This is a genomic window from Vibrio sp. E150_011, from assembly GCF_053544015.1.
Window position 1 is genome coordinate 230687 of the sequence record NZ_JBHFOL010000003.1, and the last position, 57671, is coordinate 288357.

Here is a 57671-nt window from a genome sequence, read left to right on the forward strand (position 1 = left end):
TGAGATTTAGCAAGCTCTGAGCCTTTCGCTGGATCAGCAAACGCAGCAGGGGTTGAGCCTGTCATATTTTGGAACGTTTCAATGTTAGGATTCGCGTATTGTGCGCCTTGACGATAACCACACTCAAACTTACGAATCAGTGGAATGTCCATACCACCAACAAAGCCAACTTTAGCGGTCTTTGATGCTTTAGCTGCCAGCGCACCTACGAGGAAAGAGCCTTCGTGTTCTTTGAATACGATAGACTGAACGTTTGGTTTATCAACGACCATATCAATGATAGTGAATTGAATGTCTGGAAATTCAGTCGCGACCTTTTCAACCGCCGATGCCATATTGAAACCAACGGCAACAATAGGAGTAAAACCACGGCTAGCAAGACGACGAAGGCCTTGTTCACGTTGCGCTTCATTTTGAGGCTCAAATTCACGAACCTTAACGCCTTTATCGGCATTGAAAGGTTTTACACCATTTTGAAAAACAGCTTCATTAAACGACTTGTCGAATTTTCCTGCTGTATCGTAAACCACCGCTGGCTTGGCTGCGAATGCGCTGAAAGATGAGACCGCCACTGCTAGTGCGGAGAGTTTTAGAATAGTTTTTTTCACGTTCAGTTCCCTTGTGGTGTCAGATGATGGGGATACCATTGACGAATCGATAGGCTAGGCCTGTCCTGCTATAAGTGCCTAGAAATTGTTCGCTTGTAAACTCAACCGCGTCATGCTTTGCTGAATTTACAAACAATAAGAAACATTTTATCGTTTGCGTGATGGAAAAAAAACCGCTTCTATCACAGCGTTGAGTGGTAAATCACAACTTAATGATAAAACTCTAACTATTGGCTATCCTTTATATAACAAGCTATTGAGTGATTTAAGTTGCAATCGATTACATTGTTTTGAAGAGAGAAACTGCATGCAAAAAATGTGGCGAAATTGGTTAAAAAAGTACGATAACTGGTGTCAGTCGATGGGTCTAACGCCAGAAAATAAACGCAGCTGTGTCCCCTACAAAAAAGATCCCGTTAATGATGATTGACACCCATTGCCACCTAGATCTTGTTGCCAAACATACCGATCTTCCAGCGGTGATCAGTGAAGCAAGGTTAGCCGGTGTTAAAGCGATGATTGTACCGGGTATCGATGAAAATAATTGGTCGACGGTCACCCACCTCGCGCAACAATATGATGATGTTTATTATGCGCTAGGCTACCACCCCGCGTTCCTTGATACGCTGGCCGAACATTCAATTGCAAAATTAGACGCACAAGTGACCGCAGCGCTCGAAGGCTCTAATAAGTGTGTGGCGATAGGGGAGTGTGGCTTAGATTTTTATACTATTGCGGGTATGGAAAGCGTTGAGGCATTAAAATCGCAACAAAAGCAATTATTGAAAGAGCATATCTTCATTGCTAACGCCCATCAGTTGCCGGTGATTTTGCATTGTAGAAAAGCACATCAAGATATGGTGGCATTGCTTCGACAGTGTCCGCCTAAACATGGTGGGGTAATACACGGCTTTAGTGGCAGTTATCAGCAAGCGATGGATTACGTCAATTTAGGCATCTCTATTGGCGTCGGTGGTGTGATTTCTTATGAGCGCGCAAAAAAAACCAGAGAGACGATTTCTAAATTGCCAATAGAGTGTTTATTAATCGAAACTGACGCACCAGATATGCCATTAAGTGGTTATCAAGGGCGTATCAATAAACCTAAAATGATGAAGCTGACCCTATTGGCTCTGATCATGCTTAGAAGTGAAAGTGCGCAAACGGTTACGTCACAAGTCCTAATTAATAGCAAATCACTGTTTTCAATTTGTGAGTAAAGTTGCTGTTATTTGTTAATTTAGGTTTTGTTACAGAGTTCATTTGTGACGCGACTCTCATTTTTGAATGTACGCCTTATGTGTTGAGGACGAAAGTGTGAGGGGGGTACTACTTTCTTTTCTGAGGGTTTGTATAATCGCCCCCGCTTTTGAGCTTCAACTTTTTATTACACGCCAAATAATTATATAAGGAAGTCATAAACTATGAGCCTGTTTATGAGCCTGGTTGGAATGGTAGTACTGATCGGAATCGCAGTATTATTATCAGATAACCGCAAAGCTATTAATATCAGAACAGTGGGTGGCGCATTCGCTATTCAATTTTTACTCGGTGCATTCGTACTTTACGTTCCTTGGGGACAAGAAGTGCTACGCGGATTCTCTGACGCTATTTCTAACGTCATCAACTACGGTAATGATGGTTCATCGTTCCTATTTGGTGGTCTAGTTTCAGACAAAATGTTTGAAGTGTTTGGTGGCGGTGGTTTTATCTTCGCATTCCGCGTACTACCAACACTTATTTTCTTCTCTGCATTGGTTTCTGTATTGTATTACCTAGGTGTAATGCAATGGGTTATCAAGATTCTTGGTGGTGGCTTACAAAAAGCACTGGGCACATCTCGTGCGGAATCTATGTCAGCAGCGGCTAACATCTTTGTTGGTCAAACAGAAGCTCCTCTTGTTGTTCGTCCTTTCGTGCCAAAAATGACTCAATCTGAGTTGTTCGCAGTCATGTGTGGTGGCCTTGCTTCTATCGCTGGTGGTGTTCTTGCCGGGTACGCTTCAATGGGTGTGCCAATCGAGTACTTGGTTGCAGCGTCATTTATGGCGGCACCGGGTGGTCTACTATTTGCTAAAATCATGAAACCAGAAACTGACGAGCCAATTGATCAGCTTCATGGTATGGAAGCAGAAGGCGATGACAAACCTGCTAACGTTATCGATGCAGCAGCAGGCGGCGCATCAGCGGGCCTTCAGCTAGCGCTTAACGTTGGCGCAATGCTTATTGCTTTCATTGGTCTTATCGCACTTGTGAACGGTATGCTTGGTGGCATCGGTGGTTGGTTCGGTATGCCTGAACTTCGCCTTGAATTGCTACTTGGTTGGGTATTCGCTCCTCTTGCATTCCTTATCGGTGTGCCATGGGAAGAAGCGATTGTGGCCGGTGAGTTCATCGGTATGAAAACCGTTGCGAACGAATTCGTTGCCTTTGCAAACTTCGCCCCATACCTAACAGATGCTGCACCAGTTGTATTGTCTGATAAGACAAAAGCAATCATCTCATTTGCACTTTGTGGTTTTGCGAACTTGTCTTCTATCGCAATCCTACTTGGTGGTCTAGGCAGCTTGGCGCCTAAGCGTCGCGGTGATATCGCACGCATGGGTGTTAAAGCCGTAATCGCTGGTACGCTATCAAACCTGATGGCAGCAACGATTGCAGGCTTCTGTCTTAGCCTTGCAGCAATGTAATTGCTAGTTAAGGTTATTAGTATATAGACGCCATAACACATCGCCCCGTAGCAAGAAATTGCTGCGGGGCTTTTTTGGTTTTAGGAGCAAGGAAACGCAGAATATTCATCCACGCATGCGATGAAAAAAAATGAGAATGGACTTTTTTGAGATACAAACCGTTTGCGTATTATTCACTGCTACCGTTTTGTGGAAGAGTTCTATAATGTAAAGGCTACTCAGTGATGAAAGGTCTTTGACCGTGACTCACTTAGCCCAGAACCCGTTCCTCTAAACGAAAGTAGTGGATGGATTGCAATCGGGTACTGTGCGGCGACAAGGAAAGCGATTGGCGCAAAGCGCCGAGTCTTCAAGGAACCAAGTCCGTTCATTTATTGCTGACAAGATGTCAGATAATTAATTGAATATATTGACCGGAGATAGAAATGAGCGATTTAAAAGCAGCAGCTTTACGTGCACTTAAACTGATGGACCTAACGACACTTAACGACGATGACACCGATGCAAAAGTGATCTCGTTGTGTCATGACGCAAAAACGTCAGTAGGTAATACTGCCGCAGTTTGTATTTATCCACGTTTCGTACCGATTGCGAAGAAAACGCTTCGTGAACAAGGTACGCCGGATGTTCGTATTGCTACTGTGACTAACTTCCCACATGGTAATGATGACATTGATATTGCGGTTGCTGAAACGAAAGCAGCGGTTGCATACGGTGCGGATGAAGTCGACGTCGTCTTCCCATACCGCGCTCTGATGGCTGGCAATGAAGACGTTGGCTTTGAGCTTGTTAAGCAGTGTAAAGCAGCATGTGGCGATATCCTTCTTAAAGTCATCATTGAAACGGGTGAGCTAAAAGAAGAAGCATTGATCAAGAAAGCCTCTGAAATCTGCATTAACGCTGGTGCCGATTTTATCAAAACCTCTACCGGTAAAGTGCCTGTTAACGCAACACCAGAATATGCTCGTATGATGCTTGAAGTCATTCGTGATATGGGTGTGGCGAAAACAGTCGGTTTTAAACCTGCTGGTGGCGTACGCACTGCTGAAGATGCAGCGGCCTACCTAGCGATGGCTGACGATATTCTAGGCGCAGATTGGGCTGATAACATGCACTACCGCTTTGGTGCATCAAGCCTACTAACCAACCTTCTGAATACATTAGAAGTAACGGACGAAACTGCAGATCCATCTGCATACTAATCTAACGCTTTTAGGTGGTGACGACTCTCTTGTCACCACCATTCCCTCTATACCCTATAACCCAAGCTTAGACTGGGGAGGCACTAATGTATTTACCGCAAGAAATTATTCGTAAAAAACGCGATGGCCAAGTGCTTAGCGCAGAAGAAATTAACTTTTTTATCCAAGGTGTCGCCAACGACACGGTCTCTGAAGGTCAAATTGCTGCATTTGCCATGACCATCTTTTTTAATGAAATGACTATGCCAGAACGTATTGCACTGACGTGTGCAATGCGTGACTCTGGCATGGTTATCGATTGGGGCCATATGAATTTTGGTGGCCCAATTGTGGATAAGCACTCTACTGGCGGTGTCGGTGATGTGACTTCATTAATGTTGGGTCCAATGATTGCAGCCTGCGGCGGCTTCGTTCCGATGATCTCGGGCCGTGGTTTGGGACATACCGGTGGCACACTCGATAAACTGGAATCCATTCCTGGCTACGACATCACGCCGACAAACGAGGTGTTTGGTGACGTGACCAAAGAAGCGGGTGTTGCGATTATTGGTCAAACGGGTGATTTAGCGCCGGCTGATAAGCGTGTGTACGCCACTCGTGATATCACCGCAACGGTCGATAATATCTCTTTGATTACGGCTTCGATTTTATCTAAGAAATTGGCCGCTGGTCTTGAGTCTTTGGTCATGGATGTCAAAGTCGGCTCTGGGGCGTTCATGCCCACCTATGAGGCTTCAGAAGAATTAGCAAACTCAATTGTAGCAGTGGCCAATGGTGCGGGTACGAAAACGACCGCTATTCTTACCGATATGAATCAAGTATTGGCATCGTCTGCGGGCAATGCAGTCGAAGTGCGCGAGGCGGTCCAGTTCTTAACTGGGGAATACCGTAACCCACGATTGTATGAAGTGACGATGGCGCTTTGTAGCGAAATGTTGGTGTTGGCTAAGCTGGCTGATGATAACCAACACGCTGACGCGATGTTAAACGAGGTCTTGAGCAACGGCAAAGCGGCTCAATGTTTTGGCATGATGGTCGCTGGACTAGGTGGCCCTGCAGATTTCGTAGAAAACTACGATAATTACTTAGACAAAGCAGAACTGATCAAACCGGTTTATGCCGATAATGAAGGGACGGTATCGGCTATGGATACTCGTGCTATTGGTATGGCGGTTGTGGGAATGGGTGGAGGTCGTCGTGTGGCAACGGATACCATCGACTACGCGGTCGGTTTTGATCAATTTATTAGACTTGGTGAGCAAGCTGGCGCAGACAAACCACTAGCGGTTATCCATGCACGCAGTGAAGCGCAATGGCAAGAAGCGGCAAACGCACTGAAAGCGGCAATAACAGTGAGCGATAAACCTTATTCAGCAACCCCATGTGTGTACCGCCATATTCGTGCGGAAGACTTAGCATAGGGTGGGAGAGAGATTATGAAACGAGCATTTATTTTAGTATTAGATTCATTTGGTATTGGCGCCGCAGGTGACGCGGAAAAATTTGGTGATGTAGGCTCTGATACTATGGGTCATATCGCTGAGCATTGTGCTTCAGGACTAGCAGACAATGAGTACCGTCAAGGCCCATTAACGATTCCAAACCTATCTAAGCTTGGCTTCGCCATGGCGCATAAAGAATCAACCGGTCGTCTTGCTGCTGGTTTAAGTGATGAGGTTGAAATCATCGGTGCCTATGGGCATGCGGCGGAGCTATCGTCAGGCAAAGATACGCCCTCTGGACATTGGGAAATTGCTGGTGTACCGGTATTGTTTGACTGGGGTTATTTTTCAGATAAAGACAATGCATTCCCTAAAGTATTGACTGATCGTATTCTTGAGCGTGCAGGCCTTTCTGGTTTCTTGGGTAATTGCCATGCTTCAGGCACACAAGTATTGGATGATCTCGGTGAAGAGCACATGAAAACCGGTTTGCCGATTTTCTATACCTCTGCTGATTCTGTTTTCCAAATAGCGTGTCATGAAGAGACATTCGGTCTAGATCGCTTGCTTGAGCTTTGCCAGATCGCCAGAGAAGAGTTAGCGGACTACAATATTGGGCGTGTCATCGCGCGACCTTTTGTTGGAACGGGCAAAGGTCAATTTGAGCGTACGGGTAATCGACGAGACTTGTCGGTAGAGCCACCGGCGGCGACGATATTGCAAAAGCTTGTGGAAGAAAAGCAAGGGCAAGTGCATTCGATTGGCAAGATCTCTGATATCTACGCTGGTTGTGGTATCACGCAAAAAACCAAAGCCACAGGGATCCCTGCGCTGTTCGACGCAACAAAAGAAGCCATTAAAGTGGCGGGTGATAACACGATTGTTTTCACTAACTTTGTTGATTTTGATTCGGCGTATGGCCACCGACGCGATGTGGCCGGTTATGCGGCGGCATTAGAGTACTTTGATAGCCGAATCAATGAAGTGATCGCTTTGATGGAAGATGATGATGTCATGATATTAACCGCCGATCACGGCTGTGACCCTACGTGGCCGGGATCGGATCATACACGTGAACATATCCCTGTTATCGTTTACGGGAAAAAGGTACCGGCAGGCTCATTGGGCTTGCGTGATACGTTTGCAGATATTGGACAAAGCTTAGCAACGTACTTTGGTACGTCTGATATGGACTATGGTAAAAGCTTTCTTTAATACGGATTTACTTGTTAACAAACGATAGGTGCGCTGTATTGTCACAGTACGTGGAGACATCGCACCCGTTATAGATCGAGCAAACAAGCCCAGATGGTCGTCTGCGCTTGTTGTTGATTAAGAGCCAATGAGAGGTTTTTAATCGAACTTACTTTCCCACTTATAGATAAGGATGAACGAATGGCTACTCCTCATATTAATGCTGAAATGGGCGATTTTGCAGATGTTGTATTGATGCCTGGTGACCCGATTCGCGCCAAGTATATTGCTGATACCTTTCTTGATGACGTGGTTCAGGTTTGTGACGTTCGTTGTATGTATGGTTACACCGGAACGTACAAAGGGCGTCGAATTTCTGTGATGGGTCATGGTATGGGTATCCCATCGTGTTCTATTTATGTGACGGAATTAATCAAAGATTTTGGTGTGAAGAAGATCATTCGTGTTGGTAGTTGTGGCGCGGTAAATGAGAGCATTAAAGTTCGTGATGTTGTCATTGGTATGGGAGCGTGTACCGATTCCAAAGTGAATCGAATTCGCTTTAAAGGTCATGATTTTGCGGCGATTGCAGACTATGGCATGGTTAGAAATGCAGAGTTGGCAGCAAAAGCACGTGGTATTGATGTTAAAGTGGGGAATCTTTTCTCCGCTGAACTTTTTTACACGCCGGACCCTGAAATGTTCGATGTGATGGACAAATACGGTATCGTCGGTGTCGAAATGGAAGCCGCTGGGATCTACGGTGTTGCCGCTGAATATGGCGCGAAAGCACTCGCGATTTGTACGGTATCGGATCACATTAAGACGGGTGAACAAACGACCTCTGATGAGCGTGCGACTACGTTTAACGAGATGATGGAAATTGCGTTGGATTCAGTACTGCTGGGCGACGAAGAGTAAATCTGTAGAGCGCTTTAGTTTTTGAAAAAGGTGCTTCAGTTTTATCAGGACGGTATATGAAACAACAAGCCTCGCATTTGCGAGGCTTTTTTTATGGCGCTTATTCTTACGGCTGCTTAAGTAACAGGTTTTCACCTTTCGTTTTCGATGGGCGACGAAGAATGACAAGCAACAAAATTCCGGAGATGAAACTCATGACGATCATCATGTACATGTAGCGATCACTTTTTCGATAGTGATGATCGGAAATCGCGGTCACTTTACCGGTCTCAAACGTAATACGCACAAAGCCAATAATGCTGTTGTCGTTGATGATGGGTTCAATGAGTTGCTGGCGGCCAATGCTGGCCGTCGAGAGCGGCGTATCTAGGCCTAATACCTCTCTGGCCGACATGGCATCAGTACTGGCGGCAACCTTAACGCCTTCGGCGTTATATACGGTGGCATCGAGCACTAATCGCTCTGTGGCTAATTGGTTCGTCAATGCGCCTAATCGCTCTTGGTCTTGATCGATGAGCATTTGTCTTGCTGATAATGATGCTTGAGATATAAGGATCTTACTCAATACCTCGAGCTGATTGTGTTGAATCTTTTCATTGCCCTTGCTGATAACAAAGCTATTTGTGGCAATAAAAAACACCATCGCACCAATTAAGCCTAAGGCGACAATACGTAAAAAGTTGCGAAACGAAAACAGTGAACCATCCATAATCTAACAAAAGTACTAAGAAATTACTGATTGGTTCATATTGAGACTTGCACAAGTAAATTGCAATAGGTTACCGTCTTAGTAACTTTCTTATAAAGGATAAGACATGGACGCTGTAAAGCCTTTAACGATTTCTAAGCGCATTCCCTTAAAGACGCGCTTTCCTGAGACGTTACTTTCTCATCAACTTGAAAAGAGCAAATCTTCTTGGATTGTATATGCCCCTTACCTCTCGGTAGACATGTTTAATGACATGGATTCTTATGTGGGGAGCCCAAGTCGTCTGCTAGATGCATGGCAGGTTGGAGAATATGAAGTTGCTTTGATGGCTGGTCGATTAACCCCAAGACATGAAGCGATATTGTCTGAACTGCAGGTGGATTTTGCAACATTGTGTGATGTGCCGGATCTTAATAAACCGGGTGTGATTGTGTTGGATATGGACTCAACTGCAATCCAAATTGAGTGCATTGATGAGATAGCAACACTCGCAGGTGTGGGGGTACAGGTCGCAGCTGTCACCGAGCGAGCGATGCAAGGTGAGCTGGATTTTGAACAAAGTTTGCGACAACGCGTAGGCGCACTGAAAGGGGCTGATGAATCGATTTTAAGTGCCGTTCGTGCAGACCTTCCAATGATGCCAGAACTGCGCGAAATGATTAAAACTTTCCAGCTTCGCGGCTGGAAAACGGCGATTGCTTCGGGTGGCTTTACGTATTTTTCTGATTTTTTAAAACAAGAATTGTCACTTGATTATGCACAATCGAATACGCTGGAGATTATTGACGGTAAACTTACCGGTGAAGTAATTGGTGATATTGTCGATGCAGAAATGAAAGCTGACATCTTGCAATCGCTTGCGGAAGAGTATGATATCGAGCCTCACAATACGATAGCCGTGGGCGATGGTGCCAACGACCTAGTAATGATGCATGCGGCCGGGTTAGGTATTGCTTATCACGCCAAACCAAAGGTTGAAGAGGCAGCGCAGGTTGCGATTCGCTTTGCAGGTTTAGGTGGGGTTGTCTGTATCCTATCGGGTCTACTCGCGAAGCAAAAACGAGTCAGTTGGTAATAGGCTCGCCATAGACAGAGTGGTTCGGTCAATTCGGCCACTCAAAAATGGGTATTATTCATGACAATGAAGGCGCACACGGCGCTTTAATTGTCATGACGAGTATTCATTACCCTAACGTGCTGCTTATTTAGCGGTTAAGCTCTAATCGAATCAATACCTCTTCGGTGATATCGGTGACTTCAGAGTAACCACAAATTGCAGTCATCTCATTTTCTAAATTTCTTGCATGACTTAGGCTGAGCGTGAGGAGCTCGTTAATGTCTTTTTTCATGAGTGTTGTCAGTGCATCAAAAACTGGGCCTGAAGAGACTCTCAAAATATACAATTCTCCCATCATTAAAGCGTCTTTGATGAATTTGATGCGTTTTTGAGTGGAATCAAAATCCTCACGAAGCCGAGTGTGTATTGACTGGATTCGATCGCCTAACTTCAATACACCAATATACAGTTCATGGTAGACAATCTTGGACCCTGGCCGACGTTTCATGGGGTCTGCAATGAGGCTATTACTACGATTTTTAAAGATAGGCTCGAGAGCTAACTTTTGATCGTGCCCAATACGTTCGAAAAACTGTAGATACCCTGGGAGTGGAAAGTTAACACCCACCACACGGCTTTTTATTGAGGTGCCACGTTTATCAATATAGATGGGCGTACTGACCATTTTACCGAGTAAAACATTGTGCAAAGATTCTAGGAGTTCAGAGCTCGGTAGGACTTCTTCTTTTAATTGTAATTTATCTCGGTTGTTTTCAATCATGCCGCTAAAGAACGCAATGATTTTAATTGTTTTCCCAGATTCAGTAATCGCGAGGTACGCCGTTTTCTTATCCTCAGACATGCGCACGACAGTGTAAGGAACTTGGTTCAAAGGAAGGGCTTTGTTATACAACTGCAGCTCTTTATAGTTGACGTAAACCGTCATACCTGCGTTTAAAGTCGCTGGTTTCAGTAGCTCGATGCTTGCACCACGCTTGGAGAGATCAAGCGTGACGCCTTCGAGTAAGCTATCTTCTGAATGAGCAATACTAACCGGTGTTTTAAACGAATAACGAGGCTCTTTTCGTCTTGATTCCGCATCAAAGTAAAGCCCACGGGGTTGACCTGCAATTTTACGAGGATGTCGGAAACGATTTAATCCGTTGGCGGAAATTCGTGGTTTTTCAGTAAATAAGTAATCGCTTGCAGAAGTATGATCGCTTATTTCTTGCAAGATCCCAAAATGAGTCAGATTTTCAGACTTATTTAGCAGCTGACTATAGTGTTTGGAAATGGATGTGACGTCTTGTTCTGCCAGTTCAAATACAGACAATCGAAAGGCTTTCCAACTCTCTTTTCTGGCGCCGATATGCCAGAAAAGCTGGCGCTCTTCTCGGCTGGCTTCTGGCATCATCATTGAATAGAAGAGCTTCATGCCATTGTGCTCATGGGTGAACGTGTAGAGAACGTTACTGCATCCTTTTATCCCTGTTTTGATCAAAAGCTCCATTCGCTCAGGTGAAAATAATGACCCTAGCGCTTGTTGGTGGCGCTCATCATGCCAATAGTTCCAAATATCTTTGTTGTTTTCCGTGAGTAATGAGAGTTTGAGTTCATTGCCGCTAAAAAAGACAGGTAGGTTACAGGCATGTTTTAGATAGGTGTGTTCATAGCCTCGAGTCCGTGCGCGTGTGATCCGGTCTTGATTATCATGACGGATTTTTTTTGATTCAGTGTTCAATGTTTTTTCTACGACGAGCTCAACCGCATTTGTGTGAGTGAGCCGTAAGGTGCGCAGATATTTAACTGGTGAAACACCATGAATACCATCAACGCCAAGTACTCGGTATTCGATAGGCAAGTCAATGTCTTTAACATTACTCCCTTGAGCAAGCTCTTCAAAACGTACCTTGATAATTTGCCCTAGATCGTAATCAAAGGTACCCGGCACCTTGAATTTCGCGCCGGAGCTCGAAAGGTCAACGCTTAATCCGTGGACTTGTTCACCATTTTCAAGCTCAATTAAGACTTGAGACTCGAGCCTCAGTCGATTTTCTTTCCGTTTAAGGTCGTAGCCTAGATTGATGGCTTCAGCGGCATAGGGGCTTTTGGGGTCGGTGAGCTCCCCCTCATGTTTGAGTTTTTGTTCGCTACCAATTGAGCTTATCGTCTGTTTGTTAACGATCGCTTCCCATGCACCTTCTGTGTATCCACCAAACTTTTTAGTCAGTTTGTGGTACATATTGAACGCTCTATCATCGAGCCAATGAGTCATGCCATCAAATTGATACTCGTAGCAGGGGGAGGAGACTCGCCCTCTAAGATCAATTCGTTTGTGGCATGGCGCCATCAACCGATTCAGCTCCATTTTAACGAGAAGCTTGGCCGACGGTGTTTCGCCATCTGTGATTTGTTTCAACACAAATTCAAAATCTTCGGCGCGATAAGCGGGTATTAGGCGTTCTGCGAGAGAAAGTATTTCAGATTGCTGCATGAGTTTTGTTAAAGTGTCCCTATTTGATGGCAGTGCCATCATCGATATAACAGCACAATAATGTTTATCGGCAAGTTTACCGCAATCCTTAGCGATATATACCATCGATACTACGACATTTTGACGCAGTATTCTTAGTGTGTTGTCGCGTCTTGGCAATAATTTTGTGGTACAAGGTGAGCGTTTGTCGCTTTGATGAACAATGAAATGCAAGCCGTTGCATTTCTTTACGTAATTTCTGTCAATGAGGTAGTAATAAATATGGCAAAAGTGAAAAGAGCTTACGTGTGTAATGATTGCGGAGCGGACTTTCCTCGTTGGCAAGGGCAGTGTAATGCGTGTGGCGCGTGGAATACAATTTCTGAAGTCAGGTTAGCCGCATCACCGCAAGTTGCTCGCAATGAACGATTGGCAGGTTATGCTGGGGGCGTGACCGATTCGGGTGTTCAAACCTTGTCCGAGATAGACCTTCAAGAAGTCCCTCGCTTTTCTAGTGGCTTTAAAGAGCTTGATCGTGTGCTTGGTGGTGGTGTTGTGCCGGGGGCGGCCATTCTTATTGGTGGTAATCCGGGGGCGGGTAAATCGACATTATTGTTACAAGCCATGTGTCGTTTGTCTTCGCAGATGCCGACGCTCTATGTCACCGGAGAAGAGTCGTTGCAACAGGTCGCTATGCGAGCATCCCGTTTAGGTCTCCCTAAAGAACATCTTAAGATGTTATCTGAAACTAATGTGGATCGCATTTGCCAAGTTGCTGAAAAAGAGCAACCTAAATTAATGGTCATTGATTCCATTCAGGTGATGCATGTTTCAGACGTCCAATCGTCACCAGGGAGCGTTGCGCAAGTGCGTGAATCGGCGACCACGCTGACTCGCTATGCCAAACAAAATAACGTAGCCATTTTTATGGTTGGACACGTGACCAAAGATGGCATATTGGCCGGCCCCAAAGTCCTAGAGCACATTATTGATTGTTCAGTATTGCTTGATGGTGGAACAGACAGTCGCTTCCGAACGCTGCGCAGCCACAAAAACCGTTTTGGCGCAGTTAATGAACTGGGTGTTTTTGCTATGACGGAACAAGGCTTGAAAGAAGTCAGTAACCCTTCCGCTATTTTTCTTTCACGAGGGGAAGAGGAAACATCAGGCAGTTCAGTGATGGTGGTGTGGGAAGGCACGCGCCCGCTTCTCGTCGAAATTCAGGCTCTAGTGGATTACAGTCAATTGGCTAACCCAAGGCGTGTTTCTGTTGGTCTCGATCAAAATCGATTGTCACTTCTACTGGCGGTCTTGCACAAGCATGGCGGCCTGCAAATGGCGGATCAAGATGTCTTTGTGAATGTCGTTGGTGGTGTCAAGGTTACGGAAACGAGTGCCGATCTAGCCTTGGTAATGGCTCTGTTGTCGAGCTTTAAAGACCGCCCGCTTCCAAAAGATGTCGTGGTATTTGGTGAGGTAGGCCTTGCAGGTGAGATTCGCCCTGTCCCAAGTGGACAAGAACGATTGATGGAAGCCTTTAAACACGGCTTTAAAAGAGCCATAGTTCCCGCCGCGAATATGCCTAAAGGTGGCATTGAAGGTATGCAAATTCATGGGGTTAAGAAGTTGTCAGAAGCGATATCTGCCTTTGATGAACTGTAATGAATCAAACCCGTGAGTTTAAAATAACAGCGTTTTTGCAATTTTTAGTAGTGGCTTTTCTGAAATTTTAGGTAGAATGTCGCCTACTAAAGCTGTGATTTCTAGAAATGACATCGAAAAATCACAAAGAGCAGCTAAAATTAACTGCGAACTTATGAAGGGTACTCTCGAGCATGAGGCATAGTGGGGCAGGCTTTCATCTTAATTTAGATGAAGTTGCGTCATAGTCGACGCTTATGGGTATAACTTTTTTTAATGCAAGTGCACGCAATGGTATCCGTCTTAGCAGATTGTGATATACTCTGCGCGCATTTTATATCCTATTAACAGAGTAAAACGATGACTGATTTATCAAAATACAGAAATATTGGTATTTTCGCGCACGTTGATGCGGGTAAAACCACTACAACTGAGCGTATCCTTAAACTTACTGGCCAGATTCACAAAACTGGTGAAGTTCATGATGGTGAATCAACTACCGACTTCATGGAACAGGAAGCTGAGCGCGGAATTACTATCCAGTCAGCGGCAGTTAGCTGTTTTTGGAACGATCACCGTTTAAACGTTATCGATACTCCTGGACACGTTGACTTTACAGTTGAAGTATATCGTTCACTTAAAGTACTTGATGGCGGTATCGGTGTATTCTGTGGTTCTGGTGGTGTTGAGCCTCAATCAGAAACTAACTGGCGTTACGCGAACGAATCAGAAGTATCTCGTCTGATCTTCGTTAACAAACTAGACCGTATGGGTGCAGATTTCTTTAACGTTGTTGACCAAGTTAAAAACGTTCTAGGCGCAAACCCACTAGTTATGGTTCTACCAATCGGCCGCGAAGATGACTTCGTTGGTGTTGTAGACCTTCTAAGCCGTAAAGCATACGTTTGGGATGACACAGGTCTTCCAGAAAACTACGAAATCCTAGATGTTCCTGCGGACATGGTTGATGACGTTGAAGCGTACCGTGAAGAGTTGATCGAGACTGCTGTAGAGCAAGACGACGACCTAATGGAAGCGTACATGGAAGGTGAAGAGCCTTCAATCGAAGACATCAAGCGTTGTATCCGTAAAGGTACTCGTGACCTAGCGTTCTTCCCAACATTCTGTGGTTCTGCATTTAAGAACAAGGGTGTTCAGATCGTTCTTGATGCTGTAGTTGATTACCTACCTGCTCCAACAGAAGTAGATCCTCAACCACTAACAGACAAAGAAACTGGCGAACCAACTGGTGAAGTTGCGACAGTATCTGCTGATGAGCCACTACGTGCGCTAGCGTTCAAAATTATGGACGACCGTTTCGGTGCTCTAACGTTTATCCGTATTTACTCAGGTAAACTGAACAAGGGTGACACTATCCTTAACGCTGCAACTGGTAAAACAGAGCGTATCGGCCGTATGGTTGAGATGCAAGCAGATGAGCGTAACGAACTTACTTCAGCTCAAGCGGGTGACATTATCGCTGTAGTTGGTATGAAGAACGTTCAAACTGGTCACACTCTATGTGATCCTAAGCACGAGTGTACGCTTGAGCCAATGATCTTCCCAACACCAGTAATCTCAATCGCTGTATCTCCAAAAGATAAAGGCGGTTCTGAGAAAATGGGTATCGCGATCGGTAAAATGGTTGCAGAAGATCCATCTTTCCAAGTTGAAACTGACGAAGAAACTGGCGAAACCATCCTTAAAGGTATGGGTGAGCTTCACCTAGACATTAAAGTTGACATCCTTAAGCGTACTTACGGTGTTGACCTAACTGTTGGTGCTCCTCAAGTTGCTTACCGTGAAACTATCACTCAAGCAATTGAAGATAGCTACACGCACAAGAAACAGTCTGGTGGTTCTGGTCAATTCGGTAAGATCGATTACCGTATCAAGCCTGGCGAAGCTGGTTCTGGTTTCACGTTCAAATCAACAGTTGTTGGTGGTAACGTTCCTAAAGAATTCTGGCCTGCAGTTGAAAAAGGCTTTGCTGGAATGATGGACAACGGTGTTCTTGCTGGCTTCCCAACGCTAGACGTTGAAGTTGAGCTATTCGACGGTGGCTTCCACGCAGTTGACTCATCTGCAATCGCATTTGAAATCGCAGCGAAAGGCGCATTCCGTCAGTCTATGCCTAAAGCAGGCGCACAACTTCTTGAGCCTATCATGAACGTTGACGTGTTCACTCCAGACGATCACGTAGGTGACGTTATCGGTGACCTTAACCGTCGTCGTGGTATGATCAAAGACCAACAAGCTGGCGCTACTGGTGTTCGTATTAAAGCTGACGTACCTCTTTCTGAGATGTTCGGCTACATCGGTCACCTACGTACAATCACTTCTGGTCGTGGCCAATTCTCTATGGAATTCGCTCACTATGCACCGTGTCCAATGAACGTTGCAGAAGAAGTTATTGCTAAAGTTAAAGAAGAGAAAGCGAACAAGTAATTGTTTGATTAATCTTTAAAAAAACCCGCCTTTTGGCGGGTTTTTTATTGGCTGTTCTAAACCTTTTATTGGCTGTTCTAAACCTTTTATTGGCTGTTCTAAACCTTTTATTGGCTGCTCTAAACCTTTTATTGGCTGCTCCAAACCTCTTATTGATTGTTCCAAACCAATGTATAATCCGTTTCTATTATCTCCAGATCATCAAGTGGAAGAGCTTGAAAATCTGCAACTTGCTGTTTGAGCCAACGAGAAAACAACACTATTTTATCTCGATTAAAGTAGTTTTCTGGCGCGCACAAGAAATAGGAAAATCGTGGCCTTAAAGCTTGGTTGCCTATCCTTACGAGTGTCCCTTCCTGCAGATAACGACAGGCTAGACTGTGCTTAATTAACGCAACACCTTGTACCGCTAGCGCACCTTCTAAGACAAAATGAGATCCATTGTATTGAAGGGTTGGCTTACCTAGCTTTCCTCCGACGCGGTTCAACCATAAACTCCAATCCATATCTGGCCATGTATCTTCAATTAAATCAGCTTGAGATAAATCGTCTACGCCATAAATACCATGTTTTTCTTGATAGAGAGGATGACAAACGGGATAAATAATGTCGTCCATTAAATGTTCGCTCTTGATACTTGGGTATTGACCTTCGCCATAGCGAATGCTGATATCGACAGAAGAATCTTGAAACGTCACGAGCCGATTTGTTGGTTCTAATAAGATAGCGATGTCTGGATGAGACTCACGAAACGCCTGTAGACGAGGAACAAGCCAATGCTGGGCAAAGGAAGGAAGCGTTGAAATGGATAACCGAGTGGGGTGAGGATCTTGATTAATAAGGTGTACTCCTTGCTGAAGGTGCTTAATTCCTTTCTGAGTATGTTCAAAAAGTAACGTCCCTTCAGTTGTTAATCTAACCTTCCTATGTTCGCGATGAAACAGAGTAGCGCCCAAGGTTTCTTCGAGTAAACGTATTTGTTGACTGACGGCCGCAGGCGACACAAACAATGACTGTGCTGCGGCTTTAAAGCTACCTTTTTCTACCGCCATATAGAAATAGTACAACCCTTGCATGGGAGGGAGTCGATCTTTCACGTAAGTTTTCCTTAACTCAATGTCAGTTTTGATCGTTTGTCACACGATAAGAATTGCACGAAACTTAATCAAAAGCGAGGAGGGGAAGACAATGAGTAGCTTGAATATAACGAATTGCCAAGATGCAGCAGACAATGCTCACACTGGTCGACACGATATGATGGTCAGAAAGGTGAGTTGGAGTAAGCAATTCTTATTCATATTAAAGAAATGGCAACGCAACTATGCAACGAGAAAATCACTTGATGGTATGACTGATCATGCATTAAGGGATATCGGTCTAACTCGAAACGATGTTGATTCAGAGTATCGAAAATGGTTTTGGCAGTAGGGATATATAATGAACCTAGGAGCCGATGATGTGGGTGTAGTGTGGTTAGCAACAATAGAAAAGAGACGCGATGAGCGTCTCTTTTTATACGTTAGGCGTACATAGCGAAGAAAATTGTGGGTGTTATTCTTCCCAAACCACAAGTTTTCCTTTTGGCCAGTTATGACCCATTTCATGATACTTCTGTTCGAGAAGGTGTCGCTTGATCTTCAACGTTGGCGTGAGTATGCCGTTCTCGATACTCCAAGGGTCTTTAATCATAAGTACGCCCTTGATTTGTTCATGAGACTCTAATTCTTGATTCATACGTTTAACGACCCGTGTCGCAGTGCGTTCATAACGATCTTTATCAAAATTAGGGAAGTCATGTGGCACAACCAATAAAATTGGACCAGGTAGCCCTAAGCCGATCAAACACATCATTTCAACTCGGCTGTATTCGAACAGTTTTTTCTCTATTGGCACTGGCGCAACAAACTTACCTTTTGCTGTCTTAAAGTTATCTTTCTTACGCCCTTGAATGGTTAGATAGCCGTCGGAGTCAATCGCACCCACGTCTCCGGTATGCAACCAACCGTCACTATCAAAACATTCCTGAGTCGCAATGTCGTTTTTATAGTACCCAGAAAATAACCCTTTACTTCGAACCATGATCTCTTCGTCGGCAGCAATTTTGAGTTCGATACCAGGACCTGCGTTACCCACAGTACCAATTTTATCTGCCTTGAACGGATGATTGATGGTGCTATAGGCAAAGGTTTCTGTCATGCCCCATGCTTCGGTGATGTGCAAGCCAACCTTGTGATACCACTCTAGTAATGCGGGTGACACTGGGGCAGAACCACACCCCAATACACGGGCTTGATCAAGCCCTAGCCCATCAATTAATTTTTTCTTAATCAGAGAATTAACGAAGGGGATCTTCAGTAAAAGATTGAGTTTCTTTTGTGGCAATTTATCTTGAATACGTTGTTGGAATAAGGTCCACAAACGAGGAACTGAGATAAAGAGCGTAGGGCGATGCATTTTGACATCTTCAATAAAGGTATCAAGAGATTCCGGGAAAGCGGTTTGTACGCCACCTTGAATCGAGGAACCAAAGATGTAGACCCGCTCGGTAATATGAGCGAGAGGTAGATAGGAAAACAAGCGGTCGTTGGCTTCGATACCAATATGATCGATGAGCATCTGTACCGACCAACTGAATGCCCCATAAGTCAGCATGGCGCCTTTAGGTAATCCGGATGTACCCGAGGTATACACTAAAGACATCAGCTTATCGTCGTGGTGAACAGGGCGATCTTCGCTCGGTTCATGTTGGGCAATGAGATCGACAAAGGTATGCTGGCATGGCGGCGCAGTATCATACGGCAAGGCAATGCTGACCACATTAGGCAGGTTAGCGATAACTTGAGCAGTGGCGGCTGAATCGTCAAGTTTACCAACAAGGAGCGCTTTACTTTCACTGTGCGTAATACAGTATTCAATGGTATCCGCACCGGCAGTGGGAAATACTGGAACACTAATGTAGTCACCCAACATAAGGGCAAGATCACAGATGAACCATTCGGCGCAGTTTTTCGAAATTAGAGCGACCTTATCGCCGGGTTGAATACCGAGTGCTCTAAGCGACGATACGAGTCGTAGCGCTTTGTCAGCGACCTCAGCATAGGTAAACTCAACAAATTCGCGATTGATAATCTGTTTTAGATAGATCTCATCGGGTCTTTCATTCGCCCATTTAAGGATCATTTCATTAGGCGGCGGTAGTGTGCAACTGGAGAGCGTGCTTTCGTTAGGCAGTATCATTCTTGAACTCCGTTTTCGTGTAGAACGATAATTTATAGTTATTTTGTTGTTAAGTTAATGTTAACAAATATAATATTAGCCTTATGATGTTTTTACTGCAAGCTGGGAGTGATGATATTTCGTGGTCTCAAGCACATAAATGGAGTAAATACTCAAAACATGTGCTTGTAAAATGCCGGCTGAACAGGACGAATTAGCTCTCGTAGAGGCTCGTGGTTAACATAATGTCCCTAACCTTACTCTGATTACAACGAAGAGAGTGGACACAATTACCATCAAGCTGCCCTTGGGCTACCATTTTTTCGAGTTCAAGTAATGCATGGATGAGTGACCAAGATTCGCTGTAGTGGCGGCAGCTAGTGAGCGCATCGAAAATATTGGCGATGGTAACGATTCGCGCTGCGACAGGGACCTGCTCGTGTTTTAAACCGAATGGGTATCCAGATCCATCTAGATACTCATGGTGGTAGCGAATGATATCTTTAAGCAGGGTCGTGCAAGCGTATTTTCGTTCGCTTATTTGGTTAGCGAGTTGGCTGATTAAGTTAACGCCTTGCTGAACTCGGCCTGCAATCAGTGTGGAGTTATCCCAGTCTTGTAACCATAACGAGCATTGCTTTGAACTCAACGTCGAATACTTACCAATATCATGCAAGGATGCAAAGCGGGTAATATGGTCGATGCTTTCATCATCGAGTTGGTATAAAGCCGCAACATGATTAGCAATTATTCTGGAATATTGACCAACTCGATACGCATGCTCAATGTTGTCTTTTTTACCCGATAATGATGTGGTGCGAACGGAGTGCCCCAGAGCTTCTGTTGCTTCGATTAACGTACTTTGTTCGCACACGAGATCTCTGATCGGTTGCGTACGCATGATCAGTTCGTCTGTGGTTAGGCTATCGAAAAAGCCGCTTTGATTGGCGTCTAGAAACAGCATACCCGTGAATTGGTTGCCATCCATGATTGGCATTGTTAGAGATGCCAAGTGGTTTTGTTCCAGTAGCCAGCTTGAATGAGGGGAAGTCGGTACCACACTATTGCTAATGTCATTGATTACGCGATGTGTTTGTTTGTAAGCGAGTTGGCCAAGCGTTGTCGATACAGAGATAGGCGCACGATACCGAACTAATGGCTGACCTTCGTTTGTACTGTGGGCAAAGGTATGCAGCTGTGAATGTGTGGAGTCAAATAGGGCTATCGACATGCGACTTAGTGCAGGGACATCATGGCGTAACGTATGATGAATCGTCTCTAATTCGTGGTTGATAGAGTAGATGTGATGACGAGCGTTTTGATTATGAGCTCCATATTCCATTCTCATACTGATCTCCTAAACGTGTGTTACTTCTATGGCGTGACCTTATGTAATGACTAGCGTTAATGAATACGGCGTAAAAGTAATGTGGTGAACTGTTGAGGGATAAGCTTAAGATATTGATGGAAAGGCAACAATGCTGGCAAGCCTACCCCTAATTCAGTGTAAGACTTGCCGTATAGTATGACGAGTTAAATTGGTTAAAATCAGAGCAATTATTGATTTAAATTAAGTTTATCATCATTGGGCTTATAACACCGGCAACAGCAAAAAAGGCCACCATCCACACGATCGGGAGCTTAAATTGCTTCATTAATAACGCGCCAACCATGATCCAAGCAAGATCGATGGGTGCCATTACTGCGCTGGTAAATACTGGCTGATAGAGCGCGGCAAGCAGCAGTCCAACGACTGAGGCATTCACGCCATTAAGTGCACCTGAAATAGCCGGTATTGTAGCCAAGTGCTGCCAGTTTTTGAGTACCCCAATCAATAATAGGAAACCAGGAATAAATACACCTAATGTTGCAACGATAGCTCCCCAAATGGGTGCACTTGGCATGAGTTCGTAGCCGATAAAGGTGGCAAAAGTAAACATAGGGCCAGGAACGGCTTGGGCGGCCGCATAACCGGTCAGGAAGGTATCTTGAGTGATCTGGTCGCCAACAATATTTTGCAATAAAGGAAGGACAACATGACCGCCACCAAAGACTAGGCTACCTGCTTGATAAAATTCAGAGAAGAGTTGCAACGATGGTGATACCCAGGAAAGCAACGGTAATCCAATTAATAAAACAACAAATAGAATGATTGGAGTATAAGAGAGTTTGAGTTTGGCATTGGACGAGCGCAAATCAGGGGCGGCTAAGTAATAAATGCCCACCGCTGCGGCGGCAAGCAATACAATAATTTGTGTCGCAATACTTTGAAATAGTAACAATGCGACGGCAGTAATGATGCAAATGGTAACGGTGAGTTTTTGTTGGCAGAAATTCTTATACATCCCCCATGTTGCATCTGCCACAACAACAACGGCGAGAAGCTTTAAACCATGGACGATATTTTGGAAATAACTCGACTCGGTTAGCTGACTGCTGAGTAGCGCCAGCGCGAGCATGAGAATGACAGAAGGCAAAGTAAAGCCAAGAAAGGCCATAATCCCGCCCCCTAAACCCGCTCGCTGATAACCAACGGCAAAGCCCACCTGACTCGATCCCGGCCCTGGGAGGAACTGACTAAGGGCGACCAATTGAGCGTATTCCTCGTCAGACAACCACTGCAGTTTTTCGACAAATGTTTGCCTAAAATATCCGATATGGGCGGCAGGGCCGCCAAAACTTACCCAGCCGAGGGCAAAGAATAATTTAAATATGGCAAAAAAGGAGGTATTTGGGGCTGAGTCTTTGGTTAATGTGCTCACAAGGTAGCCTTTAGCTAAGGTTTTCAATTAATGCAAATAATACGGACTGCAGTATAATGACTCAAATTAATAGATTGGATAGTAACTATGATTAAAACAGGATTAGATGTGGTGGATTGGAAGCGTGTCGACCTGAATCTGCTTGTGGCATTTTATCATCTTTACCAAACACAGAGTGTATCCGATGCTGCGGCCAAAAGTTATGTTAGTCAGTCTGCGATGAGCCACAGTCTCTCAAAGTTACGCGTGTTGTGCCACGACACGTTATTTGAAAGAAAAGGCCATAAAATGGTGCCGACGGAGCGGGCCAGCGAATTATTTCCTACCGTTCAACAAATACTGAACCTGTTTGAATTTAAGGTCTTACCCAAGCAGGAGTTCCTACCAAAAGAGTATGACGGTGTTTGTAAGATTGGTTTGACGGATTATGCCGAGTTTATTTTTGCTCCTATTATTTACGATGCTGTGATGTCTCAAGCCCCAAAGGCAAAGCTTCGATTTATTAACGTAAACAGAGATAACTATACTCAGATATATGAGCAAGAGAATCTAGACATTATGATCGGTAGCATTACCGATCTAGATACCTCGTTTTCTTCACAAGTCTTATACACCGAACAACATGTCTGTATTTATGATGCTTCTGTTTGTGATGTTACGACCCTTGATATCGCCACTTTTGTTTCAAAGCCACATTGTCTCGTCAGTCCCAATGGGCAATTTCATTCCCCCGTTGATAAATACCTCGATGCGATTGGTGAAGAGCGTACCGTCAAGGCTATTTCAAGGAATTTCTTAACGATTGGTCGCCTGATTCATGGCCGGGAAATGTTTGCTATTGTGCCTAAAAAAATGGCCGAAATAAGTCTTATGCAGGCGACTTTAACGGCCGTTCCCCCACCGGTACCTGTCGCCGATTTTGATATCACATTGATATGGAAAGCGCACCTGCATATGAGCCATAAAGTGGCCTGGTTAAGAGATGCTTTGTATGAGTCGATTGTGGAGCAGTTATCGTAGCGTCATTTAGCTCACTTTTATTCAGTGCAAGGGCGATAGTATTTTCTGCTGCAGGTCGTGTAACCATTACCACTTTTGTATAAAAAGATACAATCCTCGGATAGTCACCATGATTCATAGAGGGCATGATGAGTGCGCTGATATGGATAATGTAAATTTAGTGACCGATTCCACATCGTAGAAATTTTGTCAGTGCACGTACGTCAAATTTATTAATTTATCGGTTTTTTTGTAAAAAATAGATGTTAGATTCTTTATGTAAACGTTTCCAATGTGAAATGAACTCCCTACATAAAGAGAATAATAATTATGAAGAAGCATTTAATTAAAGGATTGGTCGCTACCGCTGTTGGCGTTGCTTGCTTAGGTCAAACGGCGTTTGCCAAAGATCTAACCGTGTGGGCGTGGGATCCCAATTTTAACGTTGCCATCATGAAAGAAGCCGCGGAGAAGTACGAGGCAAAGCACCCAGACGTGAATGTTAAAGTGGTTGATTTTGCTAAGGCCGATATTGAACAAAAGCTACACACCATGCTGGCTTCAGGCGTGACATCAGCATTACCTGACGTGGTGTTGATCGAAGACTATAACGCACAAAAATACCTGCAATCCTATCCAGGTTCATTTGCTCCCATGACTGATGCTATCGATTATAGCCAGTTTGCCCCTTATAAAGTGAGCGTAATGACACTCAATGACGAGGTGTATGGTTTACCGTTCGATACTGGTGTGACGGGCCTATATTACCGTACTGATATCATTGAAAAAGCAGGTTTTACTGCGAAAGATCTTGAGAATATTACTTGGGAACGTTTCATTGAAATTGGTCAACAAGTTAAAGAGAAAACCGGTATCGCGATGCTGGGTAATAACCCGTCTGATCTAGGTTTATTACGTGTGATGATTCAAGGTGCTGGCAGCTGGTATTTTAATCAAGATGGCAGCCTGAATATCAAAGATAACCAAGCATTGATTGAAGGCATCAAAATTTTCCGCGACTTCCATGTTAAGGATATTGCTCGTCCAACGATAGGTTGGTCTGAGTGGGTAGGAGCGGTAAATAGTGGTGCGGTTGCCTCTATTACTTCAGGTGTTTGGATTACCGCATCGGTTCAAGCGGGTGAAGGACAAGAAGGTAAATGGGCAGTCGCGCCAACGCCACGATTGGACATTGAAGGCGCGGTGAACAGCTCTAACCTTGGGGGATCAAGCTGGTATGTGTTAAATGCATCGCAAGAGAAGGCGGCTGCCATTGATTTTCTTAACGCGACATTTGGGACCGATAAAGAGTTTTATAATCAGATCTTGAAACAGCAAGGTGCGGTAGGCTCTTACTTACCTGCTGGTAATACAGAAGCGTATCAACATGAAGATGGTTACTTCAATGGTCAGAAAATATACGCAGACTTCAATAAATGGGCTGCTGAAATCCCATCAGTCAACTACGGTATGTTTACCTATGAAGTGGATGCAGCAATTGCAGCGCAAATGCCATCTATCATGCAAGGCGCACCCGTTGAGAAAGTGCTAGAGAGCGTAGAGCAACAATTAAAATATCAGATCCAATAACCGCTTTTCTTTTGCCCCCATTTCTGCTGCGAGTCAGGGTGGGGGCCTTTTCTTCTTTTATTGGTGAGAGTATGAGTGAATTAACTAAGACGGTTAAAACCACTAAAAAAAATAATAAAAATAGCTTTCAAAGATTCTATGATATAAACGGCTGGGGGTTTGTATTACCTGCAGTAATATTGGTTTCTTTGTTTATGATTTACCCAATCATAAGTTCGTTATGGATATCACTCCATTCTGGTCGCGGTATTGTTACGCAATTTGTAGGTTTTGGAAATATTGTTCGTTTATTTAATGATCCGGTTTTTCTTAAGGCATTATCGAACACTTTCATATTTTTAATTATCCAAGTTCCAGTGATGATATTACTTTCGTTAGCTTTATCATCGTGCTTAAATGCCCCAAACCTTAAATTTAGAAGTTTATTTAGGTTGGCCATATTTTTGCCATGTGTGACCTCACTCGTGGCGTATTCCATTTTGTTCAAAAGCATGTTTTCTTACGAAGGTATTGTAAACTCCTTCCTACTTTGGACGGGGTTAGTTGATGGGCCAATCCCATGGATGGCGGATCCTTTCTGGGCCAAGGTGACGATCATTATTGCAATCACGTGGCGCTGGACTGGCTACAACATGATCTTCTTCTTGTCTGCAATGCAAAATATCGATAAATCTATTTATGAAGCCGCTCGCATTGAAGGGGTTAGCCCAATTAAGCAGTTTTTCTTTATTACGGTGCCACTTTTAAAACCTGTTATTTTATTTACAACCGTAATGTCAACAATAGGAACATTACAACTCTTTGATGAAGTGGTGAATATAACGGCTGGTGGGCCAGCTAATGAAACATTAACGTTGTCGATGTATATTTATGATCTGTCCTTCAAATTTGTTCCTAACTTTGGTTATGCGGCGACAGTATCTTACGTCATTGTATTTTTTGCTGCGATTCTAGCGATGCTACAATTTAGAATTGCGAGGGACAAATAATGAATAATAAAAATAAAGCCTTACGTTGGCTAATGTATCTATTTTTGTCATTATTCTCTTTAGTGTCATTGTTTCCATTTTATTGGATGGTTGTATCAAGCACCAATACCGCGACTCAAGTCAACACGGGTAAGTTTACGTTTGGTGATCAGCTATTCGTCAACCTAATGAAGTTGAATGAGCAGGTGGATCTCTGGCAGATTTTTTACAACACATCAAAAATCGCCATTATTAGCACCTTGTTTACCTTGCTGCTGTCCTCCATGGCTGGTTATGGGTTTGAGATCTATAAAAGCAAAATCCGCGATCGCGTTTATAGTGCGATGCTCTTAACGATGATGATTCCCTTTGCCGCACTCATGATTCCGCTTTTTACCTTAATGGCAAAAGCCGGACTTTTAGATACGCACTTGGCGGTGATGCTGCCGACCATTGCTTCTGTTTTTATTGTGTTTTACTTCCGTCAGTGCACCAAAGCCTTTCCATCTGAACTCATTGATGCAGCGCGAGTGGATGGCGTGAAAGATTGGAAGATTTACCTCTTTGTTTACATGCCGGTAATGAAAACAACGTATGCAGCCGCATTCATTATTGTCTTTATGACGTCTTGGAACGCCTTTTTATGGCCGCTGATTGTTCTACAGTCAGCCGAGTTGAAAACGATCAACCTTGTATTGTCGTCGCTTTCTTCCGCTTACTTTCCTGATTTTGGCATCATCATGGTAGGGACCGTTGTGGCGACGCTACCCACCCTAGCCGTATTCCTTTTAATGCAGAAACAATTTGTGGCCGGCATGACTGGCTCTGTGAAATAGCGAGAATTTACCATGAGAACTTTTAGTGAAATTTTGTCCGCGCGTGAGTGGGAAAATCAGCATGTCACACATCATAATGTTCTTGATGCCCATGCGCCTTTACATGCGTTTCACAGTGAGCTGGCAGCACGAGAAAATCAACCATCAACAAATCGTCGTTCCCTCAATGGGGAATGGAAGTTTCAGTTGTTCTCACAGCCTGAATTAGTCCAAGAAGACGTCATTACTCGTGGCTTTGATGACAGTCAATGGTCGCCGATTACCGTGCCAAGCAACTGGCAATTACAAGGCTTTGATAAACCCATTTATACCAATGTTAAGTACCCGTTCGCCGATACGCCGCCGTTTGTCCCGCAAGATAACCCAACCGGTGTGTACCGCGTCGTATTTGATATGGACGTTTTAGACAATGCTAAGCGTCATACCGTTACATTCGATGGTGTGAATTCAGCGTTTCATTTATGGGTGAATGACACTTGGGTTGGGTATTCGCAAGACAGTCGTTTAGCGGCTGAATTTGACCTTTCTGACGTGTTGCAACAAGGTGAAAACCAACTCACCGTGATGGTCCTTCGTTGGTCGGATGGTTCGTATTTAGAAGATCAAGACATGTGGTGGTTGAGCGGTATTTTCCGCAATGTGACCCTATGCTGTAAGCCTAACATGGCGATTTCTGATGTAGAGGTTAACACCGAGCTTGATGCCTGTTATCGAGACGCGAAACTGAACGTGTCGACCAAACTTAGTATGACCTCTAAGCTAGAACAAGCGTCAGCCATCGTCGAAATTGAGTTATTTGATGCTGAAGGACAGAGTGTCTTTGGTAAACAAGCATCGAGTTTTGGTCAGCGTATTATTGATGAAAAAGGCCCTTGGCAAGAGGTAGCCGAACATCGTGTTGCTATCGACAATCCTAAAAAGTGGAGTGCTGAAGCGCCTAACCTATATCGATTGGTTGTATCACTCAAAGATGAGTCTGGTCGATTACTTGACTGCGAGGCCTACAACGTTGGTTTTCGTTGCGTAGAGATCACGGCAGGCCAATTGAAAGTGAACGGAAAAGCGATTCTAGTACGAGGCGTGAATCGACATGAACACCACCCAGAAACAGGTCATACCCTGACTCGTGAAGGCATGATTGAAGATATAAAACTGCTCAAACAGCACAACTTCAATGCGGTGCGTACTGCCCATTACCCTAATGATCCTCTTTGGTATGAGCTTTGCGATGAGTTTGGCCTTTACCTCGTCGATGAGGCTAATATTGAAACACATGGTCAATTCCCTATGTGCCGATTGTCGAACGATGCGACATGGATGAATGCTTACTTGCGTCGTATGACTCGCCTAGTGGAGCGCGATAAAAACCACCCCTCCATCATTATTTGGTCTCTAGGTAATGAATCGGGTATTGGTAACAATCACCATGCCATGTATCAGTGGACTAAGCAGCGCGATCCTTCTCGCCCAGTGCAGTATGAAGGCGGGGGTTCGGACACTGCAGCGACAGATATTATCGTCCCGATGTACGCAAGAGTAGACAGCGACCAACGCCATCCAGTTGACCCAAGTGTGACCCCTAAGCTGGGGATTAAAAAATGGTTAGGAATGCCAGGTGAGAAGCGACCACTTATTTTATGTGAATATGCGCATGCGATGGGGAATAGCCTCGGCAGTTTTGATAAATATTGGCAGGCGTTCCGCGAACATCCACGTTTGCAAGGCGGGTTCATTTGGGACTGGGTCGATCAAGGGCTGACTAAAACCGATGAGACTGGCAAAAAATATTGGGCCTATGGCGGCGATTTTGGTGATGAAATTAATGATCGTCAATTTTGCATCAACGGCTTAATCTTCCCTGATAGAACGGTACATCCAACACTTTTTGAGGCTAAAAAAGCTCAGCAGTTCCATAGTGTATCTTTGCTAACGACCTCACCATTGTGCATCCGAATTGAGAGTGAGTACCTATTTACCACGACACAAGATGAAATTCTGCGTTGGACGATTACTGAGAATGGTCATGTGGTTACACAGGGTGAAAACAGCATCGACATAGAGGCGCTGGGCCACATGGACATGCAGCTTGCGCCGAGTCTCCCTGAGGCTAAACCCGGGTGCGAGTATCACCTAAATATTGAGATTGTTAAGCCTAATGCGACGGCTTGGTCAGACTCAAACCATATCGTGTCTTGCGAGCAAATCATTCTGCCGAGCTGCTTTGGTTTACAAGCGAACACGCGCAATGAGTCGGGCGTACCAGAAGCGCTGGTTAAAGGCGATAGCTTGACGTTGCATGCCAATGAACAGTCGATCGAATTTGATATGAAGACGGGAGAGTTGACGTCTTGGATAGTGGCAGGCGATGAGAAGTTGCAACAAGCGCTGCGAGATAACTTTTATCGCGCGCCGCTTGATAATGATATTGGTACTAGTGAAGCCGACCGCATTGATCCCAATACATGGATGGCACGCTGGGACACAGCTGGTTTGTCGAAACTGCACTCGCAATGTATTGGCTTTGAGCACTTTGCTCGTCAGCAGCATTACCAAGTCGAAGCTCGTCGAGCCTATACCTTTGAAGGAACATTAGTTTTTGAAACGGTATGGACGATGTCTATTTATCAAGATGGTGAAGTCCGGATTGATGTCCTAGTTGATGCCGCACAAGGGCTGCCTTCACTTCCTAGAGTTGGGATGGAGTTAGCGCTTGCTAACACGAGTGAGTCGGTGAGTTGGTATGGACGAGGACCGTTTGAAAACTACCCAGACCGAAAACTGGCCGCTCACATAGGGCGCTACCACGTCTCGGTCGACGACATGCATACTCCTTATATCTTTCCGACAGATTGTGGATTACGCAGTGATGTAAAAGAGAGCCAAATCGGCGCACTTCAGGTTCGGGGTGACCATCAGCTATCAGTCAGTCGCTATACCACGGACAGTCTAAAAATGGCAAAGCACACCAATGAGCTGGTGGATAGTGGTTGCCTATTTGTGCGCCTTGATGGTTTCCATATGGGCGTCGGTGGCGATGATTCATGGACGCCAAGTGTCCATGACGAGTTCAAACTACTGGCTAGGCAATACCGTTACCAGTTCGTGCTGACAATGGCAGACATATAGAAGCGTAACTTTCATTGAGCGAATCGTGAGCGATAGGCGAATACAAGCCACAACGCTCACGCGCTAACCCGTATTTTTTGCCTTGTAACGACAAGGCGAGTGACAGAATTTTTAAAGGATAAAGCATGGCGGATATTAAGCTTTCCAATGTGGTCAAAAGTTATGGCGACACTACGGTGATTCATGGTGTAGACCTTGATATTAAAAAAGGTGAATTTGTTGTTTTTGTTGGCCCGTCTGGTTGCGGAAAATCAACACTGCTTAGGCTCATTGCGGGGCTAGAAGAAATCACTGACGGTGTGATGGAAATTGACAACCAAGTAGTGAACCATGTCGATCCCGCTGAGCGTGGGATCGCGATGGTGTTTCAATCTTATGCTCTCTACCCACACCTAACCGTGGAAGAGAATATGGGGTTTGGCATGAAGATGAATGGTTTTCCAAAAGCAGAAATCAAACAACGCGTTGATCGCGCCGCGAAAGCGCTACAACTTGATCATCTTATGGATAGAAAACCGAAAGATATGTCTGGTGGGCAGCGTCAGCGAGTTGCGATTGGACGTGCCATTGTACGTAACCCGAAAGTCTTCTTGTTTGATGAGCCACTGTCTAACTTGGATGCTGAGCTTCGTGTTGATATGCGCCTACAAATAGCAAGCCTGCATCGTGAGCTGGATACGACGATGGTGTATGTGACACATGACCAAGTGGAAGCGATGACGTTAGCCGATAAAATTGTCGTATTGCGTGACGGTAAAGTTGAGCAAGTGGGATCGCCATTGGAGTTATATAATCATCCTGCCAATGAGTTCGTTGCTGGATTTATTGGTTCTCCAAAGATGAATATGTTGCCTGCCTTAGTCACTGCCGCCGACGAAGGCAACGTGACCATATCATTACCTGATGGGCAATCTGTGAGTATGAAAGCCGACAGTCGAGCGGTATCGGAAGGGGATAAAGTCAGCTTTGGCTTGAGGCCCGAACATATTGCGGTTGATGGCAGCGGTGAGGCGACACTTCACTTCACTACTCATGCGGTCGAGCGCCTAGGAAATAGTACCTACCTGTTTGGGATGGCGGCTGGGTTTGATAACTATCGTGTTCACATATCGGGTGATATAGAAGTCGCGAGACAAGATGAACTGACTCTGAGCTTCAACCTAAGTGACTGCCATCTTTTCTTTGATTCACTGTGTATTTCTAATGGCTAGACGCGCCAGTGAGGCAAGTGCACGAGTTATATGGAGCCACCGAAACTGAGTCAACAGCCAAAATTAAGCAACAAAGAAAGACTCGGGATAATATACAGTCTTTCTTTGTTGTAGTGATACGTTTCTTTGGTATATCGACTCTTGTCATAGGACAAGTGTCGGACGGAAGCGTTTGTTTTTTTATACCGTTTTTATCAATGTGATTGTTAAGGTTTGATCATTTTTAGGTGTAGCACCAATGCCAACCTAAAACGATGACAATACAGGTTTGATCAATGTTAAAAACGTGTCTGGAAAAACTATCCTTAATCAGCAACCAAAGCATCCAATAATTGGTCATTCCTTTGAAGAAAGGAATCTAGCGGCAGCGCTCACTGAACCACAACATAGTTAGCTTAGTTTTTCCCAAAGTTTGTTAACGTAACTACTCGATTTACGTTAAGAGGCACGGCCTAGAAGGCGAGCCTCTTAATTAGAAACCGTTAAGCATCTACGAACAGTATTTCGCCATTGATAAACCCGTCAACGGAACGCTCAAACGCTTTACCAACGAGTTTACTTGGGACTGGCTCAAAGCCTGGCATCATTTCACCATAAACTTCCCATGCTTCTTCCAATACTGTTGGGTTCACAACGTTGATGCGTGTACCACGTGGCATTTCGTGTGCAACACATTTAACAAAGGTATCGATAGCACCGCTTGTTGTTGCATCAGCAATCGCATAAGGGATAGGTTTTACATTTAATATGCCACTGATTAGAGTGAATGAGCCGTTATCAGCGATATACTCTTGGCCAATACGAACAAGGTTGATCTGTCCCATCATTTTGCTCATTACCGTGGTCATCCATTGTGACTCGTTCATTTCAGCAAATGTTGCATACTCACAAAAACCAACCGTGTTAACAACAGCATCAAAGTGACCAACTTTTTCATATAGTGCTCGAACCGAGCTTTCATCAGTAATATCAATAATATGGTCAACATTACCTGAGCGGCCTGCGGTAATCACGTTATGGTTACCTAAACCCGTTAATGCCGCTTGTCCCATCTTACCCAAAGCACCAATTAGAATTACTGTTTTCATGACTTTCTCCGTCTCTATGATTTGTTTTGACAGGAGCTATGTTAATGGCTGAAGAAAACAAATAGAAACAACGTTATCTTGTAAGTGATACAATAAAAACTGGTAACACTCCGTTAGGAAAAAGATAACTTAAGTGAACAAGCTCGATAGATTGGACATTAAACAGCTCAGAGTCTTTCAGGCGTTGATTCGAGAGCAGAGTGCTTCGAAGGCAGCAAGTCAGCTGGGCTTAACTCAACAAGCGGTAAGTGAGCAACTAAGAAAACTGCGCGATGTATTTGGAGACAGACTGTTTCTTAGAAAAACCAATGGCTTTGTTCCCACGCCTTTGGCAGAAGAACTCTCTTTAGAAGTTGATAAACTACTTCGAGATTTTCAAGCTCTCCTCTCTCCGAAAATGTTTGATCCAACAACGATAAAAGGTACCTATGTCATAGCAGCTACAGACTATGCGCAACAAGTCGTTCTACCACCGTTAATTGCAATGTTGAGAGTTCAGTCGCCAAACTTAAAAATCATTGTTAGAGACTTTGAGCTAGATAAGTTAAATGACTTGATGGAAAGTGGAAAAGTGAACTTAGCGATAGCATTTCCTGATTATATACCTGAGTCTTATCCAATCATTAAGTTGTTTGAAGAGCACCATGTGTGTATCACATCCAATGATTCAACGATTTCCAAAGTAAATCCTTCACTCAAAGAAATCGCAGCCCATCCAGCAATTATTGCTTCGCCTTCTAGGCCAAACTTTAAGGGATCAATAGATGAATGGTTCAAGCAGTTTGGTTTAGAGCGTAATATTGTTGTGTCAGCACCTTGTTTCTCCGTGGTACCTCTTTACCTAGAAACAACAGATTCTATTGCTTTTTTGCCTTCGAGAGCGGTTGAGGGATTGAATGTGACGCAAATCGATATGAGCGAGTCACCTGAGCCGTTTGATGTTATTGCTGCATGGCACCCTAGGTATAGCGGTGATCCGCTACAAAAGTGGGTTGTTTCTCTGTTAGAGGAAAAGTACCTCGAATAGGTCGCATAACACGAAAATGTCCAAAAATGTGCCCGTTCGGTTTTCATGAACGCAGAATAAATTCTGGCATGTTACTGCCCGACAAATAAAACTAACCGTCATCCCCTTGAAAAAGGGGATCTTCATCGGCGCGTTATGAGCCTATTCTGGTGTCATTCATTTCTATTTAAGTGAGTCACACGCTGGTGAAGATCCTCGTCTGCAAGAGGATGACGGCCTAATAGAGATGGTTTGAAGAGCGATAAGCTAAGTGGCCTCTGTCCAAAAACGTGCTAGTTCAGTTTTCATCAGCGCAGAATAAATCCCGGCATGTGAGCGCCTCTACAAATAAAAACTAACCGTCATCCCCTTGAAAAGGGGATCTTCGTCAGCGCGTTGTGAACCTATTCGTGTGTTATTTATTTCTATTTATTTAAGTGAGTCACATGCTGATGAAGATCCTCGTTTGCACGAGGATGACGGCCTAATTGGGATGGGTAAATGATCAGATTTTACTGGCGCTGAACAAACGTTATTGTCCTCCGATAACACTGTCAGTTCACATAAATAAATGAGTGCTCTAAGTCAGCTGAAAACGCGTCCAGACTTTTGAGCGCCAGCGACGAATCATGACGATACCACGTACCCATTCGTCCAACCCAATCGCGATCCAAGCACCGATCACGCCATAGCCCCAATGAATACCAAACAAGTAGCTAAATAAGACGGCCACGCCCCACATGCTCAAGATACCCATTTGCACTGGAAATTTGATATCACCAGAGCCCTTTAGGGCGGCAATAAAAATCAAGTTAGAGACTCGCCCTGATTCAACAAAGAGAGAGCCTGCGATAAGCATGGCGACCAGAGCAACAATCTCATCGTCTTGCGTAAATAGATCAATGAGTGGGTAGCGGAATAAAAATATGGCTAGAATGATGCTAATAGATACCGCAAGGCCGACGAGGTAGTACTTTTGAATTCGATGCAAAATATCATCGGTCCAGCCTTTCCCTATAAAGTAGCTGGTTTGGATTTGACCTGCTTGTCCTAGTGCCAGCGCAAAAGCAAACGAGACGCGAGTGATATTTTGCGAATACGTATAGGCGGCGAGTGACGATGTGCCCATCTGTACAACAAAATACACAATGGTCATTTGCGCTAGGTTATACGATAAAATCTCTCCCGCATTCATTGCGCCAATCTTAACTATTTTCTTATAAAGCGCCTTAGGAATGACACGCCATTGTGAGAAAGGTAAATCAATTTTTTTCGACCGTACCACTTGGCACATCAACAACGTCCCAATGAGTTGGCTGACCACGGTAGCAGTAGCCACACCACTCACACCAAATACAGGCAGACCGAAGGGTTGATACAAAGCAATATAGTTACCAGCAATGTTAATCACACCTGCGATGAGGTTAATCACCATTGGTGAGCGAGAGTAACCATGGCTGCGTAGTATCGTAGTGAGAACAATGCCAATCGTCACATTGAAGGTCATCGAGCCACTAATGATGAGATAGTCATAGCCAAAGCCAGCCACTTCCTTCTCAAGCCCAAATAGTGAAATAAATTGTTCAGCGCCTAGAAAAAGTGACAAGCTTAAAAAGCTACCCACTGCGCAAGCCAAGAGAATACTGGCTACGCCTACTTGGGCTGAATCAATGAAACGTGACGCGCCATTAAATTGGGCGATTAAAATCCCGGTTCCGCTACTAACCATCATAGAGACAACAATCAGGAAAAAGGTTATCTGAGTAATGACGCCCACCGCAGATACCGCGAGATCTGAATAGCCACTTAACATAAACACGTCGGTGGTATTGAGTGCGGTACGTAAAAGAACTTCAACGAAAATTGGCCAGGTAAGCGCAACAATATTCATTCGTTTATTGAGCGTTGAAGCAGTTTTAGACATGAGATGACGCCTAGTGGTTCATGAGACTAAATTAAGGGCTGGCAAGTGTACTCAGAAAATAATCAAACACAATACTTGGTGAATGAATAGTTTTGGCTAGTTAATATAGAGATGTAAACGTTACCATTATTTGGTGTGCATTTTATAATCATAAAAACAGAGATGTCACGGAAAAAAGGAGATATAGATCTCGATGTTACACTGTGAAACATTGAGAATGCTTGTTTTTTCTTCGTTTGTTAACTGTTTCAAACAATTTGAATCCCAATTGACACTTTTTGTTACGGTTGTGAGTTTTTTTAACTTCCTCACATTAATTGTTCAATTTGTCACTATAATTTGGGTTAAACGTTTTCACGTTGAGCAAGTTGTAAGCTGAACTAGAACGTTTTTACCCCTACAACTCAATTATAATATTAACAAATAGGACTTGTTCAATGAGAAAGTTAACACTCTTGGCTGCACTGTGTGCTGGTATGGGCTTCGGAACTCAAGCGGTTGCAAGCACTACTGTTGGTTTTACAATCTATAAATATGACGATAACTTTATGTCGGTTGTTCGTCAGGCGATTGTGAAAGAAGCAGACAATGACAGCGATACTCGCGTATTGATGAATGACTCTCAAAACAGTCAATCAATGCAAAATGATCAAGTAGATGTCATGCTTGCTCGTGGTGTACAGGCGTTGGCAATCAACCTCGTTGACCCAGCAGCAGCACCAAGCATTATTAAGAAAGCGAAAATGGACGACGTGCCAATTGTTTTCTACAACAAAGAACCAAGCCGTAAAGCACTTGATAGTTACGATAAAGCGTATTATGTCGGTACCGATTCAAAAGAATCAGGCATTATCCAAGGCGATTTGATTGCCCAGCAGTGGAAAGCGAATTCATCTTGGGATAAGAATGGCGACGGCGTCATTCAATACGTTATGTTAAAAGGTGAACCTGGTCACCCAGATGCAGAGGCGCGTACTTCTTATTCAGTAAAAACCATCAACGACAACGGAATTAAAACCGAAGAATTACACATGGATACAGGCATGTGGGATACCGCGATGGCAAAAGATAAGATGGATGCATGGTTGTCTGGCCCTAACGGTAGCAACATTGAAGTCGTTATCGCGAATAATGACGGCATGGCTATGGGCGCAGTAGAAGCTCTGAAAGGTGCGGGTACCGACATTCCTGTGTTTGGCGTTGATGCCCTTGCTGAAGCATTGGCGTTAGTTAAATCTGGCGCAATGGCTGGTACGGTTCTAAACGATGCGGATTCACAAGCAAAAGCAACATTTGAGCTAGCTCGTAACCTTGCAAACGGAAAAACAGCGACAGAAGGCACACAATGGGAAATGACAGATAAAGTCGTTCGTGTCCCTTATGTTGGTGTTGATAAGTCAACGTTAGAGTAATACTTACCTTATATTTAGGGAGAACAATGTTCTCCCTAAATAATATAGAAATTATATAATTGAAATAGGTAACTGAGTAGTTATTACTTATTTTTGGTAAGTTGTGTCTTGTGGTTTATTGTAACAATAAGAAAGTGATGCCATGGTTAATCAAGAACATGAATTCTTGTTAGAGATGACAGGGATTAGTAAAGAGTTTCCTGGGGTTAAGGCATTAGATAAAGTTAATTTAAAAGTTCGACCTAATTCTATTCATGCTCTTATGGGTGAGAATGGAGCTGGAAAGTCGACGTTATTAAAATGCCTATTCGGAATATATGAAAAAAATGAAGGTGATATTGTCTTTTTAGGAAAGAACATTAACTTTCAATCATCAAAAGAAGCATTGGAATCCGGTGTTTCAATGGTTCACCAAGAACTAAATCAAGTACTTCAATGTACGGTGATGGATAACATCTGGCTTGGGCGATATCCTAAAAAAGGCTTCTTTGTCGATCACGATAAAATGTATCGTGACACAAAAGAAATTTTTGAAGAATTGGATATCAATATCGATCCCAAGGTTAAAGTAAGTACACTGTCTGTTTCTCAAATGCAGATGCTAGAGATCGCGAAGGCCTTTTCTTATGACGCCAAAATAGTCATTATGGATGAGCCGACCTCTTCTTTAACTGAAAAAGAAGTCAACCATCTATTCACCATCATCAAAAAGCTGAAAGAGAAAGGCTGCGGTGTGGTGTATATCTCCCATAAGATGGAAGAGATTTTTGCGATTTGCGATGAAATTACCATCCTACGAGACGGTCAATGGGTCATTACTCGTCCTCTACAGGGACTTGATATGGATGCCATTATATCGATGATGGTGGGACGTGAGCTGACGCAACGTTTCCCAGAGAAGAGCAATACACCTAAAGAAACCGTCCTTGAGGTTAAAGGCCTCACAGCTGTGAATCAACCATCGATTCAAGATGTGTCTTTTGACCTAAAAGCAGGTGAGATTCTTGGTGTTGCTGGCTTGGTTGGCTCAAGACGCACAGATATTGTTGAGACGATATTTGGTGTACGTGAGCGAAGTGAAGGCCAGATTTTTCTTAACGGCAAAGAAATGAAAAACCGAGATGCTCACGAAGCGATTAATAATGGCTTTGCTTTGGTCACGGAAGAACGTCGCTCTACTGGGATATACGGCAATCTAGATATCACTTTTAACTCCCTTGTGGCTAACGTCGATAATTATAAGACTAAGTCGGGGTTACTCAGTAATAAGAAAATGAAAAGTGATACCCAGTGGGTTATTGATTCAATGAGCGTCAAGACTCCATCTCATGACACCTCAATAGGATCGTTGTCAGGTGGTAACCAGCAAAAAGTGATTATTGGTCGCTGGTTATTGACACAACCTGAAATATTAATGCTTGACGAACCTACTCGAGGTATCGATGTCGGGGCTAAATTTGAAATCTATCAATTGATTCTTGAATTAGCTAAGAAAAATAAAGGTATTATTATTATTTCTTCTGAAATGCCAGAGTTACTAGGTATTACTGACCGTATTTTAGTGATGAGTAATGGTCGAGCGGCTGGTGTCGTGGATACGAAAGAAACAACACAAAGTGAAATATTAGAGCTGGCCTCACGTTACCTCTAGGGAAATTATTATGGACGCTATTAAATCATACGCAAAGAAGCATTTAACCGAAGGTGCGATCTATGCGGTTCTATTTATATTATTGGCAATTATTATTGTTCAAGAACCCTCTTTTTTAAGTTTAAGAAACTTTAGTAATATCCTGACGCAATCTTCTGTTCGTGTCATTATCGCATTGGGTGTTGCTGGATTAATTGTCACGCAAGGTACCGATCTTTCGGCAGGTCGTCAGGTTGGTCTCGCTGCCGTTGTATCCGCAACCTTGCTACAATCCGTGGACAACGTGAATAAGGTATTCCCTGGTCTAGGTGATGTCCCTATCGTAGCGGTTATCGTTGTGGTTTGTGCGTTAGGTGCGATCATCGGTTTGATTAACGGTATTATTGTGGCTTACTTAAAAGTGACCCCATTTATCGCGACCTTGGGCACAATGATCATCGTTTACGGTGTGAACTCGCTTTATTATGATTCCGTTGGGGCTTCCCCGATCGCTGGCTTCGACGAGCGCTTTTCTGAATTTACCCAAGGGTTTATTCGTATGGGAGACTTCAGGCTTTCCTATATCACTTTTTATGCCATTATCGCCATTGTTTTCATGTGGGTTCTTTGGAACAAAACGGTCTTTGGTAAAAATATCTTTGCAGTAGGTGGAAACCCAGAAGCAGCCAAAGTATCGGGTGTGAATGTCCCTGTGACACTGCTTAAAGTGTATGCATTATCGGGTGTATTCTATGGGTTTGCCGGTATGTTAGAAGCGGGCCGAATTGGCAGTGCAACTAATAACCTCGGTTTCTTATATGAGCTAGATGCTATCGCGGCTTGTGTGGTTGGTGGTGTCTCCTTTGCTGGTGGTGTGGGGAGTATTGCTGGTGTGGTTACCGGGGTGCTTATCTTTACTGTTATTAACTATGGGATGACCTACATTGGTGTTAACCCTTATTGGCAGTACATTATCAAGGGGTCAATCATCATCTTTGCGGTGGCCTTAGATTCGATGAAGTACGCGAATAAAAAGTAACGATCTATAAAAGGGCTATCAATTTGATAGCCCTTTTTTTACGTGCTAATGAATATGTGTAACCGTTTTACATTAAATGGAGTGACGGTGATCTCATTTTTAAGCGGTTATCCTCTCTAATCATTATTAATGAGCCTGTTTTTTTAAGTTTTAGTGTAAACGTTTACACTTTGAGAGTTTAGTCACAGATCGATCTTGATGACTGTTGCTACAATTTGCTTAGTTTAAATAAATAGCGCGAATTCACGGCTCAAACATCGTGAATTAAAGGCAGATAAAATCTAGGAGCGGAATGTGAAAGTACTCGTGACAGGTGGAATGGGTTACATCGGTAGCCATACATGTGTGCAAATGCTAGAGAGTGGCATTGAACCGGTAATTATTGACAATCTTTGTAACGCCAAGCAATCCGTTATTTCCAGAATTAAAGCGCTCAGTGGTCAAGCACCAACGTTTTATCATGGCGATGTCCGCGATGCCGAATTGCTTGAACGAATCTTCTCCGAACATGATATCCAATCCGTCATTCATTTTGCTGGTTTAAAAGCGGTGGGCGAATCAGTCGCTAAGCCTATTGAATATTATGATAACAATGTAGCGGGTACGCTGGTGTTAGCCAATGCGATGCGAAATGCAGGGGTTAAAAGTATCATATTTAGCTCTTCTGCAACCGTCTATGGCGATCCTGAGATTGTGCCGATTACTGAGAATTCACCAGTGGGTAAGACGACTAACCCTTACGGCACGAGTAAATTCATGGTTGAACGCTGTTTAAGTGATGTCTTCACCTCCGACGAAGAATGGAGCATTACGTTGCTGCGGTACTTTAATCCAGTAGGGGCGCATCCGTCAGGAACGATGGGAGAGGATCCGCAAGGGATCCCAAATAATCTCATGCCATTTATTGCTCAAGTCGCTGTCGGTCGTCGTGACAAACTCTCCGTATTTGGTGACGACTATGACACACCTGATGGAACGGGAGTTCGTGACTACATCCACGTTATGGACCTAGCCGACGGGCATGTCGCGGCATTAAAAGCAGTAGGGCAAAAACAAGGCCTACATATCTATAATCTCGGTACTGGTAAAGGAAGCAGCGTTTTAGACATGGTCGAGGCATTCAGCCTAGCATGTGGTAAGCCTGTCCCGTATGAGCTACACCCAAGGCGTCCTGGTGACATCGCAGAATGCTGGGCGAGCACGGCAAAAGCCGAGGCTGACTTGAATTGGAAAGCAAGCCGTTCTCTACGAGATATGACGGCTGACTCTTGGCGCTGGCAATCGAATAACCCGAACGGTTACGAGGAGTAACGACTGCGGTAGATTGAACAAAGTTATAAATCTTGTGTTTTTCAAAGCGCTCGGCGCTGACGTATTGAGTAAAGATAATGTCGAATATTGAATTTAATCCTGTTGATCATCCACATCGTCGCTATAACCCATTAACTGGGCAGTGGATCCTTGTTTCTCCTCATCGAGCCAAACGACCATGGAGTGGCCAGAGCGAAGAGGTGTCGAATGTTCAGATTCCTCACTATGATGCTGGTTGTTTTTTGTGCCCAACTAATGAGCGTATTTCAGGTGATATCAATCCTGATTACAAGGGCACGTACGTTTTTAAAAATGATTTTGCGGCGTTGATGCCTGATTCACCTGATGCCCCTGAATCGACAAACCCTTTATTTAAAACTCAAGGGGTGCGTGGTCTAAGTCGCGTGATTTGCTTTTCTCCCGACCACAGTAAGACGTTGCCAGAGCTTCCGCTTTCTGCATTGCGTTGCGTTGTAGATACATGGAATGAACAAATCGAAGAATTGGGACAAGATTATGTCTGGGTTCAAGCCTTTGAGAACAAAGGCGAGGCGATGGGCTGCTCACAACCGCACCCTCATGGTCAGGTTTGGGCCAACAGCTTTTTACCCAATGAAATCGAACGTAAAGACCGTCTAATGCGAGAGTATTACGCCGAGCAAGGTAGCAACCTGTTGGTTGATTATGTTACATCCGAAATGAAAGATGGGGCACGTACTGTCGTTGAAACCGAGCATTGGTTAGCAGTTGTGCCTTATTGGGCGGCCTGGCCATTCGAAACGATGCTATTACCTAAGGTACATATCCGCCGGATGAGTGAGCTGAGTGAGGAGCAAAAAGATGACCTCGCTGTAGCGATTAAAAAATTGACCGCACGTTACGATAATTTGTTTGAGTGTTCTTTCCCTTATTCCATGGGCTGGCATTACGCGCCGTTTTTTGATGAGGGAGAAGGGATTGAGCACTGGCAGCTGCACGCCATGTTTTATCCGCCATTATTACGTTCAGCGACAGTTCGTAAGTTCATGGTGGGTTACGAAATGTTGGCGGAATCACAGCGTGATTTGACTGCAGAGCAAGCCGCTGAACGCCTTCGTTCTTTAAGTGATGTGCACTATAAGCAACAATAAAACCATGAATTTATAAGTTTGATGCATCGAGCATAGCGCGATGCCTCTGATATTTGAGAGTTATTATCTATGAATGATCTAATCCAAAACGTAGCGAATGCCTTTACTCGTGTCGTGGGGGCCAAACCCGCTCATTTTGTACAGGCGCCTGGTCGAGTGAACTTAATTGGTGAGCATACCGACTATAATGATGGTTTTGTTTTGCCATGTGCCATTAACTATCAAACGATGGTTGCAACGACTAAGCGTGATGACAATATCGTAAGAGTTATCTCGGTTGATTATCAAGATGCGGTTGATGAGTTTGATATCACCCAGGAGATTTCGTTTCAGCCTAATAAAATGTGGGCGAACTATATCCGTGGCGTGGTGAAGTTCTTACTTGTACGCGGCTATAAGATCGGCGGTGCTGATATTGCGGTGTCAGGTAATGTACCGCAAGGCGCTGGCTTAAGCTCTTCCGCTGCGTTAGAGGTCGTGATAGGGCAAACGTTTAAAACTCTTTATGATTTAGATATTTCTCAAGCTGACATAGCCTTGAATAGTCAACAGGCTGAAAACGAGTTTGTGGGCTGTAACTGCGGTATCATGGATCAGCTTATTTCAGCAGAAGGTCAAGAGCATCATGCCTTGCTTATTGATTGTCGAAGCTTAGAAACACGCGCGGTTTCAATGCCAGAAGATATGTCTGTCGTCATCATTAACTCCAATAAACAGCGTGGCCTTGTTGATAGTGAATACAATACACGCCGTGAGCAGTGTGAAGAAGCCGCACGTATTTTTGGTGTGAAAGCATTGCGAGATGTCACGCTTGAACAATTCAATGACCGCATTGATGAACTTGATGCTGTTGTCGCTAAACGTGCTCGCCATGTCATTACTGAAAACGACCGCACAGTCGAGGCTGCCGATGCACTTAGTCGCGGTGATATGAAGCGCATGGCGCAATTGATGGAACAGTCTCACGTATCGATGCGTGATGATTTCGAAATCACAGTAAAAGAGGTCGACACGGTTGTTGATATCGTTAAAGGTGTGATTGGTGACCAAGGTGGTGTTCGCATGACGGGAGGAGGCTTTGGGGGCTGTATCGTTTCATTAGTTCCGCCTGCTCTTGTTGATGACATAGTGGCAGCACTGGATGAACAGTATGAAGCCGCAACCGGCCTCAAAGAGTCTATTTACGTGTGCCAAGCAAAAAATGGTGCTGGTGTTATCTCATAAGGAAGCGTCATGTCTATTTCGATGGTTGATACGTTGACGGCTATGCAAGTACCTGACGGTAATCCTGTTGAGCTTATTGAATTAAGTAATGTCAACGGGATGGTGATTGGCGTGCTTGATGTTGGCGCGACGTGGGTCAGTTGCAAGGTTCCCCTTGATGGTGAGCCTGATGGTTGTCGAGAGGTCTTGCTGGGATGCTTGGATTACACTAAGCAAGTCAGTTACATGGGGGCGACGGTTGGCCGCTATGCCAATCGCATCAAAGCTGGGCAGTTTTCTATCGAAGCGGATACTTATCAATTGGCTTTGAACCAAGCGGGCAATACGTTGCATGGTGGCAGCGACGGCTTCGATAAGCGTCGTTGGCAAGTGTTGGCGCAGGGAGTCAGTTTCGTTGAGTTGAAACTTTGCTCCGCTGATGGGGATCAAGGCTTTCCTGGAAATCTTACTGTCATTACCCGTTATGATCTGACCGATGACAATGAGGTGGTGATCAGCTATCGAGCGACGACCGATTCGCCAACCGTGGTGAACCTAACCAATCATGCCTATTTTAACTTGCTGGGTGCTGAGAGCGGACAAGACTGTTTGGGACATCGTTTGATGGTCAACGCTGACCAGTTTTTACCGTCCGATGAAAAGGGGATCCCACTGGGTGAGTTGCAATCGGTGGCGGGCACGAGTTTTGATTTTAACGAATCAAAACGTATTGACACGCATTGGATGCAAGACGAGCATCAACAGCGTGCAAAAGGGTACGATCACTCATTCTTGCTTAACCATGATGGCTTGGATGACAGACCTGTCGCCTATGTCCATTCCCCTGATGGCGCTTTAACGCTACAGGTATTTAGTAATAAACCTGCGATGCAGTTGTACACGGGAAATTACCTTGCTGGAACGCCAAATCGCTCCAAGGGGTGCTATACCGATTACGCAGGGTTTGCATTAGAAACTCAATTCTTACCTGATTCACCTAACCATCCTGAATGGCCGCAGCCTAGCTGTATTCTCCAGCCAGATCAGGAGTACTGGTATACGACGAGCTACCGCTTTGACATCTCGGGGGAGGAGTCATAGAGGTAGCGCGTTGCCTTTACTTATTACTCGTTTGAGTAAGGGGGAAACAGAATAAGAATAACCCCAGCTCGTCTTAATTTGAGCTGGGGTTCTTTTATTTGATTCTTTCGACTGAATTGCGCTGAACCAAGGTTGGAGAGTAAACCAGCAGATCTTTATCGATGGTTTCATTGTTCGACAAAGAAATTGCAATTTGCGCCGCTTTTTCCGCCATCATTTTAATTGGGTAGCGAATCGTCGTGAGGCGTGGATATAAATATTTTGCAATTAATGCATCGTCAAAGCCGATAATCGACATCTGATTAGGCAGCTCAAATTGGTTTTCTTCGAGCACTGATAGCGCACCTGCCGCCATATTATCGTTGTAGGCCACGATGGCCGTTATCGGCAATGATTTTGTGAGTAGGTTTGTCATGGCTTTTTCGCCACCATCACTGTCCGGCTCACCATATTCGATATAGCTTTTCGAAAGCTCGATATTATTGGCTTTGAGCGCTTCAAGATAACCTGCAAGGCGTTGATCCACATCTTCAATTTGATGAGATGAAGAGATGCACGCAATGTTGGTATGACCGTGACGGATGAGTTGCTCAGTGGCGAGGTAAGCCCCTTTATAATTGTCTAAGGATATACAGCGACCGGGAAGCTCTGGAATATTTCGGTTAATGTATACCAATGCCTTCACTTCTTCGGCATAGCGAATGAGTTCTTCGTCAGGCAGTGCCTTCGAGTGAATGACCAATGCATCGCAACGGCTGTTAATCAGCAGCTCAATTGCTTGTCTTTCTTCTTCGGCGTTGTGGTAGCCATTACCAATTAATATATGTTTACCATGCTGGTGAGCCACATCATCGACCGCTTTAACCAATGTTCCGAAAAATGGGTCGGAGACATCACTTACCAATACACCCACGGTTTTAGTGCTTTGACTGACGAGGGCTCTGGCATTGGCGTTAGGTCGATAACCAAGTTTTTTCATTGCGGCAGTGACCGACGCAATCGAAGCGGCACTCGCTTTGGGTGAGTTATTGGTTACTCGAGAAACGGTGGCGACTGACACCCCAGCTTCTTTTGCGACATCTTTTATCGTTGCCATCTGACACCTCTTTTTATTTATAGAGTTATTAAACGCTTGTCGTGTAAATATCGCAATCAATGTTTCACAAAATTGAACATTATGTGATGTGTGATGACATGCCCTGTGTGGTTTTAGGCTATATGTAAACGTTACACACCGTGAGGGTGTTCGTGGACAAAAAAAAGCCCCTCAACGGGGCTTTAGATTTATCAGAAACATCAGGTTTCTGTGCGAGGGTTACCATGTACTATTCAGTTACTATGTACTATTCAGTTACTATGTACTACTCAGTTACTGCGCAATTTAGTCACTTTGTGTCTTCTTATGCAGTCACTAACTCAGCTTTTGCTGAACGCATTTTTTTCAAACTGATACAAACTAAAGCCGTAACCACAGTACCAGCTGCCATACAAACTAACGCAAGCAGAGGTTTATTCATCGCACCTAGAAGTGCCACTACTGGACCACCGTGTGCGACGCTGTTTGTTATGCCGAATGAGAAAGCCATCACCGCTGCCACCATTGAGCCTACAACGTTAGCTGGAATGACCGACATTGGGTCTTGAGCGGCGAACGGAATCGCGCCTTCTGATATGCCGACTAGACCCATCGCTCCCGCGGCTTTTCCTGCTTCTAGCTCCGATTCTTCAAACAGATTGAACTTACGTCCCAATACCGTTGCTAAGCCCATACCAAGTGGTGCGACAGGAATTGCACAAGCCATTGCGCCCATAAACTGAGTTTGCCCGCTTGCAATCATGCCGACAGAGAATAAGAATGCGACCTTATTAAATGGCCCACCCATATCGAACCCTGCCATGCCACCGAGAACAATACCCAGCAGAACCACACTCCCCGTACTCATGCTAACGAGCATGGCGTTCAGACCGTCCATTAGGCTGGCAATAGGAGCGCCGATAACAAAGATAAACAACGCCGAGATAAATAGAGAGCCAGTAATTGGCGCAATCATAATTGGAACAAGTGGTTGAATAAATTTGTGATAGTTACGACTGGTCACCCATTTGACAAAGTAACCCACGAGTAGACCGGCAACAATAGCACCAATGAAACCTGTCCCAGCTTCAGCACCATAAAATGACCCATTATTTGCAATCCAGCCGCCGATTAAACCCGGAGCAAGACCAGGGCGGTCGGCGATGGCGTAGGCAATGTAACCAGACAGGATCGGGATCATCAATGTGAAAGCGACGACACCAACATCGAGTACTTTTTGCCACATACTGCCTTCAGGAATAGCCATGCCAGCTTCTGTTGGTTGCCCACCAATAGCCAAAGCAAGCGCGATAAGTAGGCCGCCCGTCACAACAAATGGGATCATATGAGAAACGCCATTCATTAAGTAGCAGTAAAGATCTGAGCGCTTAGAATTATTGCTATCAGCTTTGGTCGCCTTCCCATCTGCGACGAACTTAGGTGATGTTAACGCATCACTAATGACGCCTTTGGCATTACTAATTGGCGCTTTAACACCCGTTTCAATGAGCTTTTTGCCGGCAAAGCGGTTCATGTCGACCTGCTTATCTGACGCAACAATAATAGCGTCTGCTTGTGCAATCTCCTCTGCCGTGGGGCTGTTTTTCACGCCGATAGAACCATTTGTTTCTACTTTAATTTTATAGCCAAGCTCTGCCGCGCCTTTTTCAAGCGCTTCTGCGGCTAGATAGGTGTGTGCTACGCCAGTTGGACAACCCGTGACGCCAATCAAGAAACCTTTATTGGCTTCCGGTTGGTCCTCATTAGATTCAGGTTTTGCTAATAGTAATTCGAGAGCTTGCGTGGTGCTCGTCGCTTTTAAGATGTTATCAATAAAGCCATTTTCAATGAGTTTAGAGGAAAGCTCGGCAAGCACCTCAATGTGATGATCAGAGCCGCCATCAGGAGAGGCAATCATAAAAAAGAGTTTTGATGGTTGACCGTCTTCTGCGCCGTATTCGATACCGGACTTACTGATGCCGATGGCGACGGCTGGCGAAATCACGGCTGCGCTTTTTGCGTGAGGTAAGGCAATGCCTTCTTCGAAGCCTGTATTGCCAATTTCTTCACGAGCGTAAATATCAGCCAGGAATTGAGCTTTGTCGTTTATTCTGCCTTGATGATGGAGTAGATCGGCCATTTCAGCAAAAACGTCATCTTTGTTGGTTGCTTTTAAATCTAGGCAGATCAATTGTTCATTGATGAGATCCGTGATCATAATGATTGTCCTATTACCAGGTGGAGTGGGGCCTGCATGGTATCTATATATGCCATCGCTTTATGGGCACCAACTATGCGTAATAGCTAAATATGTAGTAGCGATACGTATGATAGTGTTTAGCCTATCTGTGGGCGATGACGGCCTTGATAGATAATGTCACGATGCAGTGCGTCGATAGGGTAATTATGAGCGTGAATCCTTTGATTTTTTAGTGCACCACAGAGACATCTACTAGATTTTTGTAACAACCCTTTTTTAGTGTGAACTGGATCTGTTTTTTATATTGGTATCTACTGTTAGTTATTTTTAATTAAAATTCTTTTTAATTAATTGCTTATGGTGTTTTTCTTGTGATTTATTAGTGTGGTAATTATCACTATGCTAAACTTGGCTGGAACTTTGTAACCTAGTTTCTAAGCCGAAATACCATGATTTATATCACAACTATTGCCTCATACTTAGCCATTCGCTGGAGAATTGTCTTCGATGTTTTACAACCTAATTGAAGTATTGGTAGCAGAGAGAGAGCACATCAATCGGATTTGGTTTGCTTCTGATAAACAGACTCCGCCACCTTGTAGTTACCAAGTAAACTTTCCCAGGTTAGAGCTTGTGGTCAGTGGTGAGTATGAGAATGAGCTTGAAGATCCAGAGCAAGGCATTTCAACGGTGAAAGTGTTGTCGGGAGATGTACTTTACATTCCACCAAACTGCTGGAACAAACCGAACTGGCAGGGGGATTGTTCAGTACTAAGTTTGTTGTTTGGTAAGCGGCAATTAGGCTTTAGCTTGGTGAGTAAGCGACAGGGAGAGCAAGGGTTTTATGACATACAAAAGCATAGCGTCCCCACTCGAACGGGTCACGCCATTGATCATATTCTTGATGCCTTGAATGCGTTGGCGGAAGAGCCTAAGAAGTCTCCGATGGATGAGCACTTATTGATGGCTTTATTGTCCTATAGCCAATCAATGGTATCAGAACCTTCAGAAAATTTACGCAGTGGCGACCTGTATCAAGGGATATGTATTTATATCCAAGAGAATTTTCATCGTTCAATTACACGATCGAGCATCGCCCATCGCTTTCATATTAGCCCCAATCACCTATCTCGCTTGTTTCGACAGCAAGGCCATATGACGTTGGCGGACTACATTACTTGGGTGAGGCTAGATCGTGCAAAGTTCATGCTAAAAAAATATGATTTCACCTTGAAAGAGGTGGCGATACGTTGCGGCTATCAAGATGTGAACTACTTTTTCCGTGTTTTTAAGTCTCGAACTGGGCAGACCCCAAGCGAATATCGGCAAGCGCTATGATGAAGAACATGCTCTTTGGCCTTTAACCAATTGATGAATCAAGATCGCTTTGATCGCCTCTGGCTCTCTACTGGTGGTCAATAAAGAACAAAATTCATCGTCAAGCAGCGCTTTTGTTAGGTGAGTGAAGCTGACAAGTAAAGCGCGCTGTGGCGGGGAAGGTAAAACCAATGTGATGATGAGTTTAACAGGTCCAAGTTTTATTGATTGCCAATCAACGGGCTGGGGGCTTTGAATTACAGTCAGCGAGGCCGTTTCTATTTTATTCGAAATTAAATGCGGCAGTGCAATGGAATGGCCGATCGCAGTTGATGAATGACGTTCTCGGTCTCGTAAACCAAGCATGATCTCACGATGGTGTTGGATGGACGTCAATTGAGCTATTTGCTCTAAAATCATCGATTTATCCTGGCTTTCGTTGTGAGCAAAGTGGAAATCGATAGGAAAGGGCAACTGAAATGTAGTGAGCGCTTTTAGTAGGGGAAGGTTAGCCTTTTTATTGCTGCGATGCGCCGTGTTGACGAGCATGAAGTGTTCAGCGATAAAATCGGTGAGAACCATGCAAGCCAACTCGGCGTCCGAGCCTTCGATATGCAACTGACACAAATCGTCTTGCTTGCCCGCCAATGAAAGAATGTGGAGTGGGTACTCGATGTTCGCGTTGTCCCAGCACGTTAAATTGTGCACGATGACGACGGAGCGAAACATGGCACTTAGGGTTTTCAGCCTGTTAATTTTCCAGCCGGAAAAGCCATCTTCGGGTAAAGCAAAAGTAATGCGTCGTTCGATCATAATATTAGCGTTTGACGATGTCACAACAGCGACGAATGACGGCATCAATATCCGTCAGCGCGTCTTCAATGGTTACACAGTGGATCTTACTGCCGGTAAACCGGGCACGATCTTCTATTTCTATATCAGAAGCAATTAGGACTAAATCAGCATTCGCGATATCTTGCGCGGTTAATAGGTTTTCGATCCCCATTGCCCCTTGGGTCTCGACCTTTATACCGATGTTGTCTCTCAGCGCGGCTTTTCGTAACGCCTCTGCCGCCATGTATGTATGAGCGATTCCTGTAGGACACGCTGTGACTGCTACAATTTTCATTGTCTAATCTCTGTAATATCAACCATAGTTGAATAAGTTAGTTAGATTATTAAGTGATTAGAGTACTAAGTTGTTGATAACGAGTATACGTTTGAGTGCAAATTTACTAAGTGAAAATTGACCTTATGATGTCCTAATGACATGATTTAACCTGTGTCTATATGACTTTTATTTTTTGATTTTTGCATTTAACTTCATGATTATTATTCTTTTTTATTGTTGGTATGATTTGTGCGGTTGTGGGTGGGTATTCTGTATTAAGTGAGTTGATATGCTAAATATTACTGATAAAAAAGTTGAGGAAAAAATCCCACCATGGTTACGACTTGGATTTCGTCCTTTCTTTTTAATGGGCAGCGTTTATGCCATTTTTGCTGTGGTTGCATGGGTCGTCATGTTTCAAAAAGGTCAACCCGACATTCTTCATGTGCCGGCGTTGTGGTGGCATGCTCATGAAATGATTTTCGGTTTTTCATTGGCAATTGTCGTTGGATTTGTGCTGACTGCTGTACAAACATGGACGGGGGTCAATGGAACCAAGCACTATCGCTTACTTCTTCTTGTTGTATTGTGGTTGGCACCTCGAATACTCTTCTGGACGCCGGCTCCGCTTTGGCTCACATCAGTGATAGAGTCAATGTTCATCTTACTTTCCGCGTATGAGATTGGAATTCGGGTCTATGCGTCGAAAGGCTGGAAAAATTTATTTTTTGTCCCTCTGTTTTTATTGGCTATTTTCGCAAACTTTGCCAGTTACGCAACAATCAAAGGTATGCCTCCTTTTAGCAGTAGCGCAGTGTGGCAGGCTATGCTTTGGTGGTTTACGATATTACTGTCGGTGATGGGAGGAAGGGTGATTCCCTTCTTTGCTGCGAAGCGCTTTCAGTATGAAAAACCGCAACCTAAGGTTTGGATTGAATGGGGCGCAACACTGCCCTTAATTGGCTTGTTTGCATTGAGCTTTTTCCCATTGTCTTTTGCGACTCTTGGTCAACCATTAATGCTTATCGCGGGCGCTTTTCAGTTAATTAAGTGGCTGCGTTGGAAGCCATGGTTAACACTGTCAGAACCACTAGTCTGGTCGTTGATGTTAGCGTACATGTGTATTCCACTTAGCTTGTTGTATCGAGGACTATTAACGGATGCATTTGCCGCGCATGCCATGTTACACCTGTTTGCCGTTGGGGCACTTGGTGGTTTGATTCTGGCGATGATCAGTCGTGTGACGATGGGGCATACCGGTCGGGCTATTTATAAAGGCCCTAATATGACATTGCCTTTTATTGCCATTACGCTAGCCGCTGTTTTACGCAGCGTTGGTGTTGCGATGTGGCCACAGCATCTGTTCGTTATGGTTGATGTCAGTGCCGCGCTATGGGCGTACGCTTTTTCAATGTACGTTTATCACTTTGGTAAGATGCTGGTGACGGCAAGAATCGACGGCTATCCGGGCTAATACTGCAATATTTCCCATAGGGTTAATCCAGCTACATAAAAAGGTCACGATTTCGTGACCTTTTTTTGGACGGCGTCATCTTTATTTGAACACGTTATCAATCTGTAACGACACTTAGATAAAAAGAAACCAGCCTAAAGGCTGGTTTCAGTCACTTGTATTAACTTAGCATCTAGTATTGGCGTCGTTAATAAGCATCGTTGTGAACGGCTTGTACCGCACGACCTGAAGGGTCAACACAGTTTTGGAATGATTCATCCCACTCTATAGCCTTTGCAGATGAACAAGCTACTGAAGGGCCACCAGGTACACATTGTGCAGCGGATTCTAACGGGAACAACTCTTCGAAGATTTCGCGGTACGAGTAACCTTCTTTTGTTGTCGGTGTATTGTAAGGGAATCTAAAGGCAGCGGTTTCCATCTGCTTATCCGTTACTTTTTCTTCAGCAACAGCTTTAAGTGTATCGATCCAATTGTAGCCTACGCCGTCAGAGAACTGTTCTTTTTGACGCCATGCAATGGATTCTGGTAGGTAGTGTTCGAAGCACTCACGTAGGATGTGTTTTTCCATCTTACCGTTACCACACATTTTGTCTTCAGGGTTTAGGCGCATTGCCACATCGATAAACTCTTTATCGAGGAACGGTACACGGCCTTCTACACCCCAAGCGGCGAGTGATTTGTTTGCACGGGCACAATCAAACATGTTGAGTGCAAGTAGCTTACGAACGGTTTCTTCATGGAACTCTTTTGCGTTTGGTGCTTTATGGAAATAAAGGTAGCCGCCAAATATTTCATCAGCACCTTCGCCAGAAAGAACCATTTTAATTCCCATCGCCTTAATCTTACGAGCCAATAAGTACATTGGCGTTGATGCGCGGATGGTCGTGACATCGTAGGTTTCAATATGGTAAATCACATCGCGAATAGCATCTAAACCTTCTTGGATGGTGTAGGTCATTTCGTGGTGAACGGTACCAATCTGGTCGGCAACCTGGCGAGCAGCGATTAGGTCCGGTGCGCCTTCAAGGCCAACCGCGAATGAGTGCAGTTGTGGCCACCATGCTTCTGACTGACCATCGTCTTCAATACGCATTGCCGCAAAACGTTTGGCAACGGCTGAGGTAATCGATGAATCTAATCCGCCGGAAAGCAACACGCCATATGGAACATCCGTCATTAGCTGGCGTTTAACCGCCGCTTCTAGCGCTTCTGTTAGGTCTTCTTTACTGGTGGAGTTGCCTTGTACTGCAGCGTACTCATTCCAGTCACGAATATAGTAGCGTTGTGGCTCAGCATCTTGTGAGCGATAAAAGCTACCTGGAGGGAATTCACTGATGGTTTTACAAACAGGTACGAGTGCTTTCATTTCTGATGCGACATAGTAGTTACCATGTTCATCGTAGCCTTGATAAAGCGGGATAATACCAATGTGATCACGACCGACGAGGTATTGATCTTTCTCTTCGTCGTACAGAACAAAAGCAAAGATACCGTTGAGTTCTTCCAATAGGTCTTCGCCAAACTCTTGGTACAGCGCAAGGATAACCTCACAGTCGGAGTCGGTCTGAAAGTCGTACTTGTCTTCATAACGAGCGCGGATTTCTTTGTGGTTATAGATTTCCCCATTAACCGCTAGGATGTGTTTTTTATCTTGGCTGTATAATGGTTGAGCGCCACTGTTCAAACCAACAATTGCCAAACGCTCGTGTGCCAAAATAGCTTTATCCGATGAATAAATGCCAGACCAATCCGGGCCTCTATGGCGAAGCTTTTTCGACATTTCTAATGCCACTGGACGTAGCGCAGCCGCGTCACTCTTAATGTCTAAAATGCCAAATATTGAACACATACAACTTCCTTTTCATTGAAATCTAAATCTATTGGATTCAATTTGCCATCTGCTCAAAAAAAAGCAACCGCAATGAATGAAAAAGAAGATAAACCCCGACTAACATTAGATAAAATTTAATGATAGTGGCTTTATTGTAAATATTATCTAATCTTGGTGTGTTAGGTGAGCATTTGGTGGCCGTCCCCTTAAGCTGATGCCATCAGCGTAAAGGGACGTAATGTCTATTTTAGCGTGGGATTAAGCTGTTCACAGACATGTCGTGCAAAACCGCTGCCCGCTTCACTGTAAATATTGAAGGCAGCATTAACGCCCATCGCCTCCAGTTCTTCTAGTTGATCAGGGTAGGCTGCGATTGCGGCGACCTGGCCTTTAAAGTTGGTTTGTTGCAACAGTGATAGAGCCGTTTGGTTCCCTAAATGGTGTGGCATCGCCAATAAAACTAATTTCACATGCGCTGTATCTAAGATGCGCTCCCAAAAGTCGGGGTCAGTTGCGTCGCCAGAAATGACATTTCGTCCTTTTTGCTGATGAACAAGCGCCGCATCTTCACGAACCTCAACGCCGAGACTGACTTTGCCGTAGCGCTCATAGAGTTCGTCGTATGCACCTGTCCCTATTCTTCCCATACCTAGAATCAATACCTGTGCTTCGCCAGGGTTAATGAACTGATCACGCAGATTTATTTTTTCTGCTGCTTGTTCTTTTAGCCATTTTGACGAGCGCAAATAAATCAGGTGTCCGATTCGATTAAGCGGCGCGGATATGACGAACGATAAGGAAACAGAGATCGCGATAGCGACGAGAATATCGCTGGAGATCCAGCCAAGTTTGTAAGCTAATCCACCGACAATCAGGCCAAACTCACTAAAGTTAAACAGGGTGAAGGTTGTCAATAAGCTGGTACGGACACGGAACTTGAAGGCGTTGATGACCGCAAAATACAGTACGCCTTTTAGAGGCAGCAAGAACAACAATAAGACGCCGAGGATAAAGCCCTCAATGGTGGGTTGATCTGAGAGGCCGATGTTAAGAAAGAAGCAAACTAGGAACAGCTCTTTCAGATTGAATAGTGATTTGGATAACTCGGATGCCTTTGGATGAGAGGCGAGCAACATGCCTAGTATCAGTGCGCCGAGATCGGGCTTCATACCGACAAGGTCAAATAACCCAGCGCCCATTACTAAGGCAAAAAAGATCCCGCTTAACACCAGCATCTCACCATGTCCGGCTTTATTAAGCAGTTTGAACATTAATGGCCTAGCGAGAGGCAGAGCGAACAGGCCAATGGCGTACCACTCGGGTATCTTTCCTGTTGATGCGGTCAAAAAGATGACGGCAAACACGTCTTGCATGACGAGAATACCAATCGCGAGAGTGCCATACGTCGCGTTGAGCTCGCCTTTTTCTTGCAGTGTTTTAACCGCAAAAACAGTACTCGAGAAAGAAAGTGCAAAGCCGAGCAAAATCAGTTGCTCCACTTCTAACGTGGCAAGGCTAGAAACACCGAGCACCTTAAGTCCAAGTAATAGTATGGCGAACAAAAGGGTGGACAGTATGTTGTGGATGGTGGCGCCAGCCCAAATTTCTTTGGAGAGCAAGGTTTTGATATCTAGCTTTAAGCCAATAGTAAACAGCAACAGTGTGACACCGAGATCGGCGAGAGTCACCATGGTATCTGAAGATTCGAAGCCAGCGCTATGCAGAGCAAAACCTGCGAGTAGAAAACCTACCATAGGCGGTAGTTGGCATTTTAATGCGAGAAAGCCAGCTAAGAAAGCAACGGTAACGAGTATAAGTTCCATAATTCAACTAATGTTGGTCTATAAAAAAGACCACACCGAAGTGTGGTCATCCCTTTATTCAAAGTATATCAAACTATCAGTTGATAAATTCGATACAAGTTCTCAATCTTCTAACAATTTTTGTAACAGAACACCATTGAGCATGGCTCGTTTGATCATCGCAAACGCCCCCATGGTAGGTTGTTTGTCGATCTCAGAGGCAACGATAGGTAGTCCGGTATGGAATGTGGTGAGCGATTGGTTCTCAACATTGCGCTGAATTGCCGGGAAGACGATGTCTTTTGCCATGGTAATATCGCCAGCAATCACGATTTTTTGCGGATTGAATAAATTCACTGTCATTGCGATGGCTTTACCAAGTTGGTTCCCAACTCGAACTAAACTTTGTTTTGCCAGTTCATCGCCATTTAATGCATGCGAACATACATCTTCGATGGTGATGTCTTCTTTGAGTGATAATGTTGACTCATAGCCTTGATCAATGAGTTTTTTTACGCGGTGAACAATCGCTGGGTTAGCGGCAACCGTTTCTAAACAACCAAAGTTACCACATTGGCATTGCTCGCCGAGTGGATCAATTTGGATATGACCGATTTCACCAACGTTGCGATTAAAGCCTAAGAAGACTTGTCCATTGACAATGATGCCTGCGCCTGTTCCTCGGTGAACACTGACCAGGATTGAATCTTGGCAGTCTCGGCTTGAACCAAAGTAATGTTCAGCGAGGGCCATTCCTCTTACGTCGTTACCAACAAAACATTCAACGTTAAATTGGGTGCGTATGAGATCGGCCAGTTCCAGTTTATCGATATCGGTATTGGGCATGTACTCGACCACGCCGGTGGTCGGATTCACTAAGCCAGGAAGCGTGATACCAATGGCAATTAATTGGTCTATACGACGGCTGTGCTCATTTAAGAAGGCTTGAAGATTAGACACTAACCCTTTTGCCAGTTGATTTTGATCGGCGTAATGGAGCTCTTTTTGAACAAAGGCCAGCTCGTTGCCGCCCAGGTTGTATAGGGAGAGTTGGACATAATCTCGCCCCAGTCTTACAGCAATCGAGTGAAAAGGCGCGACTTCGGTTGTCAATGAAATCGCACGTCGTCCACCTGTTGACGCTTGTTGGGCGACCTCTTTGATGAGGCCACGCTCTAGCAGCTGGCGGGTGATCTTAGTAACGCTGGCTGGAGCCAGTTGGCTTACATCGGCAACTTGAATGCGCGAGATAGGCCCTTTTTGGTCTATTAAACGGTAAACCGCTGCGCTATTCAGTTGTTTTACTAAATCTACGTTACCTATCTGTCCGCCATTCATACTTAACTTTGCTCGTATTGTCCGTTAACAATTGTACCTTGGACGTTGAAATCTCGATCGAATATGGCCAAGTTAGCTATCATGCCTTTTTTGATGCGACCGAGTTTATTATCCAGTCCCATCGCTTTAGCAGGATAGAGTGTTGCCATTCGTAGCGTTTCGTCCAAAGCAATACCGGCGTGTTCAACTGTATTTTGAACCGCTTCTATCATAGTCAGTGCGCTACCGCCTAGCGTTCCGTCTTCGCCAACGCACTTCCCTTCTCTGTAATATACTTTCTTACCGACAAAAATAAAGTAATCCATCTCAGCACCCGCTGGAGCTGTGGCGTCGGTCACTAATACCAGCTTTTCACCCTTCACTTTATGCGCGATACGAATATTCGCGTAATCAACGTGGAAGCCATCGGCGATAACACCAGCGTATACATCGGGTGTGTCATAAATGGCACCAACCACACCAGGTTCGCGACCTGTCATCGGTGTCATTGCATTAAAAAGGTGCGTGGCAAATGTGATGCCAGATTCAAACCCTTGACGAGCTTGTTCATACGTCGCATTTGTGTGCCCGATAGACACTACTATGCCAGCTTTATGCAGTCTTTCGATATGCTCTGGGGCATTTTGTTCTGGTGCGAGTGTTACTTTTGCGACTAAGTCGCTATTTTCGCAGATTAAATCGATCATTGCATCATCTGAACGTCGAATGAAGTCTGGGCTATGGATGCCTTTTTTCTCAACATTTAGATAAGGGCCTTCTAAATGAAGGCCAAGAGATTGATTTTTATATTTATTATTGTAGTCACGCGCAGCATTTAGTGCTTGACGCATATTTTCATCCGACGAAGTAATTAAGGTTGGTAGAAAACTCGTACAGCCTGTTTTGATGTTGGTACGGTGCATCGTTTGAATAGTGTCAGCGGTGATTTCGTCATTGAACATAACACCACCACAACCGTTAAGTTGCAGATCAATAAAACCTGGACTGACGTTAGCTCCGTTGAGGTCGACACGCTCTATGGACTCAGGAAGTTCAGATAATGGTAATACCGCTTCAATCTGGTCACCGTTGATAACAACAGCATGATTATTGAGAACATCACTACTCGTGAAGACCTTACAATTGGTTAATGCATACATAGTTAGCGAATCCTTGTGTTTTAATTCTGTTTACCTCACCGCAAGTACCAAACTGACTTCTCGACATCGTCGTATTTGAAACTTAGTTTGTGTTACTTAGCAATGAATTCAATTTTTTATTTAGCAAGTTATAATTAGTTACACTTTTTATGTTAACTCAATGATAAAATGAGAATTATTGTTATTATTTTTAATTTTTGTGGGCGTTTATTTATGCATTGCTCATAAAAACGTGACCACGTACTGCAACTCTCACCAATGAAATCTTACCGAGATCTCACCATTTTTTCGTATGATAAAATAAGTTTTATGATCTCGCTAGCAAAAAGCCTCTATTTTGACAAAAACTGGTGATTATGATCACAAATAGGGAGGTTTTAATTTGCGGAGCAAAATTAATTTCATAAACTGAGGAGGACTAAATTGAACGGCTAAAATAAGTCG

General features: G+C 44.3%; 45 protein-coding genes (1 of these 45 cut by a window edge). 27 read left to right on the plus strand and 18 right to left on the minus strand.

Going from position 1 to position 57671, the window contains the following annotated elements; translation table 11 throughout:
* Window positions 1-608: the 5' portion of a BMP family lipoprotein gene (locus ACE1OE_RS07180; protein ID WP_241903234.1), read on the minus strand. The gene continues 388 nt to the left of window position 1, outside the view; the window shows 608 of its 996 coding nt (coding positions 1-608); its start codon is at window positions 606-608; the stop codon falls past the left edge of the window.
* A gap of 307 nt (window positions 609-915) precedes the next feature.
* Here ACE1OE_RS07180 and ACE1OE_RS07185 point away from each other — a divergent pair, with 307 nt between their 5' ends.
* The 7 genes from ACE1OE_RS07185 (at window position 916) to deoD (ending at window position 8057) form a co-directional block, all read left to right on the plus strand.
* On the plus strand, window positions 916-1038 hold the full coding sequence (locus ACE1OE_RS07185; RefSeq protein ID WP_449210577.1) for a DUF5363 family protein: 123 nt from the start codon (window positions 916-918) through the stop codon (window positions 1036-1038).
* Window positions 1028-1828 carry a TatD family hydrolase gene (locus ACE1OE_RS07190; protein ID WP_449210578.1) on the plus strand — a complete coding sequence of 267 codons (801 nt, stop codon included), beginning with the start codon at window positions 1028-1030 and terminating at the stop codon, window positions 1826-1828. Before ACE1OE_RS07185 ends, ACE1OE_RS07190 begins: the two co-directional genes overlap by 11 nt.
* 204 nt (window positions 1829-2032) lie before the next feature.
* Window positions 2033-3298, plus strand: coding sequence for a NupC/NupG family nucleoside CNT transporter (locus tag ACE1OE_RS07195; protein WP_102468405.1), 1266 nt, complete (start codon window positions 2033-2035; stop codon window positions 3296-3298).
* A 425-nt stretch (window positions 3299-3723) separates the two neighbouring features.
* Window positions 3724-4500: a deoxyribose-phosphate aldolase gene (gene deoC / locus ACE1OE_RS07200; RefSeq protein ID WP_102468406.1), complete on the plus strand. Its 777-nt coding sequence runs from the start codon at window positions 3724-3726 to the stop codon at window positions 4498-4500.
* Window positions 4501-4586: 86 nt separating this feature from the next.
* The gene (gene deoA, locus ACE1OE_RS07205) at window positions 4587-5921 is read left to right on the plus strand and encodes a thymidine phosphorylase (RefSeq protein ID WP_449210579.1); all 1335 of its coding nucleotides are present in this window, start codon (window positions 4587-4589) and stop codon (window positions 5919-5921) included.
* Window positions 5922-5936: 15 nt separating this feature from the next.
* Window positions 5937-7157: a phosphopentomutase gene (locus ACE1OE_RS07210; protein ID WP_449210580.1), complete on the plus strand. Its 1221-nt coding sequence runs from the start codon at window positions 5937-5939 to the stop codon at window positions 7155-7157.
* A 180-nt stretch (window positions 7158-7337) separates the two neighbouring features.
* Window positions 7338-8057, plus strand: coding sequence for a purine-nucleoside phosphorylase (gene deoD, locus ACE1OE_RS07215; protein WP_102468409.1), 720 nt, complete (start codon window positions 7338-7340; stop codon window positions 8055-8057).
* A gap of 106 nt (window positions 8058-8163) precedes the next feature.
* On the opposite strand, the gene ACE1OE_RS07220 is transcribed toward deoD, so the two are convergent.
* On the minus strand, window positions 8164-8766 hold the full coding sequence (locus ACE1OE_RS07220) for a YtjB family periplasmic protein (RefSeq protein ID WP_102468410.1): 603 nt from the start codon (window positions 8764-8766) through the stop codon (window positions 8164-8166).
* Window positions 8767-8872: 106 nt separating this feature from the next.
* Between ACE1OE_RS07220 and serB the strand changes: the two genes are divergently transcribed.
* Window positions 8873-9841 carry a phosphoserine phosphatase gene (gene serB / locus ACE1OE_RS07225; RefSeq protein ID WP_102468411.1) on the plus strand — a complete coding sequence of 323 codons (969 nt, stop codon included), beginning with the start codon at window positions 8873-8875 and terminating at the stop codon, window positions 9839-9841.
* Window positions 9842-9971: 130 nt separating this feature from the next.
* Here serB and ACE1OE_RS07230 read toward each other — a convergent pair whose 3' ends face one another.
* Window positions 9972-12317, minus strand: a complete 2346-nt coding sequence (locus tag ACE1OE_RS07230) for a PilZ domain-containing protein (protein WP_449210688.1) — start codon at window positions 12315-12317, stop codon at window positions 9972-9974.
* Between the two features lie 261 nt (window positions 12318-12578).
* Between ACE1OE_RS07230 and radA the strand changes: the two genes are divergently transcribed.
* Both radA and fusA read left to right on the plus strand, forming a co-directional pair.
* Window positions 12579-13958 carry a DNA repair protein RadA gene (gene radA / locus ACE1OE_RS07235; RefSeq protein WP_372059275.1) on the plus strand — a complete coding sequence of 460 codons (1380 nt, stop codon included), beginning with the start codon at window positions 12579-12581 and terminating at the stop codon, window positions 13956-13958.
* A 339-nt stretch (window positions 13959-14297) separates the two neighbouring features.
* Window positions 14298-16385, plus strand: a complete 2088-nt coding sequence (gene fusA, locus ACE1OE_RS07240) for an elongation factor G (protein WP_265673748.1) — start codon at window positions 14298-14300, stop codon at window positions 16383-16385.
* A 15-nt stretch (window positions 16386-16400) separates the two neighbouring features.
* Here fusA and ACE1OE_RS07245 read toward each other — a convergent pair whose 3' ends face one another.
* Window positions 16401-16550, minus strand: coding sequence for a hypothetical protein (locus ACE1OE_RS07245; RefSeq protein WP_449210581.1), 150 nt, complete (start codon window positions 16548-16550; stop codon window positions 16401-16403).
* Window positions 16535-17482, minus strand: coding sequence for a LysR substrate-binding domain-containing protein (locus ACE1OE_RS07250; RefSeq protein ID WP_449210582.1), 948 nt, complete (start codon window positions 17480-17482; stop codon window positions 16535-16537). The genes ACE1OE_RS07245 and ACE1OE_RS07250 overlap by 16 nt, the downstream gene beginning before the upstream one ends.
* Before the next feature lie 91 nt (window positions 17483-17573).
* Between ACE1OE_RS07250 and ACE1OE_RS07255 the strand changes: the two genes are divergently transcribed.
* Complete coding sequence (locus tag ACE1OE_RS07255) at window positions 17574-17813, plus strand: DUF1127 domain-containing protein (protein ID WP_372059280.1); 240 nt, start codon at window positions 17574-17576, stop codon at window positions 17811-17813.
* 123 nt (window positions 17814-17936) lie between these two features.
* On the opposite strand, the gene ACE1OE_RS07260 is transcribed toward ACE1OE_RS07255, so the two are convergent.
* The 3 genes from ACE1OE_RS07260 to chrA form a co-directional block, all read right to left on the minus strand.
* Window positions 17937-19622 carry an AMP-binding protein gene (locus ACE1OE_RS07260; protein WP_449210583.1) on the minus strand — a complete coding sequence of 562 codons (1686 nt, stop codon included), beginning with the start codon at window positions 19620-19622 and terminating at the stop codon, window positions 17937-17939.
* Between the two features lie 193 nt (window positions 19623-19815).
* Window positions 19816-20949 (minus strand): HD domain-containing phosphohydrolase, encoded by a 1134-nt coding sequence (locus ACE1OE_RS07265; RefSeq protein WP_449210584.1) that lies wholly within the window; start codon window positions 20947-20949, stop codon window positions 19816-19818.
* Between the two features lie 217 nt (window positions 20950-21166).
* Window positions 21167-22363 carry a chromate efflux transporter gene (gene chrA, locus ACE1OE_RS07270; protein ID WP_449210585.1) on the minus strand — a complete coding sequence of 399 codons (1197 nt, stop codon included), beginning with the start codon at window positions 22361-22363 and terminating at the stop codon, window positions 21167-21169.
* Between the two features lie 87 nt (window positions 22364-22450).
* On the opposite strand from chrA, the gene ACE1OE_RS07275 reads away from it, so the two are divergent.
* The 6 genes from ACE1OE_RS07275 (at window position 22451) to ACE1OE_RS07300 (ending at window position 31093) form a co-directional block, all read left to right on the plus strand.
* The gene (locus ACE1OE_RS07275) at window positions 22451-23383 is read left to right on the plus strand and encodes a LysR family transcriptional regulator (RefSeq protein WP_449210586.1); all 933 of its coding nucleotides are present in this window, start codon (window positions 22451-22453) and stop codon (window positions 23381-23383) included.
* A gap of 309 nt (window positions 23384-23692) precedes the next feature.
* Entirely contained in the window at window positions 23693-24952 is a 1260-nt protein-coding gene (locus ACE1OE_RS07280) for an ABC transporter substrate-binding protein (RefSeq protein WP_102468418.1), read from the plus strand.
* A gap of 71 nt (window positions 24953-25023) precedes the next feature.
* Window positions 25024-25941: a carbohydrate ABC transporter permease gene (locus ACE1OE_RS07285; RefSeq protein ID WP_102468419.1), complete on the plus strand. Its 918-nt coding sequence runs from the start codon at window positions 25024-25026 to the stop codon at window positions 25939-25941.
* Window positions 25941-26756, plus strand: coding sequence for a carbohydrate ABC transporter permease (locus tag ACE1OE_RS07290; protein WP_449210587.1), 816 nt, complete (start codon window positions 25941-25943; stop codon window positions 26754-26756). The genes ACE1OE_RS07285 and ACE1OE_RS07290 overlap by 1 nt, the downstream gene beginning before the upstream one ends.
* Window positions 26757-26768: 12 nt before the next feature.
* A complete protein-coding gene (locus ACE1OE_RS07295; RefSeq protein WP_449210588.1) occupies window positions 26769-29882 on the plus strand; it encodes a beta-galactosidase in 3114 nt (1037 codons plus the stop codon).
* A gap of 125 nt (window positions 29883-30007) precedes the next feature.
* Window positions 30008-31093 (plus strand): ABC transporter ATP-binding protein, encoded by a 1086-nt coding sequence (locus ACE1OE_RS07300; RefSeq protein ID WP_102468422.1) that lies wholly within the window; start codon window positions 30008-30010, stop codon window positions 31091-31093.
* A 482-nt stretch (window positions 31094-31575) separates the two neighbouring features.
* On the opposite strand, the gene ACE1OE_RS07305 is transcribed toward ACE1OE_RS07300, so the two are convergent.
* Window positions 31576-32181 (minus strand): short chain dehydrogenase, encoded by a 606-nt coding sequence (locus ACE1OE_RS07305; RefSeq protein ID WP_449210589.1) that lies wholly within the window; start codon window positions 32179-32181, stop codon window positions 31576-31578.
* A gap of 133 nt (window positions 32182-32314) precedes the next feature.
* Between ACE1OE_RS07305 and ACE1OE_RS07310 the strand changes: the two genes are divergently transcribed.
* Entirely contained in the window at window positions 32315-33208 is an 894-nt protein-coding gene (locus ACE1OE_RS07310) for a LysR family transcriptional regulator (RefSeq protein ID WP_449210590.1), read from the plus strand.
* Between the two features lie 559 nt (window positions 33209-33767).
* Here ACE1OE_RS07310 and ACE1OE_RS07315 read toward each other — a convergent pair.
* Window positions 33768-35111, minus strand: a complete 1344-nt coding sequence (locus ACE1OE_RS07315; RefSeq protein WP_449210591.1) for an MATE family efflux transporter — start codon at window positions 35109-35111, stop codon at window positions 33768-33770.
* A gap of 437 nt (window positions 35112-35548) precedes the next feature.
* On the opposite strand from ACE1OE_RS07315, the gene mglB reads away from it, so the two are divergent.
* From mglB to galM, 7 genes are all read left to right on the plus strand, one after another.
* The gene (gene mglB, locus ACE1OE_RS07320; protein ID WP_102468424.1) at window positions 35549-36523 is read left to right on the plus strand and encodes a galactose/glucose ABC transporter substrate-binding protein MglB; all 975 of its coding nucleotides are present in this window, start codon (window positions 35549-35551) and stop codon (window positions 36521-36523) included.
* Between the two features lie 142 nt (window positions 36524-36665).
* Window positions 36666-38174, plus strand: coding sequence for a galactose/methyl galactoside ABC transporter ATP-binding protein MglA (mglA, locus tag ACE1OE_RS07325; RefSeq protein ID WP_449210592.1), 1509 nt, complete (start codon window positions 36666-36668; stop codon window positions 38172-38174).
* A gap of 10 nt (window positions 38175-38184) precedes the next feature.
* Window positions 38185-39192 (plus strand): galactose/methyl galactoside ABC transporter permease MglC, encoded by a 1008-nt coding sequence (gene mglC / locus ACE1OE_RS07330; protein ID WP_449210593.1) that lies wholly within the window; start codon window positions 38185-38187, stop codon window positions 39190-39192.
* A gap of 294 nt (window positions 39193-39486) precedes the next feature.
* Complete coding sequence (gene galE, locus ACE1OE_RS07335; RefSeq protein WP_449210594.1) at window positions 39487-40503, plus strand: UDP-glucose 4-epimerase GalE; 1017 nt, start codon at window positions 39487-39489, stop codon at window positions 40501-40503.
* Between the two features lie 77 nt (window positions 40504-40580).
* Window positions 40581-41633, plus strand: coding sequence for a galactose-1-phosphate uridylyltransferase (galT, locus tag ACE1OE_RS07340; protein ID WP_102468428.1), 1053 nt, complete (start codon window positions 40581-40583; stop codon window positions 41631-41633).
* Between the two features lie 69 nt (window positions 41634-41702).
* Window positions 41703-42857 (plus strand): galactokinase, encoded by a 1155-nt coding sequence (galK, locus tag ACE1OE_RS07345; protein WP_449210595.1) that lies wholly within the window; start codon window positions 41703-41705, stop codon window positions 42855-42857.
* 9 nt (window positions 42858-42866) lie between these two features.
* The gene (galM, locus tag ACE1OE_RS07350; RefSeq protein ID WP_372059306.1) at window positions 42867-43937 is read left to right on the plus strand and encodes a galactose-1-epimerase; all 1071 of its coding nucleotides are present in this window, start codon (window positions 42867-42869) and stop codon (window positions 43935-43937) included.
* Window positions 43938-44031: 94 nt separating this feature from the next.
* Here the strand turns inward: galM and ACE1OE_RS07355 are convergent, their stop codons facing one another.
* Both ACE1OE_RS07355 and ACE1OE_RS07360 read right to left on the minus strand, forming a co-directional pair.
* Window positions 44032-45033, minus strand: a complete 1002-nt coding sequence (locus ACE1OE_RS07355) for a substrate-binding domain-containing protein (protein WP_102468431.1) — start codon at window positions 45031-45033, stop codon at window positions 44032-44034.
* A gap of 304 nt (window positions 45034-45337) precedes the next feature.
* Window positions 45338-47230, minus strand: coding sequence for a PTS fructose transporter subunit IIABC (locus tag ACE1OE_RS07360; RefSeq protein WP_449210596.1), 1893 nt, complete (start codon window positions 47228-47230; stop codon window positions 45338-45340).
* A gap of 489 nt (window positions 47231-47719) precedes the next feature.
* Here ACE1OE_RS07360 and ACE1OE_RS07365 point away from each other — a divergent pair, with 489 nt between their 5' ends.
* Window positions 47720-48550: a helix-turn-helix transcriptional regulator gene (locus tag ACE1OE_RS07365; RefSeq protein ID WP_102468433.1), complete on the plus strand. Its 831-nt coding sequence runs from the start codon at window positions 47720-47722 to the stop codon at window positions 48548-48550.
* On the opposite strand, the gene ACE1OE_RS07370 is transcribed toward ACE1OE_RS07365, so the two are convergent.
* Window positions 48545-49387: a PTS sugar transporter subunit IIA gene (locus ACE1OE_RS07370; protein WP_449210597.1), complete on the minus strand. Its 843-nt coding sequence runs from the start codon at window positions 49385-49387 to the stop codon at window positions 48545-48547. The two genes, ACE1OE_RS07365 and ACE1OE_RS07370, sit on opposite strands and share 6 nt — an antisense overlap.
* On the minus strand, window positions 49347-49658 hold the full coding sequence (locus ACE1OE_RS07375) for a PTS fructose transporter subunit IIB (RefSeq protein WP_102468435.1): 312 nt from the start codon (window positions 49656-49658) through the stop codon (window positions 49347-49349). The genes ACE1OE_RS07370 and ACE1OE_RS07375 overlap by 41 nt, the downstream gene beginning before the upstream one ends.
* 271 nt (window positions 49659-49929) lie before the next feature.
* Between ACE1OE_RS07375 and ACE1OE_RS07380 the strand changes: the two genes are divergently transcribed.
* On the plus strand, window positions 49930-51114 hold the full coding sequence (locus ACE1OE_RS07380; RefSeq protein ID WP_102468436.1) for an NnrS family protein: 1185 nt from the start codon (window positions 49930-49932) through the stop codon (window positions 51112-51114).
* A 187-nt stretch (window positions 51115-51301) separates the two neighbouring features.
* Here ACE1OE_RS07380 and asnB read toward each other — a convergent pair whose 3' ends face one another.
* The 4 genes from asnB to nagA form a co-directional block, all read right to left on the minus strand.
* Window positions 51302-52966 carry an asparagine synthase B gene (gene asnB / locus ACE1OE_RS07385; RefSeq protein WP_449210598.1) on the minus strand — a complete coding sequence of 555 codons (1665 nt, stop codon included), beginning with the start codon at window positions 52964-52966 and terminating at the stop codon, window positions 51302-51304.
* Window positions 52967-53190: 224 nt separating this feature from the next.
* Window positions 53191-54771 (minus strand): cation:proton antiporter domain-containing protein, encoded by a 1581-nt coding sequence (locus ACE1OE_RS07390; RefSeq protein ID WP_449210599.1) that lies wholly within the window; start codon window positions 54769-54771, stop codon window positions 53191-53193.
* 102 nt (window positions 54772-54873) lie between these two features.
* Window positions 54874-56088 carry a DNA-binding transcriptional regulator NagC gene (nagC, locus tag ACE1OE_RS07395; RefSeq protein WP_102468439.1) on the minus strand — a complete coding sequence of 405 codons (1215 nt, stop codon included), beginning with the start codon at window positions 56086-56088 and terminating at the stop codon, window positions 54874-54876.
* A 2-nt stretch (window positions 56089-56090) separates the two neighbouring features.
* Complete coding sequence (gene nagA, locus ACE1OE_RS07400) at window positions 56091-57227, minus strand: N-acetylglucosamine-6-phosphate deacetylase (RefSeq protein WP_449210600.1); 1137 nt, start codon at window positions 57225-57227, stop codon at window positions 56091-56093.
* Window positions 57228-57671: the final 444 nt, after the last annotated feature.

Bases quoted from the DNA above. Each gene is read 5' to 3' on its own strand.
- ACE1OE_RS07380 (WP_102468436.1), top strand. From the start codon at position 49,930: ATGCTAAATATTACTGATAAAAAAGTTGAGGAAAAAATCCCACCATGG.
- ACE1OE_RS07255 (WP_372059280.1), top strand. From the start codon at position 17,574: ATGAGTAGCTTGAATATAACGAATTGCCAAGATGCAGCAGACAATGCT.
- ACE1OE_RS07265 (WP_449210584.1), bottom strand. From the start codon at position 20,949: ATGAGAATGGAATATGGAGCTCATAATCAAAACGCTCGTCATCACATC.
- ACE1OE_RS07220 (WP_102468410.1), bottom strand. From the start codon at position 8,766: ATGGATGGTTCACTGTTTTCGTTTCGCAACTTTTTACGTATTGTCGCC.
- deoD (WP_102468409.1), top strand. From the start codon at position 7,338: ATGGCTACTCCTCATATTAATGCTGAAATGGGCGATTTTGCAGATGTT.
- mglB (WP_102468424.1), top strand. From the start codon at position 35,549: ATGAGAAAGTTAACACTCTTGGCTGCACTGTGTGCTGGTATGGGCTTC.
- ACE1OE_RS07375 (WP_102468435.1), bottom strand. From the start codon at position 49,658: ATGAAAATTGTAGCAGTCACAGCGTGTCCTACAGGAATCGCTCATACA.
- deoC (WP_102468406.1), top strand. From the start codon at position 3,724: ATGAGCGATTTAAAAGCAGCAGCTTTACGTGCACTTAAACTGATGGAC.
- radA (WP_372059275.1), top strand. From the start codon at position 12,579: ATGGCAAAAGTGAAAAGAGCTTACGTGTGTAATGATTGCGGAGCGGAC.
- ACE1OE_RS07315 (WP_449210591.1), bottom strand. From the start codon at position 35,111: ATGTCTAAAACTGCTTCAACGCTCAATAAACGAATGAATATTGTTGCG.
- ACE1OE_RS07300 (WP_102468422.1), top strand. From the start codon at position 30,008: ATGGCGGATATTAAGCTTTCCAATGTGGTCAAAAGTTATGGCGACACT.
- ACE1OE_RS07295 (WP_449210588.1), top strand. From the start codon at position 26,769: ATGAGAACTTTTAGTGAAATTTTGTCCGCGCGTGAGTGGGAAAATCAG.
- galM (WP_372059306.1), top strand. From the start codon at position 42,867: ATGTCTATTTCGATGGTTGATACGTTGACGGCTATGCAAGTACCTGAC.
- fusA (WP_265673748.1), top strand. From the start codon at position 14,298: ATGACTGATTTATCAAAATACAGAAATATTGGTATTTTCGCGCACGTT.
- galK (WP_449210595.1), top strand. From the start codon at position 41,703: ATGAATGATCTAATCCAAAACGTAGCGAATGCCTTTACTCGTGTCGTG.
- ACE1OE_RS07280 (WP_102468418.1), top strand. From the start codon at position 23,693: ATGAAGAAGCATTTAATTAAAGGATTGGTCGCTACCGCTGTTGGCGTT.
- ACE1OE_RS07285 (WP_102468419.1), top strand. From the start codon at position 25,024: ATGAGTGAATTAACTAAGACGGTTAAAACCACTAAAAAAAATAATAAA.
- nagC (WP_102468439.1), bottom strand. From the start codon at position 56,088: ATGAATGGCGGACAGATAGGTAACGTAGATTTAGTAAAACAACTGAAT.
- ACE1OE_RS07185 (WP_449210577.1), top strand. From the start codon at position 916: ATGCAAAAAATGTGGCGAAATTGGTTAAAAAAGTACGATAACTGGTGT.
- mglC (WP_449210593.1), top strand. From the start codon at position 38,185: ATGGACGCTATTAAATCATACGCAAAGAAGCATTTAACCGAAGGTGCG.
- ACE1OE_RS07355 (WP_102468431.1), bottom strand. From the start codon at position 45,033: ATGGCAACGATAAAAGATGTCGCAAAAGAAGCTGGGGTGTCAGTCGCC.
- ACE1OE_RS07275 (WP_449210586.1), top strand. From the start codon at position 22,451: ATGATTAAAACAGGATTAGATGTGGTGGATTGGAAGCGTGTCGACCTG.
- asnB (WP_449210598.1), bottom strand. From the start codon at position 52,966: ATGTGTTCAATATTTGGCATTTTAGACATTAAGAGTGACGCGGCTGCG.
- ACE1OE_RS07290 (WP_449210587.1), top strand. From the start codon at position 25,941: ATGAATAATAAAAATAAAGCCTTACGTTGGCTAATGTATCTATTTTTG.
- ACE1OE_RS07390 (WP_449210599.1), bottom strand. From the start codon at position 54,771: ATGGAACTTATACTCGTTACCGTTGCTTTCTTAGCTGGCTTTCTCGCA.
- serB (WP_102468411.1), top strand. From the start codon at position 8,873: ATGGACGCTGTAAAGCCTTTAACGATTTCTAAGCGCATTCCCTTAAAG.
- ACE1OE_RS07195 (WP_102468405.1), top strand. From the start codon at position 2,033: ATGAGCCTGTTTATGAGCCTGGTTGGAATGGTAGTACTGATCGGAATC.
- mglA (WP_449210592.1), top strand. From the start codon at position 36,666: ATGGTTAATCAAGAACATGAATTCTTGTTAGAGATGACAGGGATTAGT.
- ACE1OE_RS07305 (WP_449210589.1), bottom strand. From the start codon at position 32,181: ATGAAAACAGTAATTCTAATTGGTGCTTTGGGTAAGATGGGACAAGCG.
- ACE1OE_RS07190 (WP_449210578.1), top strand. From the start codon at position 1,028: ATGATGATTGACACCCATTGCCACCTAGATCTTGTTGCCAAACATACC.
- deoA (WP_449210579.1), top strand. From the start codon at position 4,587: ATGTATTTACCGCAAGAAATTATTCGTAAAAAACGCGATGGCCAAGTG.
- ACE1OE_RS07365 (WP_102468433.1), top strand. From the start codon at position 47,720: ATGTTTTACAACCTAATTGAAGTATTGGTAGCAGAGAGAGAGCACATC.
- ACE1OE_RS07360 (WP_449210596.1), bottom strand. From the start codon at position 47,230: ATGATCACGGATCTCATCAATGAACAATTGATCTGCCTAGATTTAAAA.
- ACE1OE_RS07210 (WP_449210580.1), top strand. From the start codon at position 5,937: ATGAAACGAGCATTTATTTTAGTATTAGATTCATTTGGTATTGGCGCC.
- galT (WP_102468428.1), top strand. From the start codon at position 40,581: ATGTCGAATATTGAATTTAATCCTGTTGATCATCCACATCGTCGCTAT.
- ACE1OE_RS07370 (WP_449210597.1), bottom strand. From the start codon at position 49,387: ATGCCGTCATTCGTCGCTGTTGTGACATCGTCAAACGCTAATATTATG.
- ACE1OE_RS07260 (WP_449210583.1), bottom strand. From the start codon at position 19,622: ATGATACTGCCTAACGAAAGCACGCTCTCCAGTTGCACACTACCGCCG.
- nagA (WP_449210600.1), bottom strand. From the start codon at position 57,227: ATGTATGCATTAACCAATTGTAAGGTCTTCACGAGTAGTGATGTTCTC.
- ACE1OE_RS07230 (WP_449210688.1), bottom strand. From the start codon at position 12,317: ATGCAGCAATCTGAAATACTTTCTCTCGCAGAACGCCTAATACCCGCT.